Raw genomic sequence first — 56,324 nt, forward strand, 5'->3', positions numbered from 1 at the left:
CGCCGCGCGGCGCGCACTGGTGGCGGGCCACCTGCACGAGGAGCGGCTGCTGCAGGTGCGCGGCGTGGCCGACGTGCTGCCGCTCGACAAAGACGCCGCGGACAGCCCGCTGAACCGGCGCATCAGCATTCTCGTGATGAACAAGGCCGCCGAACGCGCCTTCTTCCAGGACGCGAGCCGCTATGCGGCCGCGGGACCGAAGGCGGGATCGGCGTTATAGAAAAGCGGCAACGGCGGCGCGGGCCTCGCCTCATAGAGCTCGCCCAGGCATCGCAGTTGCGGCGTCAAATGGCAGGAGACCGGCAAGGCATGCGCTGGGCGGCACAGTTGCGGGCACGCAACGCAAATGCGAGAACTGAGCGGTTTACCTCGCTTTGCTTGTGAATTCGTCCCACGAATCGCGGCCGTAGACTAGTCTTGCATTCAAACAACGATGGTTGATGGGGGAAGAAAATGAACGTGACCAACTGGATCGTAGTGCTCGACTGCGCGTACATGGAATATTCGAGCTGGCTCGGCAAGAACGTTTACCGGCGCACCGTCGCATACGATCGCGTCGTGTGGTGCTGAACGGCACAGGCGCCGCCTTCAGGGAGTTGATTCAAGCCACTGCGGATTCCAGGCGACTTCCCAGAGATGCCCATCGGGGTCCTGGAAATAGCCTGCGTAGCCGCCCCAAAATGTGTCGTGCGCGGGCTTGACGACGCGCGCGCCAGCCGAAGCCGCTTGCGCCATGGCGGCATCCACTTCGGCTTTCGAAGCAACGTTGTGAGCGAGGCTTAGCTCGGTAGGGCTGGCCGGCCCCACCGCCAGCCCAGTGTCGTGAGCCATGCTCGCGCGCGGCCAGAGCGCCAGACGGAAGCCGGGTTGCAGGTCGATGAACACGACGGCCCCGTGCTCGAACTCCTTGCCCACGATGCCTTCGGTGGGTAAGTCCAGACCCTCGCGGTAAAAGCGCAATGAAGCTTCGAGATCGTCGACGCCTGGCGTAATGACGCTGATGCGGGGTTTCATACGATGGGCTCCCTGTCGGTAAGGCGTAAAGCGTAAGGCGGTAAGGCGTGGTGCCGATGCAGCCAGCAGGCTGCCCAGCGTACGCTTGCCGCGCAACGAAGTCCAATCGCGGGTACGGCTCCGCCTTCGAATGCGTCCGACCATGCCTCAGCGCACTACGGGCAGCGTCTCGACCTCATGCGCATGCCCCAGCGTCCGCCCGAGTACGGGGATGCCGCCCCCGACGTGAATGCGGGCAAGGGGCGAGCGGACCGCCCGCGCAAAACGCGGCGCACGCGGTGACTCCCGCGATGACGCCGAGCCACTACAATGCGCTACAGGAATTCAATCTGGAGCGCCCCATGTACATCGTCTCGCTGACCTACACCGCCTCGCTCGACCGCATCGACGACGCCCTGCCGGCCCACCGGGACTATCTCAACGCGCAGTTCGCCGCCGGTCATTTCGTGGCCGCAGGACCTAAGGTGCCGCGCGACGGCGGTGTGATACTCGCATCAAACATGGAGCGTGCGCGGCTCGACGCCATCCTCGCCGCCGATCCGTTCGCCGAACAGGGGCTCGCTACCTATGCCGTCACGGAGTTCAAGGCAACGCGTCTTGCGCCGAACCTGAATCTGCCGCGCGCCGAGGCGTCGTGAGCGCGCGGCGCGGCCATGGGGATCGCCGTGTGGTCATCTCCGGCTGTTCGGGAGGCGGCAAATCCGCGCTGCTCGCCGAACTCGCGCAGCGCGGTCATGCAGTGGTGGAAGAGCCGGGCAGACGCATCGTCGAAGCTGAATTGCGCAGCAACGGTCACGCGCTGCCGTGGGTCGATCTGCGCGCTTTCCTGTTGCGCGCTATCGACCTCGCGCATGCCGATCTGGCAAGCGTCGATACGCATGGCGCCTGTGGCTGGTCTTTTTCGATCGCGGCCTGATCGACGCATTGGCCGCGCGAGCGCATCTCGAAGGACGTCCGCTTAACGCAGGGGCGAGCGGCACGCAACGGCACTATCACCACCGGGTCTTTGTCACGCCACCGTGGCCCGAGATCTATGTGCAGGACGACGCGCGGCGTCATGACTTCGCGAGCGCCACGCAAGAATACGAACGCCTGCTCGCCGCCTGGCCGTCCTTCGGCTACAAAATCACGCTCGTACCCAAAACCGATGTGGCCGCACGCGCCGATTTCGTGCTGCGCACGTTGCAGGACGATCTGGACGCGCGCGGCGAAGGCATAGACGCCCTGTAACTCCCCTCACTGCTGCGCCTGCATCATCCCCGACCACACGATCTCCAGCTCCACGCCGATCGAGCGCGCGAGCCCGTCCAGCCCCGGAAACAGCGAAGCGTTCGTGATGTTCATGCGGTAGAGCCACTTCATCGCGTCCATGCGGATGCGCGCGGGCAGCACGATCTGATGCAGCAGTTCCTCGTTGCTCTCGTAGCCGTCGAGAATGCTCTGCAAGGGCTTGTCGATCACGCCAGGCACGACGAAAGTGCCCGACTGGGCCACGAGCCGGTCGTCCATCTCGGTGGGCTCGCCCGACCACAGCACTTCATTGGTATTGCAGAAAAAATACCGCTCGAAGTGCCCGGGCACGCGTGGGTCGATCACGTCGCGCGTGAGCACGGGATCGGCTTTCGGACGCGCACGATTGTTCCAGAGCGCGGGGGTGTTCAGTGCATAGACGGCGGCGTCGCTAGTCGCGCGCTCGAGCGCGAAGAAGGCCGCCACGAACGGGCTTTTGGTGAAGTCCAGCAGCCGCGTAGGCGCGCCGTGGTGCTGCATGAGCGCGAGGCAGCGCAGATCGTCGGCGAGTATGCCGGGATGCGCGAGAAAGTTGTGCGCCTTGCGGCGAAATACGCGAATCGCGCGCTCCTCGCGTGCACGCCATTGGCCGCGGTCGCCCACGAAATCGCGCATGTACCGTGAAAGCGAGCTCTCCAGCCGCCATTGGGCGTTCTGCTGCCCGCGAAATGCCCAGCCGTCGAGCTGCGTCGTCAGCTCCATGAACTGGTTCCAGTTGGCGAGTTCGGTGGTCTGCATGGGAGTGTCCGGGGGATAACCTGTGGCTGCGCGCCTGCCAGACACGCTACCACACCAACCATTACATCGCGAAGTTAGCGCGAAGTCAGTGCATCCGTTGCATACGCAACCACTTCGCGTAGGGCACGAGTTCCGGCGCCACGTCCGCACTGCCGATACGGGTCCAGCTGACCCAGGTATCCGGCGCGCCCGGCACTGGCTGCGGCACCGCAAATTCCACGTTGGCCATGCCGGGCCGGTACGCTTCGTTGGGCCAGAACACCGGCATGATGCGGCGTTCTTCCATTTCCTCGCGCAACGCGGCGGGCCCGCCCTCGTCGGTCACGACCTCGCATTGCGCCGCCCAGTCGTGCGCGTCCCATGCCAGAAATACGCCCGCCTGGCCCGTTACATCGAACGTGAGCACTGCGTTCTGCTCGGGCCGCCAATAATATTCGACGATGCGCTCGCGCAGCACGAGCGCATCGAGTGCCTCGGCCACGCCCCGGTCCGTATAGGCCGCGCCCACTCCGTGCACGCCGATATGCCCGTGCCCCGCGCAGAATTTGCGCTGCGCATTGGCAAGCGCCTGCGCGAGCTTGCGCGCCATGCCCGGGTCGGACTTCTTCAGGTAGAAGTGAATGAGCCCCGCGTTGAACGCATCCACGGCATGCGATTCGTCGGCGGTGCCGGTAAGCAGGATGCGCGTGCAGTTGGCGTCCTTCATTGCATCTTTCACCGAGGCGAGAAATTCGAGCCCATCCTGCCCGGGCATGTCGTAGTCCACCACGATGGCCGCGACTTGCAAAAAGCGCCTGGCGTCGGCCAGCGCGTCCTTGCCCAGCGCATTGCCGCCCCGCTTCTCGAACTCCGACCATAGCTCGCCCGAGGTCGGGCTGTGGCCCGCGCCGCGCGCACCCTGCGCCTCGATGAACGCGCGCGCTTCGGACTGCGAGGTGAAGAAATGATGCGTGAAGGCATTCGGGAAGAAGCCGCGCAGTGCATGGAGAAAGTCTGCACTGTCGTCGAGAAAAACCACGGATACGGGGTAGAAAACCGGCTGTCTGACGATGGAACTCATGTAATGGCCTCGGTGCTCGCAACAGACCCACGGCGCGAATCGATGCTGCTCATTGCGGATGGCGCGCCGCCGGCTGCCAGATTATGCGGCCTTGCGGGCGCACGCGGCAACCGTTGCGCTCGCCGCAGGCGATCTTCATCGTGCGCCCGGACCCGCCTGATCGTTTGCGCCCGCGCTCGCCTGCGCGTTTGCATACGACTATCGCAAGCTGTCAAGCTCAAGCAACTGAAAGATCCTCGCGACTATGTGATCAAGGCGGTTTTGGCGGCAAGGGAACGCGCAGAGAATTGGCGCATGTCTTCAAACATCGAGGACATGCGTGGCCGCCGCCGGCGGCCAATTCCAACTGGAGTATTGAAATGAATGCCCGTGAATCGATCCCTTCCGTGCTCTCCCGTGGCGCCAACGGCTTTAGCACGGAAATCATGGAAGCCACGCCGAGCAAGACCTTCCATCATGTCATCGACATTTACCTCAAGGACTCGAATGCCTTCATGAACACTTATTTCGCCCGCTATTTCGAATGGCAGGGCATTTGCCGCGAGCGCTGGTTCCACGAATGCATCCACAATAATCTGCTTGCGGCGGGCGGCGTCTTCGTCACGAAGCGCGCGCACCAGGAATATGTGCAAGAGACGTTTCCGTTTCAACGCGTCGATTGCTATCTGAACACCTTCCAGGTGCGCCAATGCTCCGCCTATCTGGTGTTTCGCTTTTGCGTGGACGGGCGCCCCGTTTCGCTCGGTTACCAGCAGATTCTCTTTGCTGGCACCGACAAGCGGATTCGCCGTTTTCCGCCGGGGATCATCGAGCGCGTCAAGGAATATGAACTCGTCCTGCCTGCAGGGACGAATTAAAACGTGAATTGATTCAACCCACGTAGTCCTGCCCCGCCGTCCAACGGCGGGGCTTGCCCCCCGGATCGTGAAGCGCGCGGTCGGCGGCAGACCCCGGTTCGGGCAGTTGCAGCGTAAACGTGGTCGCCACGTTGGCCTCGGACTCGCAGGCGATCGCGCCGCCCAGCGCCTGGGCCACGCGCCGGCAAAACGCGAGCCCCATGCCCGCTCCCTTGCCGTGAGACTTGGTGGAATAGAACGGCTCGAAAATATGCGGAAGCACGTCGGGGGCAATGCCCGGGCCGTTGTCGGCAAAGCGCAGCACGCAATAGCCGTCCTCGCTCGAGGCCGAGATTTGCACACTGCCGCTGCCGCTCGAGTGAATCGCAAAGAGCGCGTTCTTGAGCAGGTTGAAGAGCACGAACACGATAAGCGAATCGGAGCCCGAAAATTCCAGTTGCGGGTCGATGGGCAACACCTTGACCAGTTCGCGCTCGCCCGGACGGAACGGAAAGCGCTCGAGCGCCGCGTTCACGCAGGAACGGATGGAGTAGGCCTCGAAGCTGCGGCGGTCGAGCCGGTCGAGCGTGAACGATGCCAGCGACATTTCGACGACGGTGCTCGTGCTGTCCACCTGCCGCTGTATCGAAGAAGCCAGCGACGAAAGACGCTCCGACTGCCCCGGATACAGACCGTCCACGCATAGCTGGTGCTGCACGGCCAATTGGTAGCCGCGCATGAGCTCGGGCAGCACGTTGCCGATTTCCTCGGCGTGCATGCCGATGGCCGCCAGGGGCGTGGCGACTTCGTGCGCCACCGTCGCCGCGAGCAAATACGGCCGCATGAGGCCATAGCGCACGATGGTCACCGCAAGAATGCCGAGGCTCAAGGCGATGAACACTGCGCCCACCGGATAGAACGCCAGGCCGTAATTGACCGCGTAGTCGGAAGCAGCGACCCCATAGAGGCACAGGCTCAGCAAGCACAGATCAAGCAGCTTGCGGCGGTCGTGCGCGTGGCTCTGGCGTCGCGCGGAGAACAGCAGCCAGGCGCTGCGCAATGCGAGCAGCACCGTCTGCGCGACGTGCACCGGATGCAGCAGCCCCGCGCGCGGATACTTGCCGAAGAAGAAACTGCCGTAACCCGAGATCACCTCATCGCTCACCGCGAGCGCCATGGCGAGCACGATGCACAAGCCGTACGAGGCAAACAGCAGCGGCCGCTCGCTGCGCCGCGCGGCGACTTCGATCACGAAGTGATAGAAGGTGGTGGGCAAAAACAGAATGAACAGGTAGCCGAACTTGACGAGCGCGCCCGCCAGGCCAGGCTCCGAAATCTGAAACAGAAATGCCCAGGTGCCTTGCCAGACGAAGGTGGTTCCGCACATCGCCGCAAACGGCAGCGAGAGGCGCGTCACACCTTCCGTGAGCAATACGTACACGCCGAACCCGAGAAACAAGGCGGATACGAACGCGGGCAAGATCGAATACATAAATGGGTCGCGTGATTCTTGTTTTCGTCGAACGGCGCGTGCGCAGGCGCGCAAGGCAGTGTTGAATACGGCGGTCAAAAGCGTCCCCGTGCAGCTTTTTTTCGTTTACCTGCCGGCCGCCACGCGCAACAAGTTCATCGTTGCGATTATCGCTTGAATCGACGACTTTTTCGCGAAATACCACATAACTGTACACAAAAATGCGCGATGAATCGTCAATGCGCGGCTTGCCGCTGCGGCTCGATTGCTGCGCCGCGCTGCAAGACCGTTGGACAGGCGGATATCGGGGGCATTGGATCGGAGAAGATGATTTTACGCTGCCATGCTTCGCGCATGAGACCAGGCCAATGCGCCAGACGATGGACCGGACAGCCGGCCGACACATACCCGTACACTTTGTAATGTCGGGGACACCATGCAGCACAGTGCGTAGCGCACGTCAGACCCAAGCCGGCCCGACCGTTTCTCCAGCATCGTCATGAAACGGCCTCGTCTCGTGGTGACGCTATGCTTCGTCGGCGCCATGGCGCTCGTGACGCTCGTGGGGTTGCACCAGCTTTACAACTTCGCGCGCTCCGACCTGCAAAACTGCCAGCGCGACCTCGAAGTGCGCGCCGTGGGCGTGGATGCGCTCATCGACACCGAGCGCCGCCACCTCGTGGCGCTGCGCAACTACTTGCGGGCCAGGAGGGCTTTCATCGCGACGAGGCCACGCTGCCCGGCGACATCGCGCTCGCTCGGGCGCTCAGCCCGCTCGTGGAAATCAGCCACCAGGCAGACGCCATGCGCAGCGCGGTGGCCTTCATCTCGCCGAACGGCATGTTCGTGAGTTCACCCGAGCCTCAAGGCATCAGCACGCCGGCGCTGCTGCGCCGCTTCAGCACCATGTATTACTACCGGGGCCAGTTGCCCGAGCACAATCCGCGACGCGAGGTGCTCTGGACGCCTGTCTATACCGGGCTGCAGGATGGCGAGGCAGTCTCCACCTTGAGCGCGCCCGTCTATCTCGGCAAGCAGTTTCGCGGCGTGGTGGTGATGGACATCACGCAGTCGCGCCTGCTTTCGCTGCAGCTCTCCACCGGCAACACCGAAGACGACGGCGCCCCCCTTGAGTTCGGCTTCCTGAATACCAACGGGAGCATCGTGTACTTCCGCAACGGCGCGGTCATCGCACAGCGTCCGGCACGCTTTAGCCCCAGCCTGCTGCAAACGGCGGCGAAATCGGTCGATACGTGGATGCGGCAAGGCTCGGGCTATCTCGAACGCGACGGCCAGTACCTGCTCTACCGGCGCATCGGCCAGTCGCACTGGATCCTGCTCGCGGCCACCGACAACGCCGAGCTCACGATCGCCACCGCGCGGCGCGTGCTGGGCAGCCCGGTGATTGCCGCGTGGATCGTGCTCGGCCTGCTGCTGATCGGCACGCTGCGCATCGTGACCAATATATTCGGGCACTACGTGGAGGCGAGCGCGCGGCTCGAAACGCTCGCCCGCAGCGACCCGCTAACGGGGCTCGCGAACCGCCGCCGCTTTCAGGAAGTCTTCGCCGAAGCACGCGAACGCGCGAACCGCGCGACGCAGCAGCCGGCTCCCATGGCGGTGCTCATGCTCGACATCGACTTCTTCAAGCGCGTCAACGACTGCTTCGGCCACGCGGCCGGCGACCGCGTGCTGACGATCTTCGCCGCGATCCTGCGCGCCAACCTGCGCGGCGTCTATCTGCCCGCGCGCATGGGCGGCGAGGAATTCGCGGCGTTGCTGCCCGATATTGATCTCGCTGCCGCCACCGCCGTGGCCGAGCGCGTGCGCCTCGCGATCGAGGGCCACACGCGCGACGTCACCGTGCCCGCCGGCACCGAACATCCCGAAGCCATCGCGTTCACGGTGTCCATCGGCGTGGCCGCGAGTCCCGTGGATGGCCCAATCGACTACGAGGCGCTCATGCACGTGGCCGACGAACGGCGCTACCTGGCGAAGCAGGGCGGACGCAACCGCGTCGTGCAGGCCAGCACGCCGGTGCCGGACGTCAAGGCATGACGCCGGACTCGCGCGCCAGTGGGATAATGCGCGCTGACCGACCGCACGGAGAACGTCAATGGCGCACACGGAGCATCAATACACGGTAACGGTGCAATGGACCGGCAATCGTGGCACGGGCACTTCAGGCTATCGCGACTACGGCCGCGACCACACGATCGAAGCGGCGGGCAAGCCCGCCATCCCCGGTTCGTCGGACCCCGCGTTTCGCGGCGACCGCACGCGCTGGAACCCCGAGGAGCTGCTCGTGGCCTCGGTGAGCGCGTGCCACAAGCTCTGGTATCTGCACCTTTGCGCCGATGCGGGCATCGCCGTGCTCGCCTATGTGGACGAGGCGCAAGGCACCATGACCGACGGCGGCCCCGAACCCGGGCGCTTCACCGAGGTCGTGCTGCGCCCGCGCGTGACGATCCGCGCAGGCGACGATGCGAGCCTTGCCGCGCAACTCCATCACACAGCACACGAGAAGTGCTACGTCGCGAACTCGGTTAACTTCCCGGTCCGCTGCGAACCCGTTATCGAGGTCGCGACCGCGTAACGCCATCCCGGCCTCAGCCGCGCGCGCTCGCGATATACGCTTCCAGACCGCCCGCGAGCGCGTCGAACACCGCCTTGCAGCGGCGGTTGCCGCGCAGATCTTCGTGCATCGTGACCCAGGTTTGCAGCTTGAAGGCGCACACGCGCGGCAGCACGCGCCGCAACCGGACATCGCGACGCGCGACGCCGGCCTGGCACATGCCGATGCCGCAGCCCGCGCGTATCATCGCCAACTGCGCAACGTCGCTGTCGGTGCGCAGCGCAAACGCCTCGCGTTTCAGGTACGGCAGCTTGCGCATGGCCTCGCGCAAGAACGGCGTGACCGTGTCGAACCCGATCAGCGTGTGTTGCGCGAGATCGGCGAGCGTTTTCGGCGTGCCGCGCCCTGCGAGATAGTCGTCGCGCGCGTGCATTCCGACCTCAATTTCGCCGATGCGCCGCGCAATCAGCATCTCCTGTTGCGGCTGCGTCATGCGCACGGCGATATCCACTTCACGCTGCAGCAGATCCTGCACGCGGTTGGACGGCACCAGTTCCACCACCAGTTCCGGATGCGCGCGGCCTAGCTGCGCGAGCACCGGCGGCAGCACTTCCACGCTCACGATCTCGCTTGCCGAGACGCGCACCACGCCGCGCATGGCATTGCCCTGCCCCAACGCGGCACGTTCGAGCGCCGCCGCCGTGCTGCGCATGGATTCGGCGTAGCCGCGCAGCATGCGCGCCGCTTCAGTGGGCAGGAAGCCCGCAGGCGAGCGCGTGAAGAGCGGCTGGCCGAACGCGGCTTCGAGCGCCGCCACGTGCCGCCCCGCCGTGGGCTGCGTGATGCCGAGCGCGCGCGCCGCGCCCGAGAGCGAGCCCTCGGTGAGCACCGCGAGAAAAGTCCGGTAGAGTTCCCAGTTCAGATTCGATGCCATGCATAAATGTATAGCCGATACGCGATTCCAGGCAATTTTTTATTGGCCCCGAGACGCGCAGAATCACGCCATCGACACCTCTCAAACGGCGCACGGACATGGCAACGCACTCTCTCGAAACAGGCCGCACGGCGCTCGTGCTGGGCGTAACCGGCGGCATCGGCGGCGAAGTCGCGCGGCAACTGATCGGCGCGGGCTGGCGCGTGCGCGCGCTGCAACGCGGAACCCGCGCGGCCACGACCACGCGCGTCGGCCATGGCATCGAACTGGTGCAAGGCGACGCCATGGACCGCGAAGCCGTGATGTGCGCCGCGCAGGACTGCGAGGTGATCGTGCACGCGGTCAATCCGCCGGGCTACAAGCGTTGGGCCGAACTCGTGCTGCCGATGATCGACAACACGATCGTCGCCGCCCAGGCCGTGGGCGCGACCGTGGTGCTGCCTGGTACCGTCTACAACTTCGGGGCGGAGGCGCTGCCGCTCGTGGGCGAAGACGCGCCGCAGCGGCCGCGCACCCGCAAGGGCGCGATTCGCGTCGCGCTGGAGCAGCGCCTGAAAACGGCTGCGGCGCATGGCGTGCGCTCGATCATCGTGCGCGCCGGCGACTTCTTCGGCCCGCGCGTGGGCAATAGCTGGCTTGCGCAGGGTTTCGTGAAGATGGGGCAGCCCGTGCGCACGGTCCGCGAGCCCGGCGCGCCAGGCGTCGGCCACGCGTGGGCCTATGTGCCCGATGCGGCCCGCACGATAGTCGAATTGATCGAGATGCGCGCAAGACTCGCGCCGTTCGCACGCTTTCACATGGCCGGGCATTGGGACGCCGACGGCACACAAATGGCCGCCGCCATCTGCCGCGTCGCGCAACGCCATGGCTTGCACGCGCAGCGCAAGCCGTTCCCGTGGCCGCTGATTTATGCCGCGGCGCCGTTTGCCACCACGCCTCGCGAGATGCTGGAGATGCGGTATCTGTGGCGTGAAGCGCTTGAACTCGATAACACGAGGCTGGTGGCGACGCTGGGTAGCGAGCCGCATACGCCGCTCGACGTGGCCGTCGAGGCGACGTTGGCCGGGCTCGGTTGTCTCGGCAATGGATCGAGTCGCAGCCCGACACGATGACGCAATCTTCCCAGAAGGACATGACCATTACGAGCACGCAGGGCATCGTGGAGATAACGGGAAAGAACGGCGTGGATATCCGCTGCGGCGGAACGTTGCTACGCATGCGCCCGGAAGGGCTTACCGTTTATACCGATGGTAAATTCCTCGTTCACGCAGCAGATCATGCAACCGACGATCCGCAGGCGCGACCGGTTGATTTCCCCGTTACGCCCGACAACCCCGGCAAGTACGCGGCGCATCATGTGCTGGTTGAGGACGGCGGCGGCTTCGCGGTCGCGAATCAGCCGTATCGGCTCACGTGATCGGGATTGCCGGTGCTACGGTCTACCGGCCGTCTACGATCTGGCGGCGAAAACAAAATTTCCCAACGATGATCGTGTTCGTATCGGCATGCATGCCATGTTGATGTTTCACTACTACTGGCAGATTACCGCGATGCAAAGCTATGGTTACTATAGCTACCTCCGATCTAATTTCGCGAAAGTACAACAGGCTGTCTGTGATATTCGACATGTTACGCCGGAAATAGCACAGCAAATGGCAATGCACAAACCCGGCTACTACAGTCACCTACACGAGGAAGATGCTTATGCGACACAGGAACCCGTGGATTCGTACTGGAGCAATCCTGATGCTCTGTTCTTGCGTGAGCCTGGCACATGCACAGACAAATACACTGAAACACTCAGAAACATCGGAGTCGAGGGAAATGGCTAACAGCCTCGTGAATCGTCAGAACGAAGTGATTTTTACGATGATGGAGAAAGCCATGTCGATACTTCGCGATAACAAGCCATTTGACACGGCTGATCCTGAATTTTGAGTAATTCAGTCCACAAAAAATTTTCCTGACTCAACAGATATTCAATACACATTTAAGGATTCAAACCTCCCTGGTGTCATCATCACCTTTTCTACGATAACCAGTCCCCTCGATATTTCTGACGACAGAACCAAAATTTCCTTAGTTCCTAGCGCATTCGAACTGCGGTTCGTCTCCTCGTCATCGGCAGTTGATATTGAACCATCGTTAATAAAAGAGCGACTCCACCTGGCGGACTACTGGGTTGCGGGCGATGGGACGAAGATCGAACGTAACGATATGGGCGCGGGAATACCGCCATCACCGCTCCTGCACACCTATCGTTACAGGGCAAACGAGCGTTGGACTAGCCGGTTTCCTGTCGATGTCGATCTACTCTGCGGGGACCCGGTACCAGATGAACCCGATAGCCACCGTATCATTCTGCACATTAAGCTGAGGCGCGCCTATCCCTACCTGACACCCGAAATGCGCAAGCACAAGCGCGAGGAAAAAAACAGCGCATCCGCGAAAGCGGCTACACGGGAGTGATTGACGAATGACCGACTGATTCGCACACGTGGTCACCGATCACAGGTCAAGGTGACCATGCTCCGGCGAACGCGCACAAGTTCGCCGGAGCGTCCAATCGATCAACAATGGAGGTGATACCTGCATGGTGTTTGCCAAAGGCATCAACCTGGGCAGTCTCCGTTCTTTTCGGACATGCCTCTTCTTACGCTTGCCGCTTCCCGGGAAGACGGAAACTTCGATATCGCTTGCAGTAGTATGCCCCCCAACCATGGCCCAGACTTTTTGCTCGCGCTAAAATGCCGCCCGTTCTTGCATGCATCTGCGAAATACGGAGAAGTCTGATGATCATCGAACCGCGTGTTCGCGGCTTCATTTGCGTGACAGCCCATCCCATGGGATGTGAAGCCAACGTCGCGCAGCAAATCGAATACGTCGACGCCCACGGCCCCATTGCCCATGGTCCGAAGCGCGTGCTCGTGCTGGGCGCGTCCACGGGCTACGGCCTCGCCGCGCGCATTTCGGCGGCATTCGGCTCGGGCGCGGCCACGCTCGGCGTCGCCTTCGAGCGCGCCGGCACCGATACCCGCCCCGCCACCGCCGGCTGGTACAACACCGCCGCGTTCGAGAAGTTCGCCACGCACAAAGGGCTCTACGCGAAGACCATCAACGGCGACGCGTTCTCTCACGCCGTAAAGCGCGAGACCATCGACACCATCAAGCGCGATCTCGGCCAGATCGACCTCGTGGTGTACAGCCTTGCCGCGCCGCGCCGCACGCATCCGGTGACGGGTGCCGTGCACACCTCCACGCTCAAGCCGGTGGGCAAGACGCTGCGCATGCGCGGCATCGACACCGACAAGGAGAGCATCAAGGAAACCGTGCTCGAAGCAGCCGCGCAAAGCGAGATCGACGCCACGGTGGCCGTGATGGGCGGCGAGGACTGGCAGATGTGGATCGATGCGCTGCTCGAAGCGGGCGTGCTGGCCGATGGCGCGAAGACCACGGCGTTCACCTATCTTGGCGCGGAGATCACCCACGACATCTACTGGAACGGCTCCATTGGCGCGGCCAAGAAGGACCTCGACCAGAAGGTGCTGGGCATCCGCGCGAAGCTCGCGGCACGCGGCGGCGATGCGCGTGTTGCCGTGCTCAAGGCGGTGGTCACGCAGGCCAGTTCCGCCATTCCCATCATGCCGCTCTATCTCGCGCTGCTCTTCAAGGCGATGAAGGAAAACGGCACGCACGAGGGTTGCATCGAGCAAGTCTATGGACTCCTGCGCGATTCGCTCTACAGCGCCACGCCGGTGCTCGACGACGAAGGCCGCCTGCGCGCCGACTACAAGGAGCTCGACCCCGCGATCCAGGCGCGCGTGAAAGCTGCGTGGGACCAGGTCACCGACGAAAACCTTTACGCCACCACCGATTTCGCGGGCTACAAGGCGGAATTCCTGCGTCTGTTCGGCTTCGGCATCGAAGGCGTCGACTATGGCGCCGACATCGATCCAAACGTAGCGATTCCCGGCATCGTCGAGATGTAAGCGTCGGGTTTCGCGGCGCCGAGCGGCGCTAGCGCTGCGCGCCGATCAGCACCATCATCGGCCGCTCGCGCTCTTCGGCCAGCGCGGGCATGGCGTCCACCTGCGCCTGCGTCGGCCCCCATTCGATCAGGCGGCTCAAGGTGAATCCGCAATCGATGAGCGTATTCACGAGCGTGCCTAGCGTGCGATGCTGCTTGACGACGCCCTCGGCAAGCCAGTTCGTCGCGCGCGGGCCTTCCATCTGATAGCTGTCGAGCAGCCAGCTCTTGTTGTTGTCATCGTCGAGACAAAAGCCCGGCGCGCGCGGCGCCATGTAAATCGGATGCTCGATGGAGAACACCAGCCGGCCGCCCGGCACGAGTGCGCGGTGAATCGTGCGCAGCAACCCGGCAAGATGCTCCACGTAATGAAACGCGAGCGAACTATAGACCAGATCGAAGCTGGCCTCGGCCACTTCGAGCGTTTCCAGATCGGCGCGACGCCATGCGATAGACGCGGGTTGCGGTGACGATTGCGCCGGTGCCTGCGTCATCGCTCGCGCACGCTCCAGCATGCGCACCGAGACGTCCACGCCCTCCACCGCAGCCGCCCCCTGCTGCGCCGCCCAACGGCAAAACCAGCCATAGCCGCAGCCGAGATCGAGCACCCGCAAGCCACCCAGGTCCGGCAGCAATGCGCGCAGCGCGGGCCATTCGGGCGCGCCGTCCAGCCCCTGCACCGAACGGTTCAGGCGGCTGTAGCCTTCGAAGAAGGCGGGGTCGTCGTAGATGTTCTGGGTCATGCGCGCGAGTGTCTCACGAGGCGCACGCAATGTCCCGCCGCCTTCAATGCGAATGTCGCGGCACCTCCGCGCCCCGGCAGCCCACGAGGAAATCGAAATCGCATCCCTCGTCGGCCTGCAGCACGTGCTCGACGTAAAGCTTGCGATACCCGCTGCCGTCCGCCGGCTCGGGTTTTTGCGCCGCCGCCCACGCAGCGAGCCGCGCGCGGATCTCTTCATCGCTGATATCCACGCGCAGCGTGCCCTTTTCGCAGTCGAGCTCGATCCAGTCGCCGTTGCGCACGATCGCAAGCGGGCCGCCCGCGCGCGCCTCGGGCGCCACGTGCAGCACCACCGTGCCATAGGCCGTGCCGCTCATGCGCGCGTCGGACACGCGCACCATGTCGGTCACGCCCTGCGCGAGCAGCTTGGGCGGCAAGCCCATGTTGCCCACCTCCGCCATGCCGGGGTAGCCGCGCGGCCCGCAGTTCTTCATCACGAGCACCGAGTCGGGCGTGACGTCGAGCGCGGGATCGGCAATGCGCGCCTTGTAGTCGTCGAAATTCTCGAACACCACGGCGGGCCCGCGATGCTTGAGCAGCGCCTGCGTGGCCGCCGAGGGCTTGAGCACCGCGCCGTTCGGCGCGAGATTGCCGCGCAGCACGCACAAGCCGCCGTCCTGCACGAGCGGGTTGGCGAGCGGGCGGATCACCTCGTCGTTGTAGCTCGGCGCGTCGCGCACGTTTTCCCATAGCGTATGGCCGTTAGCGGTGAGCGCGTCGGGATGCGGCAGCAGCTTCGCTTCGCCGAGCCGCCGCAGCACCGCCGGCAGACCGCCCGCGTAATAGAACTCCTCCATCAGGAAGCGGCCCGAGGGCTGCAGATCGACGATCGTGGGCGTGTGGCGGCCGATGCGTGTCCAGTCGTCGAGATCGAGCTTCACGCCGATGCGCCCCGCGATCGCCTTCAGGTGAATCGCCGCGTTGGTCGAGCCGCCAATCGCGGCATTCACGCGGATGGCGTTCTCGAACGCCGCGCGCGTGAGCAGCTTCGAAAGGCGCAGGTCTTCGAGCGCCATCTCGACAATTCGGATTCCAGACAGATGCGCGAGCACGTAGCGGCGTGCATCCACGGCGGGAATGGCGGCGTTGTGCGGCAGGCTCACGCCCAGCGCCTCGGCCATGCAAGCCATCGTCGAGGCCGTGCCCATGGTGTTGCAGGTGCCCGCCGAGCGCGACATGCCCGCTTCCGCCGACATGAACTCGTGCATCGAAATCTTGCCCGCCTTCACCTGCTCGCTCAATTGCCATACCACCGTGCCCGAGCCGATATCGCGCCCTTCGTGCTTGCCGTTGAGCATCGGCCCGCCGGTCACGACGATCGCCGGCACATCGCAGCTTGCCGCGCCCATCAGCAGCGCGGGCGTGGTCTTGTCGCAGCCGCACAGCAGCACGACCGCGTCCACGGGGTTGCCGCGGACGGCTTCTTCCACGTCCATCGACGCGAGATTGCGCGTAAACATTGCGGTGGGCCGCAGGTTCGACTCGCCGTTGGAAAACACCGGGAATTCCACGGGAAAGCCGCCCGCTTCGTACACCCCGCGCTTCACGTGCTCGGCGAGCTTGCGAAAGTGCGCGTTGCAAGGCGTGAGTTCCGACCACGTGTTGCAGATGCCGATGACCGGCTTGCCCGCGAACTCGTGCTCGGGGATGCCCTGATTCTTCATCCAGCTCCGGTACATGAAGCCGTTCTTGTCGGTGGTGCCGAACCACGCGGCCGAGCGGAGCCGGATTTTGCGAGCGTTCATGGCTTTACCCACTTAGTGAGAAAAACCCATAAATAGCATGACTATATAGCCAGGGAAGATCGGGAAAACGCGGATTTAAACCGCCATATCCGTTGAATATAGTTTGTCTATTGACGCTTGCAAGGCAGATGGCCGGTGTTGAGTCACGCCGACTCGACACCGGCCCGGGATGGCGCGATTGACTCGTGACACTGTCTGGCCGTGAGGGACGCGAGTGCAGGTAGCGCCGAATTCAAGAAATAGAAAGCTACGTTGGAGACACGCATGAAACTGGCTACTCGCATGGCAAGCGGCCTCATTGCCGCCGCCGCGGCTTTTTCGTTCGCGGCGGGCGTCGCGCACGCCGAGGACAAGCAGATCACGCTGGGCTTCGCGCAAGTGGGCGCCGAGAGCGCCTGGCGCACTGCCAATACCGTATCGGTCAAGGCCGCCGCCAAGGAAGCCGGCATCAATCTCAAGTTCTCGGACGCCCAGCAAAAGCAGGAAAACCAGATCAAGGCGATCCGCTCCTATATCGCGCAGAAGGTGGACGTGATCGCCTTCTCGCCGGTGGTGGAATCGGGCTGGGAGCCGGTGCTCCAGGAAGCGAAGCGCGCGAAGATTCCCGTGATTCTCACCGACCGCAATATCGACGTGAAAGACCAGTCGCTCTACGTGACGATGATCGGCTCGGATTTCATGGAAGAAGGCCGCCGCGCGGGCAAGTGGCTCGAGGAGCACTACAAGAACAATCCCGGCCCCGTCAATATCGTCGAATTGCAGGGCACGGTGGGCTCCGCGCCCGCGAACGATCGTCACGCGGGTCTCATCGAGGTGATCAAGAACGATCCGAAGTTCAAGATCATTGCGTCGCAAAGCGGCGACTTCACGCTCGCGGGCGGCAAGCAGGTGATGGAAGCCTTCGCGAAGACCTATGGCAACAAGATCAACGTGGTCTACGCGCATAACGACGACATGGCGCTCGGCGCGATCCAGGCCATGGAGGAAGCGGGCATGAAGCCAGGCAAGGACGTGAGCGTGGTGTCGTTCGACGCGACCAAGGGCGGCTTCCAGGCGATGATCGCCGGCAAGATGAACGTGGACGTGGAATGCAGCCCGCTGCTCGGGCCGCAACTCATGACTGCCGTGAAGGACGTGGTGGCGGGCAAGCAACTGCCCAAGCGCATCGTCACGAACGAAACGGTGTTCCCCGAGAGCGTGGCGGCGCAGGTGCTGCCGTCGCGCAAGTACTAATTGCGGTAAGCACAGGCACGCATGAACCTCACGCCGCTGCTGGAAACCGTCGGCCTGACGCGCACGTTCCCCGGCGTGCGCGCGCTCGACGGCGTCGACTTCCGCCTCTTTCCCGGCGAGATCCATACGCTGATGGGCCAGAACGGCGCGGGCAAGTCCACGCTCATCAATGTGCTCACGGGCGTGCACGAGCCCGAGGCCGGCGAGATCCGACTCGCCGGCCAGCCCGTGCGCTTCGCTACGCCGCAGGAAGCCGAAGCCGCGGGCATTCAGACGCTTTATCAGGAAGTCAATCTCTGCCCCAATCTCTCGGTGGCGGAGAATATTTTCGCGGGCCGCCAGCCGCGCAAGCGCGGCCTGATCGACTGGAAGACGATCCACCGGCGCGCCGCCGACGCGCTCGCCGCGCTCAATTTATCGCTCGACGTCACGCAGTCGCTCGACACCTACCCCATCGCCATGCAGCAGATGGTGGCGATCGCGCGCGCCGTTTCGGTCGATGCGCGCATTCTCATTCTGGACGAGCCCACTTCGAGTCTCGACGAAGGCGAAGTCGCGCGCCTGTTCGATGTGCTGCGCAAGCTGAAGGCGTCAGGCATCGCCATTTTGTTCGTCACGCACTTTCTCGAGCAAACCTTTGCGATTTCCGATCGCATCACCGTGATGCGCAATGGCGAGCGCGAGGGCGAATATCTCGCCGCCGAATTGCCGGTGCAGACGCTGGTGGCCAAGATGGTGGGCCTCAACCGCGCTACCCACGCCGACGATCGGCTCGCGCACGGCGCACAGCAAGCACACGCGCCCGAAAACTCCGCACAAGCCGACGCGCAAACCGGCGCGCCCTACCTCGCCGCGCAGGGCATCGCGCGCCGCGGCGTGCTCAACGCGCTCGATCTCGAGGTGCGGCCCGGCCAGATTCTCGGCCTTGCCGGCCTGCTGGGCTCGGGGCGCACGGAAACGGCGCGTCTCTTGTTCGGCGCCGACCGGGCCGACGCGGGCGCCGTGCGCATCAACGGCGAGACCGTGAAGCTCGCCTCGCCGCGCGACGCGGTCCGCCACGGCATGGCGTATTGCCCCGAAGACCGCAAGAAGGAAGGCATCGTTGCGGAGCTTTCGATCCGCGAGAACATCGTGCTCGCGCTGCAGGCGCGGCGCGGCTGGTGGCGCATGATTGGACGCGCGCGCCAGCGCGAGCTCGCCAATGGGTATATCGCGCAGCTCGGCATCAAGGCGCGCGACGCGGAGCAGCCCATCGGCCTGCTTTCGGGCGGCAATCAGCAGAAGGTGCTGCTCGCGCGCTGGCTCGCGACCGAGCCGCGTCTCCTGATCCTCGACGAACCCACGCGCGGCATCGACGTGGCCGCCAAGTTCGAAATCATGGACCGCGTGCGTGCCCTCTGCGCGAAGGGGCTCGGCATTCTTTTCATCTCCTCGGAAATCAGCGAAGTGGTGCGCGTGAGCGACCGCATCGCGGTGCTGCGCGACCGGCGCAAGGTGGCCGAGCTTGCGGGCGCGGCACGCTCGGAGCACGAGGTCTACGGCCTCATTGCCGGAGATCGCACATGAATGCGCGCCAAACTTCGGGGCCCGGTTCGGGCCTGCCCGCGTGGCTTGCGCTGACGCTCAAGCATCCGCTCGTATGGCCCGCGCTCACGCTCGTCGCGCTGTTCGCCGTGGATGTCGCGCATCGCGCCAGCTTTCTCTCCATCACGCTGCTGGGCGGCCATCTGTTCGGCGCACCCGTCGACATCCTCATGCGCGCCGCGCCGCTCGTCGTGGTCTCGCTCGGCATGACGCTCGTGATCGCCACGCGCGGCATCGACATTTCGGTGGGCGCCGTGGTGGCGATCGCCGGCGCGGCGGCCGCCACCGTGCTCGCCGACGACCCCTCGCGCGTCGGCGCCGCGTTCGGCGCGGCGCTTGCCGTGGGCCTGCTCGCGGGCATGTGGAATGGGTTGCTGGTGGCCCTCGTCGGCATGCAGCCGATCATCGCCACGCTGATCCTCATGGTGGCCGGGCGTGGCGTGGCGCAACTGCTCACCGGCGGCCAGATCATCCCCATCGGCGCGCAAGGTTATCTGTACGCGGGCGGCGGCTATTTTGCGCTCGTGCCCTGCGCAGTGTGGATCGCGATTGCCGTGACGGTGCTCACCGCGCTCATCGTGAATCGCACCGCGCTCGGGCTCTTCATCCGCTCGATTGGCGTGAATCCCGTGGCTGCGCGGCTCGCGGGTCTGTCGTCGCAGGCCGTGGTGTTCGGCACCTATGCGTTCTGCGGCGTGATGGCCGCCATCGCCGGCATTCTCATCAGCTCGAACGTGCGCAGCGCCGACGGCAACAACGCGGGCCTGCTGCTCGAACTCGATGCGATTCTCGCCGTGACGCTCGGCGGCACCTCGCTCTCGGGCGGGCGCTTCAGCCTCGCCGGCACGGTGCTGGGGGCGCTCATCATCCAGACGCTCACCTACACCACCTATTCGATCGGCGTGCCGCCCGAGGCCACGCTCGTGGTCAAGGCCGTGGTCGTGCTGTGCGTGTGCGTGATCCAGTCGCCCGCCGCGCGCGCTTTCGCCGCCCAGCAGCTCAGGCGCATCGGGCACGCGCGGCGCGCGCGGGCCTGAGAATAAAGACTTCGGGGAATCCGAGCATGAACCGCCCATCGCAAGCTCATGACAACGCTGCTTCGAGCCCGCTCGCCGCATTGCGCCGCAGCATCTCGCGCTTTGTCGATCCGCGCGTGCTGCCCATCTTCGTGACGGTGCTGCTGTTCCTGGCGTTGTTCGGCTTCGGATCGGCGATGTACACCGGCTTCTTCTCGCTGCAGGTTTTGTTCGGACTCCTCGTCGACAATGCATTCCTGCTGATCGTAGCCATCGGCATGACGTTCGTGATCATCTCGGGCGGCATCGATCTTTCGGTGGGCGCCGTGGTCGCGCTCACCACGATCCTGTGCGCCGTAGGCACCGAGAAGCTGCACTGGCCGGTGGCCGTGGTCGTGCCGCTCGTGCTGCTGTTCGGCGCGCTGTATGGCGCGGCCATGGGCGCGCTGATTCACTTCTTCCGGCTTCAGCCTTTCATCATCACGCTCGCCGGCATGTTCCTCGCGCGCGGCACCTGCTTTCTCATCACCACCGAATCCATCCAGATCAACGACCGCGGCTTTCACGCGCTCTCCGAATTCAGCATTCCCGTGGGCAGCGGCTCGCTCACCACGGGCTCGCTCACCGCGCTCGCCATGCTCGCGGCGGGCATCGTCATCGCGCATTTCACGCGCTTCGGCCGCAACGTCTACGCCGTTGGCGGCAATGAGCGCTCAGCGCTGCTCATGGGCCTGCCCGTCGCGCGCACAAAGATCGCCGTCTATGCGCTTTCGGGCTTTTGCTCCGCGCTCGGCGGCGTGGTGTTCACGCTCTATGTGCTCTCGGGCTATGGCCTCCAGGCGCAGGGCATGGAACTCGACGCCATCGCCGCGACCGTGATCGGCGGCACGCTGCTCACGGGCGGCGTGGGCTATGTGATCGGTTCGGTATTCGGGGTGGGCATCCTCGGCACGATCCAGACGCTCATCACCTTCGACGGCACGCTCAGCTCGTGGTGGACGCGCATTGTGATCGGCGCGCTGCTCTGCGCGTTCTGCCTGCTGCAGCGCGCCACCGAGCGCCATGCCGCGCGCCGCAAATCCACGGGCGGCGGCAAGGGCTTCGCGCGCGCAGCGCGCGCCCGCACGCCGGCTGCCGCGCCGCTCGAACAGACGAAGCTGGTTGCCGCGCCGCCGCGTGAGGCGTGAGGCGTGAGGCGTGAAGCATGAGGCGTGAAGCGCCGCCAGCGGTTTTATTCGCATCATTGCAAGCGCCCGGTTACCGGAGCTGTCCCGCATCTGCACGCGATCGACTCAACGTCGACCACATCGACCCACCAAGAAGAGAGCCGGAGGACGACATGGCACAGCAGCACGATGACGACCAGGAACACGAACAGGAACGTGACGGCAACGGTTTCAGCGCCGCGCGGCGAGGGCTGATGCAGGGCGCGGGGCTGGGCGCCGCGCTCTCGTTCATGAGCGCGCTCGGCGGCGGTGCGGGCGGGCTGATTTCGCAGGCGCAAGCAGCGGAAACCGCCTTTCCCTCGCACAAGAAGTGGAAGATCGTCTTCGTCAATCATGTGACCACGAACCCGTTTTTCGTGCCCACGCAATACGGCATTCAGGATGCCTGCGCATTGCTCGGCATGGACTATCAGTGGACCGGCTCGGCCACCTCCGACGCGGGCGAAATGTTGCGTGCGGTGAATTCGGCGATCGCGGCGAAGGCCGACGCCATTGCCGTGCCCATCGTCGACCCGAGCGCCTTCGACAAGCCCGTCCAGGCCGCGCTCGACGCCGGCATTCCAGTGTTCGCCTACAACGCCGATGCCCCGCGCGGCAAGCACAATCCGCGCCTTGCCTATATCGGCCAGGACCTGTATCTCTCGGGCTACCAGATGGGCGAGCGCATCGTGAGCCTGATCGACAGCGGCATGGTCGCGCTCTTCATTGCAACGCCGGGGCAGCTCAATATCCAGCCGCGTCTCGATGGCGCAAGCGACGCCATCAAGAAGTCCGGCAAGAAGATCGACATTCAAACCGTGGCCACGGGCGCGACCGTCAACGAGGAGCTTTCGAAGATCAAGTCGTTCTATCTGGGCCATCAGGACCTGAAGGGCATGTTCGCCGTGGATGCGGGAAGCACCCAGGGCGTGGCGCAGGTGATGAAGGAGTCGAACCTGCCCGCGAAGGGCGTACACGGCGGCGGCTTCGATCTGCTGCCCAGCACGGTCCAGCTCATCCACGAGGGCTTCCTCGACTTCACCATCGACCAGCAGCCCTATGTGCAGGGGTTCTACACTGTGATGGAGGCGTTCGTGTTCCTCGCTTCGGGCGGGCTGGTTGGGCCGGCCGACATCAACACGGGCCTGAAGTTCGTGACGAAGTCGACGGTCGAGCCGTATTTGAATACCTCGACGCGCTATGAAGGCAAGACCACCAAGCCGCAAATCGTCCCGATGAACGGCGCAATCAAGTCGTGATGGATACAGTGAACGAATCCGGCAACATCGAGGCAGTCCGCGCGCCGCGGCGCGCGGGCGTTTCATTCGCATCGCGATGGGCGCCCGAGTTGCGCATTCTGCTCGTGGCCGTGCTGCTGGCTGCGTATTTCGAGTTCGCGAACCACGATTTCCTGCTCACCAACGCCAGTCTCGTCAATCTCTCGCAATTCATCGCGCCGGTGGCGATCATCGCGTTCGGCGAGATCATGCTGATGATCGGCGGCGATATCGATCTATCGGCGGGCATGGTGTTCGCGTTCGCACCGTTCATGATGGTGTTCGCCAGCGATGCGGGGGCGCCCATGTGGCTGGCCGTGATCGCGGGGCTCGCGGCGGCCGCGCTGATCGGCTTCGCGAACGGCGCGGTGACGGTGTGGCTGCGGCTGCCCTCGTTCGTCACCACGCTCGGCACGCTCTTTCTCATCAACGGCGTCACGCTCACGGTCTCGCGCGGCACGCCCGCCGCCACGCCGGGCTCGCCCGCGTTCTCCGCTTTCATGGGCGCGTGGGGCTACAGCGAAATCCTCTGGACGTTGGGCATCGCGTTCGTGATGCACGTGCTGCTGCGGCACACGCGCTGGGGCCTGCATACGCAGGCGGCGGGCGCGAACCCGCTGGGCGCGAGCGAGGCGGGCATCCACGTGAACCGGCTGCGGCTGGGCAATTTCATTCTGGCCGCGGTGCTCGCGGGCTTCACCGGCATGCTCGAAGCGTTTCGCATCACCTCCATCGATCCGCAGGCGGGCGGCAACCAGATCATGTTCCTCGCCGTGGCCGCCGCCGTGATCGGCGGCACGCCGCTCACGGGCGGCTCGGGCACCATCGTGGGCGGGCTCATCGGCGCGGCGGTGCTCGGCATTCTCAACGACGGCTTCACGCTCATCGGCATCAACGCGTTCACGTTCAATATCATCCTGGGCGCCGCGATTCTGGCCGCCATGGTTTTCAACATCCACATAGGACGTATTCGCCGCAAGGGGGCACGCTGATGGACGAATCGCAAGCCGCCTCCTCCGGCGCGAACACCGCGCCGCTCGCGCTGCGCGGCGAGCGCCTCGTGAAGCGCTTTGGCGCGGTCACGGCGCTCGACGGCGTCTCGTTCATGCTCGGCAAGGGCGAGATCCTCGGCATTCTCGGCGACAACGGCGCGGGCAAGTCCACGCTGGTGAAAATACTCACGGGCTTTCATCAGCAAACAGATGGCACGCTGCATATCGACGGCCAGCAGACGCTGCTGCGCTCGGTCGATCACGCGCGCGCGCTCGGCATCGAATGCGTGTATCAGGACCTCGCGCTCGCGAATTCGCTGAGCATTTACCACAACATGTTCCTGAACCGCGAGATCGTGCGGCGCGGGCCGCTCGGGCCATTGCGCCTGCTCGACCACAAGCAGATGCGCGAGCGCGCGGCGCAATGCCTCGACGACATCGGCGTGCACGTGCCCTCCGTGGATGTTCCTGTCGAACGGCTTTCAGGCGGCCAGCGCCAGGCGATTGCGGTGGCGCGCGCCGTGCATTCGAACGCGAAGATCCTGTTGCTCGACGAGCCGCTCGCAGCAATGGGCGCGCGCGAGGCCGGGCTCATCATCGACCTCGTCATGCGGTTGAAGGAAAAAGGCGGCCTATCCATTATCATGATCATGCACAATTACGCGCAGACGCTCGATATCGCGGATCGCATCATGCTGATGCAGCGGGGCCGCGTGACCTACGAACAGCAAAGTGCGCTCACGTCGGTGACGGAGCTCATGGAGATCGTGCGGAGGGAATATCGGGCCATGCGCGCCGGCTCCGCACACTGAGCCACACCGAGCCACACTCAGCGACTGAGCGCACCGGACGTTTACAACAGGGAGTGTCCGAACGGGCCGCCGGACCGAACATTCGGGACGTCCCGGCAGGACAGACATGGATTACCGCAACCTAGACAAACGCAAGAGCATGCATGGGCGCATCGTGCAGGAGCTCGGCATGCAGATCGTGAGCGGCAAGCTCGCACCCGGCCAGCGCCTGCCCGCCGAGCCCACCTTGTGCGAGACCTATGGCGTGAGCCGTCCCGTGCTGCGCGAGGCCACGCGTGTGCTGGTGGCCAAGGGTCTCGTGGTGTCCAAGCCGCGCGTGGGCAGCGTGGTGCGCAAGCGCGAAGAGTGGCACATGCTCGACCCCGACGTGCTGTACTGGACCGTCAACAGCATTCCCGAAGGCGAGTTCTTCCGTTCGCTGATGGTGGTGCGGCAGATCATCGAGCCCGCGGCCGCCGCGCTCGCCGCCATTTCCGCCAGCGACCAGGACCTCGCACGCATTACCGCTGCCTATGCGCGCATGGAGCAGGCCAAAACGGCGGCCGATCTGCTCGAGCCCGATCTGGAGTTTCATCGCGCGATCATGGCGGCCACGCACAACGACATGCTCGCGTATATCGGCAACATGCTGTCGCTCGCGCTCACCGAGTCGATCAAGCTCACGAGCCGCCATCCGAATACGCATGCACTTTCGCTGCCCCGCCACAAGGCCATACTCACGGCAATCGAGAACCGCGACGCGCTGGCCGCAAGGCAAGCGAGCGTGGTGCAGCTCGACAACGCGCGCGCCGATGCCAATACCATTCTGGGCGGCGCGGCGCTGGAAACCTGAGCGCCGCATCGCAGACCCGGCCGCACAGCAGGCACCGCCCACGCGCCGCGCGCTCACACCGCCCGCCTGCTGCGGCGGAACTGGTCGAACAGCACGGCCAGCAGCAGGATGCCGCCGCGAATCAGGTACTGATAAAACGTGGGCACGTTCATGAGGCTCATGGCGTCCTGCACGGCGCCCATGATGAGCACGCCCACCAGCACGCCGGAAATCGTCGCCACGCCGCCCGTGAGCGAGACGCCGCCCAGCACGCACGCCGAAATCACGCCCAGTTCCAGCCCCACCGAAGTCTTCGGGTCGCCGAGGCTCATGCGCGAAGCCAGCATCACGCCCGCGAAACCCGTAACGAGCCCCTGCAGCACGAACACCGTGATCTTGATGCGCGTGACCGGCAGGCCCGCGAGCCGCGCCGCTTCGCCATTGCCGCCCACTGCAAGCACGTTCTTGCCGAACACGGTTTTCTTCAGCAGAAAGCCGAACACCGCGAAGCCGATGATGTTGCTCCAGATCGGGTACGAAATGCCGAGGAACGCGCCACCGCCCAGATCGAAGAAGCGCTCTTCGGAGATCATCACGGCGTCGCCGTTCGAGGTGAGGAAAGCAAGGCCGCGCACGGCTTCCATCATCGCTAGCGTGGCGATCAGCGAATTGATCTTGAAGCGCGCAATCAGCACGCCGTTCACGAGGCCCACGGCGCCGCCCGCGAGCACGCCCGCCGCGATGCCCAGCACCACGCTATGCGATTGCGTGATGACCGTGGAGGCCACCACGCCCGAGAACGCCACGATCGACGCCACGGAAAGATCGACCTCGCCCAATGCGAGCACGAACATCATGGTGACGGCGATCGAGCCGATCAGCGTCACGGAAAGCAGCAGACCCTGAATATTGCGGCTCGTGAGGAAGTCGGGCACCGTGGCGGAAAGCACCGCGAACAGCACCACGAACACCACCGCGATGCCCGACTTGTTGATCATGTCCCACGCGCGCGCACGCGAAGGCGTGATGGGCGCGGCGGCTTCGTTGACGGTTGGCGTGCCCTGTGGCTGCATGGCTTGACTCATCTCTGGTTTCTCTTCGGGGGTGTTTAGCGCGGCAGCGCCATCTTGATCAGTTCGTCGGGTGTGGCTTCGGCCTTCGGCACGCTGCCCACGATGCGCCCTTCGCGCATCACCACGATGCGGTCGGCCACGCCGATCACCTCGGCCAGGTCGCTCGACACCATGATGACCGCGCGCCCTGCTTCGGCGAGCTCGTAGAGCAGGTTGTAGATCTCGGCGCGCGCGCCCACGTCGATGCCGCGCGTGGGTTCGTCCATGAGGAACACTTCGATGCGCTCCGCAAGCCAGCGCGACAGAATCACCTTCTGCTGGTTGCCGCCCGAGAGCGTGCCGATAGCAGTTTCGCCGTTGCGCGTCTTGATCGCGAGTTTCTGGATGTAATCCTGCGCGAGCGCGCGCTCGCGTTTCGCGTCGAGCAGAAAGCGCGCGGGGCTGAAATGACGCCGCGCGCTGATGTTGAGGTTGTCCGCCACCGAGGCAATCGCAACGATGCCTTCCTGCTTGCGATCCTCGGGACACAGTGCGATGCCCGCGCGCACCGCGTCGCGCGGGCTAGCGAAGTTCACGCGCTCGCCGTCGAGTTCGACGTGGCCCGTGCTCGCGCGCGTGGCGCCGTAGAGCAGCTTCATGAGTTCGGAGCGGCCCGCGCCCACGAGCCCGAAGAAGCCGACGATCTCGCCGCGCCGCGCCGTGAACGACACCGGCTCGGCCAGCCCCGGTCCCATCAGCGCCTTCGCTTCGAGCAGCACCTCGCCCGCCGCTCGCGCGCGATAGCCGTAGACGTCCGCGATCGAGCGGCCCACCATCGCGGCAATCAGCCGGTTGCGGTCGAGATCGGCCACCGACTCGAAGGTCTCGATGCGCTTGCCGTCCCGGAACACCGTCACGCGGTCGCACAGCTCATAGACTTCGTCCATGCGGTGCGTGACGTAGATGATCGCGCGGCCGTCCGCGCGCAGCGCGTTGATGATGCGAAAGAGGTTCTCGGTTTCGCGCGCCGAGAGCGAGCTCGTGGGCTCGTCGAAGGCGATCACGCGTGCGTCGCGCATGAGCGCCTTGCCGATTTCGATCATCTGGCGCTGGCCGATGGAAAGGTTCTTCACCGGCGTGCGCGGGTCGATGCGTTCGCCGAGGCGCTGCAATTCCGCCATCGCGCGCTGCACGAGCGTGCGCTCGTCGAGCACGCCGAGGCGGTTGGGCAATTGCCCGAGCATCAGGTTGTCGGCCACGGTGAGCTCGGGCACGAGATGCAGTTCCTGATAGATGATGGCGACGCCCGCGTCGAGCGCTGCGCGCGTGGTCGCGAAGCGCTGCTCCACGCCATTCAGCCTCAGCGTGCCTTCCTGCGGCTGGTTCACGCCCGAGAGCACCTTGAGCAGCGTGGACTTGCCCGCGCCGTTCTCGCCCATCAAGCCGTGCACTTCGCCCGCGCGCACGGCCAGCGAAACGCGGTCGAGCGCGCGCACGCCCGGAAAGCTCACGGTGATGCCGTCGAGTTCCAGATACGCGCGCGGCTCCTGTTGCGCCTGCTGCCCCTGCTGCCCCTGTTGAACCGCTCGAATCATGGTTTCAGTCATTGCATGCCTGCCCTTGCTCTTGCCCTTGCGCGTGCCTTAAATGCCCAGATCGGTGCGCACGGCCTGCCAGTTATCGCGCGTCATCAGCTTGCCGGTGGTCTGCGTATCGGCGGGCGGCTGCTTGCCGTTGCGGATCCAGTCGACGAGGTTCTGCGCGCTGTCCTTGCCGTGGTTCGTCGAGCTCACGGCGATGGTCCCGTAGAAGCCCGTAGGCTGCTTTTTCTGGAACTCGGCGAACGCTTCGCCCGCGCCGTTGATACCCACGCCGATCACGTCCGCGGACGGCAGATGCAGCTGCTCGGTCGCGCGCACGGCTCCCAGCACGCTTTCCTCGTTGAGCGCAAACACCACCCACTTCTTGATGTTCGGATGCTGCGCGAGCACCGGCGAAGCCGCGTTGAAGCCGCCTTCGTCGTCAGTGGTTTTCTGCGGCGCGTCGAAGATGTTTTCCTTCTTGAAGCCGTTGGCGAGCAGCGTCTGCGTCGCGCCATCGGTGCGCAGCTTCGCGGTGGGCAATTCATAGTCTGTGATGCGCAGCGCGCCTACTTCCTCAGGCTTCCAGCCGCGCCGCTTCATCTCGTCCGAGATCGCCTGGCCCACCTGGTTGCCGATCTTGAACGCCGACATGCCCAGGTGCGGCACGTTCGCGAGCGGCTTGCCCGACGAATCGACCAACTGGTCGTCCACGGTCACGAACTTCATGTTGTAGCGCTTCGCGCGCGCCTGGATGGCCGGTCCGAGACGCACGTCGGGCGCACAGATCACGAAACCTTGCGCGCCCTGCGCGCCCAGGTTGTCGATGGCGGCCAGCACTTTCTCGCCGTCGGGCGTGCCGATATTGACGACCGAGAATTGCTCTTTCTGGCCGAGCGCCGTCGCAGCCTTCTGCTCGTTGATGAACCATGCCTGCTCGGGCATCTTCACGAGAAAGCCGATCTTGGTGGGCGCGTCGGCGTGCGCGGCCACGTTCATGCCGAGCGGCGCGATGCACATGGCCGCGAATACGGCGCGCAGGGTGAAGCGGCGAATCTTGCTGGTCATGCTGTTGTCTCCTCTGGTGTGTCTCTGGTTTCTCTGTTGCAACTCAATGCCCGAACGCTTCGACTTCGATATGCCGGCCGAGCAGAAACGCGTCGGCCACGAGCCGCAGCGGACGCACATCCACGTCTTGCGCGCCGTGCGCAATGAGCCAGTGAAAGCGCTCGTAAAGCGCTGCGTACTCGCGCTGCGCATCCAGTTCGACCGGCTCGCCGGCGATGACGAGGCGCTTGCCGCCTTCGGCGATGGAGAGCAGGCCGTCGGTGGTTTCCACGTCGATTTCCCATTGCTCGACGGGACCATGCCGCCAGTCGAATTCGGCGCGCACCGGCACGCCATCGGTATCGATGCAATCGAGTTCCGCGGCGATGGGCGTTGCGCAATCGCTGGGCACATGGAGCGTCGCGCCGCGCAGCAGCACCTCGCGCGGCAGAATGCGCGTAACGATGGAAAGCGCGTTGATGCCCGGATCGAACACGCCGAGGCCGCCCGGTTCCCAGATCCATTGCTGGCCCGGATGCCAGCGCCGCACGTCCTCTTTCCAGCGCACGCGCACCGCGCGAATCGTTCGGTTCAAGATCCACGCGCGCGCCGGCTCGACGGCGCTCGCGCAGCGCGAATGCCACGTGGCGAACAGCGTGCGGTTATGCTGGCGCGCCAGTTCGCGCAGCGCCTCCACTTCACTCACGCTCGCGCCGGGCGGCTTTTCGAGCATCACGTGCTTGCCCGCCTCGAGCGCCGCGCGCGCCTGCGCATAACGCACCTGCGGAGGCGTGCAGAGCGAGACCGCGTCGAGCCCGAATTCGGCGGCCAGCAGCGCGTCGATATCGGAGTAGTTGCGCACGTTCTCGATCTGCGCATTGCGGCTCGCGCCCGCCACGAGCTCGAAGCCGGGGTTGCCCGCGATGGCAGGCAAATGCTGGTCGCGCGCGATCTTGCCCACGCCTGCGATGGCCAACGTATATGACGCGTTCATAAAGACCTTCTTGTCGAAATCACCCATGCCATTGATCTGCATGCCGAATCAATCATTTTCCCCAGCGCAGCACGAGCGGATCGAGCCGGCGCGCAATGGCGATCAATTCCGCGCGCGTTTCCGGATGCATCGCCGGCAGCGGGTGACGCGGCAGCTCGCAGGCGATCACGCCGCCCTCCTTCATGAGCGCCTTGCAGGCGAGCAAGCCCGCCTGGCGGTTCTCGTGATTGATCAGCGGTAGCCACTTCTGGTAGAGCGAGAAGGCGTCATCGAGGCGGCCTTCGCGGTGCGCCACGATGATCGGGCGGATGCCATCGGGGAAACCGCCGCCCGTCATCGCGCCGGTTGCGCCCGCGTGCAGGTCGGCCAGCAGCGTGATGCCCTCCTCTCCGTCCCACGGCCCCTCGACCGCGTCGCCGCCGAGACCAATCAGCTCGCGCAGCTTGTTTGCCGCGCCCGGCGTCTCGATCTTGAAGTACGCAACCTGCTCGATCTCGCGCGCCATGCGTGCGAGCAACGCCGCGGACAGCACCGTGCCGCTCGCAGGCGCGTCCTGGATCATGATCGGAATGTCGATGGCGTCCGACACGCGCGCATAGAACTCGTAAATCTGCTGCTCGGGCACACGAAAGGTCGCGCCGTGGTACGGCGGCATCACCATGACCATTGCCGCGCCCAGCTCCTGCGCGTGCCTGCTGCGCGCCGCGCACGCGATCGTGCCGTAGTGCGTGGTCGTCACGATCACGGGCACGCGGCCGGCCACGTGTTCGAGCACGGTGCGCGTGACCCGCTCGCGCTCCTCGTCGGTGACCGAGAACTGCTCGGAAAAGTTCGCGAGGATGCACAGGCCGTCCGAACCCGCGTCGATCATGAAGTCGACCGCGCGCTTCTGGCTGTCCAGATCTAGTTCGCCGGTCTCGGTGAAGGTGGTCGGCACGACGGGAAAGATGCCCGTGTAGCGTGGCGTACGGGGCGTACGGCTCGTAGTCATGTCGTCTGTCCTGCTTCGATTCGTCATCCTGTCTCCCTGATTCTTTTACCGCTGTGCGCGTTCTTGTTGCGTCGTTGTCCGGTTGGGCGGCGCAGTTCAGGCCGCTTCGGGCTTGCCCGCGAAACGCCGTTTCACGTGCAGCGGATTCGCGTCGCGCAACGCGTCGGGCAGCCAGCCATCAGCGAAATTCTGGTAGCAGACCGGGCGCACGAAACGCTCGATCGCCGCCGTGCCCACCGAGGTGCTGCGCCCGTCCGAGGTGGACGGGAACGGGCCGCCGTGCACCATCGCGTCGCAGACCTCGACGCCGGTCGGGAAGCCGTTGGCCAGCACGCGGCCCGCCTTGCGCTCGATGAGCGGCAAGAGTGCGCGCACGAGATCGCCATCGGCGGCGTGCGCGTGCAGCGTGATCGTCAACTGGCCTTCGATATGGCGCAGCACGGCGCGCAATTCGGCTTCGTCCGCGCATTCGACCAGCACGCTGCTCGGGCCGAACACCTCCTCGCCGAGCGCGGCGTCCGCGATCAGGTCGCTCGCGCTCACGCGCAGCAGGGCCGCTTGCGCGCGGCCGGGCGCGGCCGCGCCGCGTGCGAGCGTCGTGACCTTCGGATGCTCGATCAGACGGCCAATGCCGTGCTCGTAGGCGCGCAGGATGCCCGGCGTGAGCATCACGCCCGCCGGCGCCGCGCTGAACTCGCGCGCGGCGTTCGCGGCGAAAGCGTCGAAGTCCGCGCCCGCAAGGCCCAGTATCAGGCCGGGGTTGGTGCAGAACTGGCCGCAGCCGAGCGTTGCCGATGCCGCGAATTCACGCGCCAGCGTCTCGCCGCGCGCGGCGAGCGCGCCCGGCAGCAGCAGGTTCGGATTCACACTGCTCATTTCGGCGTAGACGGGAATCGGCTCGGCGCGAGCCGCAGCCAGCTTCACGAGGGCAAGGCCGCCCGCGCGCGAACCGGTGAAGCCGGCCGCGCGAATCGCCGGATGCTGGACCAGCGCGCTGCCGACTTCATGGCCCGCGTCGAACAGCAGCGAGAACACGCCTTCGGGCATGCCCACCGCCGCGACCGCCTGCTGGATCGCGCGGCCGACGAGTTCCGAGGTGCCCGGATGCGCCGGATGCGCCTTCACGACCACGGGGCAGCCGGCGGCAAGCGCCGACGCCGTGTCGCCACCCGCCACCGAAAACGCCAGCGGGAAATTGCTCGCGCCGAACACCGCGACCGGACCCACGCCGACGCGCCAGAAGCGCAGGTCAGTGCGTGGCGGCTGACGTTCGGGCAGCGCGGGTTCGATGCGCACGTCGAGCGCGTCGCCGCTGCGCACGAGCGTAGCGAACATGCGCAGTTGATTGGCTGTGCGCGCACGCTCGCCTTCGAGGCGCGCGCGCGGCAGGCCGGTTTCGGCCATCGCGCGTTCGATGAGTTGATCGCCGAGCGCTTCGATGCGCGCCGCGCAATCGTCGAGGAATTGCGCGCGCTTGTCGGCGGACAGCGTGCGATATGTGTCGAACGCCGCGTCCGCCAGTGCGCAGGCCTTTTCGACATCGCCTTGCAGCGCGCCGTGGAAAACCGGTTGTGCGATGGGCGTGTTGCTCGCGGCGTCGGTCGCCTGGAACGCCGCGCCTTCGCCGCGCTTCGCGAGCGCGCCGATCAGCAGGTCGCCGGTGAGCGTCGTCGTCATGATGGCAGTCCTTGCGCGTGCGTCAGTGCGAGTGGCGCGGCACGGCGGCGCCGCGCTTGCCCACGAGAAAGTCGAGGTCGCAGCCTTCGTCGGCCTGCAGCACGTGATCGACGTAAAGCCGCGCATAGCCGCCCCGGCCCAGTTGTTCCGCCACGCCGGGCGCGGCAGCCGGATCGACGTCACCCAGGCGGCGTTTCAGCTCCTCGTCGCTGATGTCCAGATGCAGGCGGCCCGCCTCGCAGTCGAGCTCGATCCAGTCGCCGTTGCGCACCGCCGCCAGCGGCCCGCCCGCCGCCGCCTCGGGCGCCACGTGCAGCACCACCGTGCCGTAAGCCGTGCCGCTCATGCGCGCGTCCGAGATGCGCACCATGTCCTTCACACCCTCGCGCAGGAGCTTGGGCGGCAGGCCCATGTTGCCGACCTCGGCCATGCCGGGATAGCCGCGCGGCCCGCAGTTCTTCATCACCAGTACGGAATCCTTATCGACGTCGAGCGACTCATCGGCGATCGTGGCCTTGTAGTGGTCGAAGTTCTCGAACACCACCGCGCGCCCGCGATGCTTGAGCAATTCGGGCGTGGCCGCCGAGGGCTTGAGCACCGCGCCGCGCGGCGCGAGATTGCCGCGCAGGATGCAGATGCCGCCGTCGTCGATCAACGGCTTGTCGAGCGGGCGGATCACCTCGTCGTTGAAGTTGGGCGCCTCGCGCACGTTGTCCCACAGCGATTTGCCGTTGACCGTGAGCGCGTCCGGATGCGGCAGCAGATTCGCTTCGCCGAGCCGCCTCAGCACCGCCGGCAAGCCGCCCGCGTAATAGAACTCTTCCATCAGGAAGCGGCCCGAAGGCTGCAGATCGACGATGGTGGGCGTATTGCGGCCAATGCGCATCCAGTCCTCGAGTTCGAGCGGCACGCCAATGCGTCCCGCAATCGCCTTCAGGTGGATCACGGCATTGGTCGAGCCGCCAATCGCCGCGTTGGCGCGAATCGCGTTCTCGAACGCCTCGCGCGTGAGCACCTTCGAGAGCTTCAGGTCTTCGAGCGCCATCTGCACGATGCGCATGCCCGACATGTGCGCGAGCACGTAGCGGCGCGCGTCCACGGCCGGAATGGCGGCATTGTGCGGCAGAGAGACGCCCAGCGCCTCGGCCATGCAGGCCATCGTCGAGGCCGTGCCCATGGTGTTGCAGGTGCCCGCCGAGCGCGACATGCCCGCCTCGGCAGAAAGGAAATGATGCAGATCGATCTCGCCCGCCTTGAGCGATTCGTGCAAACGCCACACCGCCGTGCCCGAGCCAATGTCCTTGCCTTCGAGCTTGCCGTTGAGCATCGGCCCGCCGGTTACGACGATCGCCGGCACATCGCAGCTTGCCGCGCCCATCAGCAGCGCCGGCGTGGTCTTGTCGCAGCCGCACAGCAGCACGACCGCATCGATGGGATTGCCGCGAATGGCTTCTTCCACGTCCATCGACGCAAGATTGCGCGTGAGCATGGCCGAAGGGCGCAGGTTCGATTCGCCGTTCGAAAAGACCGGAAACTCCACCGGAAAGCCGCCCGCCTCGTAGATGCCGCGCTTCACGTGTTCGGCGAGCTTGCGAAAGTGCGCGTTGCACGGCGTAAGCTCGGACCACGTATTGCAAATGCCGATGATCGGGCGGCCATCGAATTCGTGGTCGGGAATGCCCTGGTTCTTCATCCAGCTCCGATACATGAAGCCATTCTTGTCAGTGGTGCCGAACCACTGTTGCGAGCGCAGTTTGGGTTTTGTTGCCGACATCGTCCGGTCCGAGTGAATGAAACATTGGACATAGCTTAGATAGAACTCTGATAACCTTCTAATGAAATATCGGATGTTTTCGATATCGATTTCGGCATTGGTATAAACACTGAATACTATTTGGGACGGCAGGCAAACATGCTCGATTCGAGCCCCTGGTATGTGCGCACGCGGCTCAAGACGCGTCAGTTGCTGCTGGTCGTCGCGCTTGCGGAAGAAGGCAATATCCATCGCGCGGCGGCGGCGCTGAACATGACGCAGCCCGCGGCGTCGAAGCTGCTGCGCGAACTGGAGGAGATGCTGGGCGCGGTGCTGTTCGAGCGCCTGCCGCGCGGCATGCGGCCCACGCTTTACGGCGACGCGCTGATCCGCCATGCGCGCGCGGTGCTGGGCAGCCTCGACCAGGCCCAGGAGGAACTCTCGGCGCTCAAGGCGGGGCGGCTCGGCCATGTCGCCGTGGGCGCGATCACCTCGCCGGGCGTGCGCGTGCTGCCCGCCGCCGTGGCGGCGGTCAAGCGCGCGCATGCGAATATGCGCGTTTCGGTGGAAATCGACGCAAGCAACGCGCTGCTCGAACATCTCGCGCAGGACAAACTCGATGTCGTGCTCGGGCGGCTTTCCGCCGAACACGACAAGCTTCAGCTACGCTACGAGCCGCTCACGGGCGAGCCGGTGTGCGCCGTGGTGCGGCCGGGGCATCCGCTGCTGGAGGCGGCGCATTCGCCGTTGCATGAGGAAACGCCGGATGAAGCGCAAGCGCGGGCGAAAACCCGCGCGCCGCTCACGCTCGCCGACGTGGCGCGCGCCACCTGGGTCGTGCCGCCTGTGGGCAGCGTATTGCGCCATCGCTTCGAATTGATGTTCCAGCGCGCGAGCCTCGCGCCGCCCTCGAACGTGGTGGAAACGCCCGCGCTGCTTTTCATCACGCGCGTGCTCGAGCAAAGCGACATGATCGCCGTGCTCACCGAGGACGTGGCGCGCTACTACGCAACGCACGGCATGGTCGCGGTGCTGCCGCTGCCGATGGATTGCCAGATGGACGACTTCGGCATCATCACGCGCGCCGATCGCCTGCTCTCGCCCGCGGCGCAGATCATGATCGACGTGTTGCGCGAGGTGAGCGCGGACATTTATGACGTGCGCGGCCCGGCGTAATGCCGGCCCTGCATCTGCGCCGCATCGAACAGGAGAACGGATATGCAAGACCCGAAGACGGCCACCCCCGATTCCAGCGCCATCCGCGTCGCGCTCTGGCGCGCGCTGCACCTGGAAGTCGATGCCGAACCGCACGTGCTCGACGATGCGATCGGCATGCAACTCGCCGCTCCGGCCCCGGACTGGCGCAATCGCCCAGACATGCACCCGCAAGGCACGCGCGGCTATCGCGCGTCCATCGTCGGCCGTGCCCGCTTTATCGAGGATCTCGTGGCCGCGCAGGCCGATGCGGGCGTGGGGCAGTATGCGATTCTGGGCGCGGGCCTGGACACGTTCGCGCAGCGCCGGCCGGAGATTGCGTCACGGCTCCATATGTACGAAGTGGATCAGCCCGGCACGCAGGCGTGGAAGCGGCAGCGCCTGGGCGAGCTTGGCTATCGCGAAGCGGCGTGGCTGCGTTTCGTGCCGGTGGATTTCGAGGCGGGCGAGTCGTGGTGGGCACGGCTCGCACGCGCGGGGTTCGATGCGAAGGCGCGCGCCATCGTGGCGTCCACGGGCGTGTCGATGTACCTCACGCGCGAGGCGAATCTCGCCACGCTGCACCAGATCGCGCAGCTCGCGCGGGGATCGACGCTCGCCATGACCTTCACGCTGCCGCTCGATCTCGTCGATCCCGCGGAGCGCGCGCAGCACGAGGCCGTTTATGAACGGGCCCGCGCGGCGGGCACGCCATTTCTCAGCTTCTTTCGCCCCGAGGAAATGCTCGCGCTCGCGCAAGAGGCGGGGTTTTCGAAGGCCGAGCATGTGAGCACCGCCGATATCGTCGCGCGATATTTCGCAGGACGTAGCGATGGCTTGAGGCCTTCCACGGGGGAGTCGTTTTTGATCGCGACGGTTTAGGGCCGAGCCCGAAACGCTCACGCGCAGGCCGTCAAAGCTGCGGCCAATCCGCTTGAGCATTTCCGCGGCGAAATACACGGTGCCGAACCGGTCGCTTCGGGGCGAATCAGCGAGCCGCCGAATGAGAGTCCCTTGCCCGTGAACACGCAATCGGCGCGGTTGGACAGTTTCTTCATCATGCCCGCCATGAAGCCGACCTCGCGGCCGCCCACGCCGATGTCGCCAGCCGGCACGTCGGTGTCGCTGCCGACATGGCGGAACAGTTCGCTCACGAACGCCTGGCAGAAGCGCATGACTTCTCCGGGGCTCTTGCCCTTCGGATCGAAATCGGAGCCGCCCTTGCCGCCACCCATGGGCAGGGTCGTCAGCGCATTCTTGAAGGTCTGCTCGAACGCGAGGAACTTGAGAATCGAAAGATTGACCGAGTGATGAAAGCGCAGACCGCCCTTATAAGGACCAATGGCCGAGCTGTGCTGAATGCGATAGCCGCGATTGACCTGGACGTCGCCATGATCGTCGACCCACGACACGCGGAACATCACCGTGCGCTCCGGCTCGACCAGACGGTCGAGCAAGCCGTGCTCGGCATATTTGCGATGCTCCGAGATATGTGGCCACAGACTTTCCATCACCTCCGTGACCGCTTGCAGGAACTCCGGTTGACCCGGATTGCGCTCGGCGGTGGCGCCCAAAAAGTCTTCAAGTGATTGATATTTCATTTCAAACGCCCATCGAGGATGCGGGTTCTGTGCGAGACAAGCATTTTGCACCGGTTGGCACGGTGGAATGTAATATAAATGAAATGCACAGTAATGCACTCGACAGATCGCACGAAATCGGTCCGGCTGCTAGAAATGCGCGCGAGCGGGCGTATTTGCCCTAATTGCCCGGATTTGCCCGGCTATGCCGAAATGCGCATAGGATGCGTCGCGAAAGTTCAAGACGGGGCGATATTGGCTTCCTATAGTCGCTTTCGGCATTTCGCCACGCGTTCCCCATTCGCAGCGGTTCGATCGATACTACAAAGGAAACAACATGCGTTTTGCGAAGACTTTCACCCCTGTCGCCGTTGCAGTTGGAGCACTTCTCGCTGTTGCACCGCTCGCCTCTCATGCGGATACCGTCGTCAAGATCGGCTTTGCGGCGCCGCTCACCGGACCTAACGCCAGTTACGGCAAGGACCTGGAGAACGGCGTCAAGATGGCGCTCGACGACGCCAAGGCACAAGGCGTGAAGATCAATGGCCAGCCCGTCTCGTTCCAGTTGGTAGCCGAGGACGACCAGGCCGACCCGCGCGTCGGCGTGCAAGTCGCGCAAAAGCTCGTGGACGAAGGCGTTTCCGTGGTCGTCGGCCACTTCAACTCGGGCACGACCATCCCTGCGTCCGATCTCTACGAAAAGGCGAACCTGCCCGTTATCGATCCGGCCGCCACCAACCCGGTGATCAGCGGCCGTGGCTACAAGAACGTCTTCATGGTGATCTCGAGCGACGCGCAAAACGCCGGCACCGCGGGCGCCTATGCGGTCACGACGACGAAAGCCAAGCGCATTGCCGTGATCGACGACCGCACGGCATTCGGCCAGGGCGAAGCCGATGAATTCGTGAAAGCGGTCAAGGCGCACGGCGGCGACATCATCGACCGCGAGTACACGACCAATCAGGCAACCGACTTCAAGACCCAGCTCACGACCATCAAGAGCAAGAACCCCGATCTGATTTTTGTGGGGGCGCTCAATCCGCAAGCGGCCGGCATCATGAAGCAGATGGCGCAGCTCGGCATCAAGGCGCAGTACGTGGGCGGCGGCGGCGTGAAGGACGTCGACTTCATCAAGCTCGCGGGCGACGTGTCCGAAGGCGCGATGGCTTGGGAATACGGCCGTCCGCTCGACAGCACGCCGGTGGGATCGAAATTCGCCGAGCGCTTCAAGCAGAAGTTCGGCGTGGAAGTGCTCTCGTACGCGCCGTTCGGCTATGACGCGGCGTGGGCCGCCATCAAGGCGATGCAGGCAGCCAACTCGACGAAGCCTGCCGACTATCGCGCGAAGCTGCAAAGCATCAACTTCGACGGCATCACCGGCCAGATCGAGTTCAACGCGAACGGCTCGCTCAAGACCGGCTCCTCCACCGTCTATCAGGTGAAGAACGGCCAGTGGGTGACGGTCAAGACGGTTAGCGGCCTCTGATCGTTCACGCGAACCCGCCGGGAATGTCCGCTTTCCGGCGGGGCCTGGACGATTGCCCGCGATGCTCCGGGTTCGACTGTGGCTGCCGATATAATTGGCAAGCCATTCAACGAGGACATCGCATGAAATCACTGATTGCCGTACTGGCCACCGCCACCATCGCGTCGACGGCGTTCGCCGCCAACGCCATCGACAAGCTGCCTTCGGGCGTCGTAGTCGAACACATCAAGCAAGGCACCGGCGCGCAGCCGACCGCCAGCGACGTCGTGCGCGTGAGCTATCGCGGCACGCTCGCCAACGGCACCGAATTCGACAGCTCCGACAAGCACGGCGGCCCAGCCGAGTTCCCGCTTGGCCGGGTGATTCCGTGCTGGACGCAGGGCTTGCAGAAAATGAAGGTGGGCGGCAAAGCCAAGCTGACCTGCCCGGCGGCAACGGCTTATGGCGATCGCGGCGTCGGCCCGATTCCGCCGAACAGCGACCTCACGTTCGAAGTCGAACTGATCGGCATCGGCAAGTAATGGAATGCAAAAAAGCGCGTCACCACGAGCGATTTACGTGATGACGCGCTTTTGCTAAACGCCGAACTCAATAAACACCCGGCATGCCCGGCGGACGATTCTTGAAGCGGCGGTGCACCCAGTAATACTGCTCGGGAAACTTGCGGATCTGCGTTTCAAGAAATTCGTTGGTTCGACACGCATCGAGCGTATCGCTCTCCGAAGGAAAATCGGCGAACGGCTCAAACACGGTAAGCTTGTATCCGCGGTAATCGGGCAGCACTTCGGTCACGAACGGCACGACGCGGGCACGGGCAATCCGGGCAAGACGCGAAACCGAAGTGAGCGTGCACGCGGGCACGCCAAAAAACGGCACAAAAACCGAGTTGTGGATGCCGTGGTCCATGTCCGCGGCCAGCATGACCGGAATGCCTGAACGCAGCAGTCCGATGATCTTCTTGGCGCTGGTCGAACGCTCGACCATCTCGGCGCCGAATCTGCCGCGTTGCCGCCTGGCCAGTTCCCCCAGACGCTCATTCGACATGCGCGTATAGAGTGAAGCGGCCGGCGATCGCGTGGAATAGAGAATGCAGCCGACTTCAATGCTGACGAAGTGAAAGCCCAAAAAGATCGTGGGCGGCGCATCCTTATCCTCCAGATCGATTTGGCTTTCGATTTGAACCAGCTTCCGTATCGCCTCCTCGCTGCCGAACCATTGAACGCCTCGTTCGACATAGCTTCGGATCACGTGGCGAAAATGCTTTCTCGCAAGTTGGTCGTACTCGGCGTCGGACTTGCCCGGAAAGCATAAACGCAGGTTGACATGAACAATATGCTTCCGGGAGCTTGGCAGTGCGTATAAAAGCGTGCCGAGCGCGCTGCCAAGTCGCGCGACCACGCCATAAGGAAGCATTGAAAAGAGGCGCAATAGCGCCACCATGGCAAAAAAACCTAGTCGCTCCAAGTGAGTCTCCTGCTTGCGAAAGTCATCCATTACCTTTCGAAAAGGCAACGAAATTTCCAGACAAGCGATGTTTTCTAAATGAGATGCCGTGGGGAGGCAAGGAGCAGAACGTTCTGAATCGCGCTACCGTCGCGTTGATCGCGCTTGTGTCGCGACCATTTGCGACAAGTATCGCATGCGCCACTTTGCGACAGGCGAGTGTTATGGACGGTATAGGGTTTTTACCAAGTGAGTCCCATTGCGGGAATCACCGCAAACAAGCGCTAGCTCAGTTCGCAAGAACCCAGCATATTTCCGGACCGATCGACTAGCTGCGCGATGAACAAAGATTGCTATCAATGATAGCCAGCGGGAGCGGTGCAAGCGCCCTCAATGCGCGTCGAAGCCGCCCATGTCTTCGTATTCGAAATGCGTCGGCTCGACACGGCCGAGCGCATCGAGCAGCGAGTGCCCCGCCATCGTGAGCGAAGGCAGCCGTTGGCCTTCGGCGCGCTGTTCGAGCGCGACGAGCTGGCGTTCGAGCAGGATGTCGAGTTCGTGGCGGTTCATGTCGATCTGCTCCGGCGCGTGGCGGATCAGCATCAGCGTTGCAAACTCGTGAGGGCTCAGCACGTGGTGTCTCCGGGCAATGCCGCAACCAGAGGGGGTAGGGCCGCATATCCTGGCATCCCAATGTGACGCCCCCATGACTGTCACGCCCCCGCATTCGCCTGCTTGTGCGCGAGCTCCTTCGGCTGGGCAGCGAGCGCCACGCCGCACTCCTCCACGAGATCGCGCAGCGTGGCAGTGAGGTGCGTAGCGGCATCGTCGGCGATGCTCGGCCCCTCTTCGCGGCGCACCGCCCGCACGCCCACGACGATCGGCAAGGCCGGAGCGCGCTCGCGCACGCGGCGCACGAGGTTGCGCAAGTACGGCGGCGACTCGGCGGCGTCGAGCGACGCCACGCAGACCACCCGCGTCGATTGCATCAAGTGCGCCGCTTGCGCGGATTGCGTCGATGGCATCGCGTGCATCGACTGCAAGGTTTGCAGGTCCATCATCCCCGTGCGCGTGGCGCGCACTTCGTCGTATGTCGTCGCGAGGCACGGAATCCCCGCGCGCGCGAGCAATTGGCACACGATCGCCACCACCACTTCGTCGAAGGCGCCGCGCCCCGGCACGCACAGCACCGCGCGGCCGTCCGCGGGAATCTCCGGCGGCGCGTCGTCTTCGTTGCCCGAAGCGTGGCGCGAATCGTTCACCGACTCCAGCACTTCCACGATGTCGAGCAGCGCCTGATTGATGCGCGCAAGCTGCTCGGCGGGCAGCACGCCGCGCAGCACGTCGTTGCGCGCGAAGCGCAGGCCCTCGAACACCACCCGCTCGTAATAGTCGATGAGCGGCATCTCCGTGAGCAGGCGGTCGGCCTGCAGCAGCGCCTCGTGCGGGTCGTCGGCGAGCAGGCGCTGGTAGCAGGTCTGCGCGGGCGTGAGCGCGGGCTGGTCGCCGAGCAGGATGGTCAGGAAGTTCAGGCGGTCCACGTAGCGGCCCAGCGTGACGATGCACAACGTGAGCGGCGTGGAGAGCACGAGCCCGACCGGGCCCCAGAGCCACGCCCAGAAGATCGCCGCCACCACCACCGCGAGCGGCGACAGGCCCGCGCGGCGGCCGTAGAGCATCGGCTCGGCGAACTGCCCCGCCACCACGTCGACGACGATGAAGAAGATCAGCGTCGAGACTGCCATGGTCCACTGCGGCTGGATGGCCGCGCCCAGCAGCGTCGCAAGGATCGCGGCGATCCAGATGCCGATGTAAGGCACGAAGCGCAGCAGCGCCGAGAGCGCCCCGAACATCAGCGCGCCCGGCACGCCGATGCCCGCGAGCCCGATGGCGATCACGCCGCCCACCGACACGTTCACGCCCAGTTGCGTGACGAAGTAGCGCGAGAGCCGCTCGGAGGCGTCGTTGATAGCCGTGGTGGTGCGATGCAGATCGTTGGAGCCGAACACGCTGATGAAGCGATCGCGCAGGTCCTCGCGCTGCAGCAGGATGAAGATCGTCACCACCAGCACGATGAAGGCGGTCTCGAGCGGCGCGATGGCCGGCGCGAAGGCTTTGCGCACCAGTTGCATCGGCGTGGGCGCGGGCGTGTGGACCTCGACCTGCATCGGCGGCTGCGGCTGGTTGCGCGCGGCGCGCCCGCGCGGCGGCGGCGGCGCGGGCGGCGGCGTGGGCGTGATGCGCTGGAGCTCGGCGGCGGCGCGCGTCATCAGCGAGTCGGCGCGGCCAATGGTCTTTTCCTGCACCGTTTCCGCCTTCTCCATGATGGCTTCCTGGTACTGCGGCAAGGAGGCCGCGAGCTGCACGACCTGCGTGGCGATCAGCGCGCCCACGCCCGCCAGCGCCAGCACCGTGGCGAGCACCGCGATCAGGATCGCGATGAACTGCGGGATGTGCAGCCGGCGCAGCGCGGTCACGAGCGGTGCGAGCAGAAAGCTCAGCAGCACCGAAAGCGTGATCGGCACGAGCATCGCGCGCCCGAAGTAGAGGCCGCACACCACCACCACGCCCGTGACGAGCGCGGCGAGCGTGTGCAGCGTGGGCGTGCTCGACGCGAAGACGCGGTTGCGGTGGCCGTGCGGCTGTCCCGACGGCCCCGATGGTCCATTCAGCGGTTCGGAATAAGGCCTCTCGGGCGGGCTCTGGAAATTCATGGCGAAGCGTTGGCTGGTCGGGGAGTCGGGTGAGACGCGCAACAGGCGCGCCTGAGTTCAGGGTAGTGCGTGCAGCGTGCGTCAGGCGGCGCGCAGGCGAGAAATAAGCCTGAAAACGGCAAACGGGCGAGAAGCGTAACCCAGGCGCGCCCTGGATAAAAGGGTTCGAAAGTGCGCGCGCCGGGATCAGTGCCTGGCCGCCTCCAGCTCCTGATTACGCGAGGTGAGGAACTGGATCAGCCCATCCACGCCCGATTGCTGGATCTTCTCGTTGAACTGCACGCGGTAGGTCTGGATCAGCCAGGCGCCCAGCACGTTCAGGTCGTAGAGTCGCCAGCCCTCGGGGGTCTTGTACAAACGGTAGTCGATCTCCACGGGATTGCTGCTTGTCTGCGCGAGCGTGCGCACGACCACGTCGGTGTCGCCGGGCGCGTTGCGCATCGGCGGGTATTCGATCTGCTGATCGGGCTTGAGCTGCGCGAGCGCGCCAGCGTAAAGATGGATCAGCAGCAGCTGGAACTGCTTGGCGACCTGTTGCTGCTGCGCGGGCGTGGCGGTGCGCCAGTGCCTGCCCATCGCGAGTTGCGTGGTGCGATGGAAGTCGACATAAGGAAGGATGTCCCGGTCGACGATGTCGCGAATGCGCGCAATGTCGTCCGGCGCGATGGCCTTCGTTCGCACTTCGTCCAGCACCTGCTGCGTGGCCGTCTTGATGAGCGCCTGCGGGTCCGACTGATCGACGACGCCCTGCGCGAACGCGCTCGCGCCAATTACCAGCGACGCCATGAACCACGCGAGCACCGCGCTCAGGAAAAAGAGCTTCTTCATGCGTTTGTTGTCCGTGTCGATCGGTGGAATGCGGTGCCGCCGTGCCGGGCCGCCGGCTTGACCGCCCCTGCAAAGGGTTGGCCCGCCAGCGTAACCGAACGCGGCGCAGCGCGCCGCCACCGCGACGCAGGGTTACAAATGCAGTGGTTTTGTTACACCGGAGTTCCCAGATGCGCGCCGCCATCAGCCCACGGGCGATCAAACCCCAAATGACAACTATCAGCGTCAATACGTCGCGGGATATATCACGTTGCGATACAATCGCGATCTCAAAAAATCGCGGGCGGCCCGGCCGGGACGCCGCTTTATCCCTTTCGCTTCGTCCCCTTTACCGCTATCTCGACCGTGTCACGCTTCAGAATTCTTCGCTGGCTCACGCGCTTCGCCCCGGCCCCCGTTACCCTGCGCTGGCGCGAGCGCCTGCGTTCGAGCGGCGGCGCGCTGGTGGGCATAGCCGTCACGGGCGCCGTTTCGCACTACCTGCTCGGCAACGCCTCGACCATTCCGTATCTGATCGCTCCGATGGGCGCCTCGGCGGTGCTGCTGTTCGGCGTGCCCGCGAGTCCGCTCGCGCAGCCGTGGTCGATCATCGGGGGCAATCTGGTTTCGGCTACTGTGGGCGTGACCTGCGCGATGTTCATCCACGATCCCGTGGAGGCCGCCGCCGTCGCCATCGCCGCGGCGGTCTGCGCGATGTTCACGCTGCGCTGCGTGCACCCGCCTTCGGGCGCCGTGGCGCTCACCGCCGTGCTCGGCGGCCCTGCCGTGCATGCGCTCGGCTATGAGTTCGTGTTCGAGCCGGTGGCGCTGCAATCATTCACGCTGCTCATTTCCGCGCTCGTCTATCACACGGCCACCGGCCACCGCTATCCCCACGCGGTGCGCCCGGCCAGGACCGCCCAGCCCGCGACCGCGCCGGGTGGCTTCTCGCGCGCCGACCTCGAAGCCGTGCTGCGCGACCGCGACGAGCTGCTCGACATCGACACCGACGACCTCGAGTCGCTGCTGCGCGAAACGGAGATTCGCGCCTATGCGCGCAGCTTCGGCGAGCTCAATTGCGCCGATGTCATGACGCGCGACGTCGTCAGCATCACGCCGGCGACAACCGTAGGCGAAGCGCGCACGCTGCTCAAGCGTCACGACATCAAGGCGCTGCCGGTGGTGGATGAAAAGCGCCACGTAAAGGGCATCGTCACGCGCGCCGACCTCGCCGAAGAAGGCCTCGGCCGCCACCCGCTGCGCGCGCTGCTGCATTCGCTCCGAAGCGGCATCGCCGCGCATCCCGCCGACGGCGTGCGCGTGAGCACGATCATGAGCACGCACGTTCGCACTATTGCGAGCGAAACCCCCATCGTGCAGCTGCTCGGCATTTTCGCGGGGCGCGGCCACCACCACGTGCCCGTGGTGGACGGCGAGCGCCGCCTCGTAGGCATCGTCACGCAGGCGGACCTGATTTCGGGCCTGTACCGGCAGGCTCAGCCGCTGCAAGGCCAGAGCGCCTGAACCTCATGCATTCCTGAACATATCGCGGGTCGCGCGTGGCGCAACCGCGTCGGGAAGGTCTCGGCCAAACATATCATGTTGTGATATATTCGCATTTCGAATCGCACCCATTTGAATTCCCAATGAAGAACCATACGCGCGGCCTGACGAAGACCGATTTCGAGCAATTGTCCGAGTTCCGCTACCAGATGCGCCGCTTCGAGCGCTTCTCGGAACAGGCCGCCCAGGGCGAGGGCATCACGCCGCTGCAATATTTGCTGCTGCTGCACGTGAAGGGCTATCCGGGCCGCGAGTGGGCGACCATCGGCGAGATTGCCGAGCGTCTTCAGGCGCAGCATCACGGCGTGGTGGCGCTCGTCTCGCGCTGCGAGGCGCTCAACCTGGTCGAGCGGCGCGTGAGCGAGCGCGATCGCCGCCAGGTGGAAGTGCATCTGCTCGACGGCGGCGAAAAGCTGCTCGCGCGCCTCGCCGAACTCCATCGTGCGGAACTGCAATCGCTCGACGGCACCTTCACCATTCCGCAAATCGATCTCTGACGACCATGCATCTCGACGACTCCTACAAGCGCGACTTCTCGGCCAACGCGCGCCTGCCCGGCATCAGCGCGCTGGCCGCCGTCATTGGCGCGCTGGCCACGCTCGCCGCGTTCGTGCTTCTGAGCCTCATCCACTGGTTCACGAACCTGTTCTTCTATGGCCGCTTCTCGTTCGAGGATCACTCGCCCGCGCTGAACACGCTCGGCGCGTGGGTCATTCTCGTGCCGGCGGCCGGGGGGCTGATCGTCGGGATGATGGCGCGCTTCGGCTCCGACAAGATCCGCGGCCACGGCATTCCGGAAGCCATCGAGGCGATTTTGTTCGGCAAGAGCAAGATGTCGCCGAAGGTGGCCATCCTCAAGCCGCTCTCCTCGGGCATCGTGATCGGCAGCGGCGGGCCGTTCGGTGCGGAAGGCCCGATCATCATGACGGGCGGCGCGATCGGCTCGCTGCTCGCGCAGTGCGTGCGGCTCACCTCCGCCGAGCGCAAGACGCTGCTCGTCGCCGGCGCCGCCGCGGGCATGACGGCCGTGTTCGGCACGCCGGTGGCCGCCGTGCTGCTGGCGGTCGAGCTGCTGCTGTTCGAATGGCGCCCGCGCAGCTTCCTGCCGGTCGCGCTCGCCTGCGCCGTGGCGGGCTTTGCGCGCGCTGCATTCTTCGGCACCGAGCCGCTTTTCGCGATGCAAACCCCCACGCCGCACGCGCTCGCGCTGTTTTCGTGCGTGATCGCGGGCCTGCTCTCGGGTGCGCTCGCTTCCGGGCTTTCGGCGGCGCTCTACAAGGTCGAGGACCTGTTCGCGCACCTGCCGCTGCATTGGTCCTGGTGGCCCGCGATCGGCGGCCTCGTGGTGGGCATCGGCGGCTTCATCGAGCCGCGCGCGCTGGGCGTGGGCTACGACGTGATCGGCGACCTGCTCCATCAGCACATCATCTTGCAGGTGGCCATCGCCATCCTCGTGGTGAAGGCAGTGATCTGGGTCGTGGCGCTCGGCTCGGGCACCTCGGGCGGCGTGCTCGCCCCGCTGCTCATGCTGGGCGCGGGCCTTGGCTGCGTGCTGAGCCACGTGCTGCCCGGCAGCGACCCCGCACTCTGGCCGCTCGTGTGCATGGCGGCCACGCTTGGCGCCACGCTCGGCGCGCCGCTCACGGCCATCGTGTTCGCCTTCGGCCTCACCCACGACACCAACGCGCTGCTGCCGCTGCTCACGGCCACGCTGGTCGCGCACGGCTTCGCCACGGTCGTCATGAAGCGCTCGATCATGACCGAGAAGATCGCGCGGCGCGGCTATCACATCTATCGCGAGTACGGCGTCGATCCGCTCGAGCGCCATCACGTGGACGAAGTGATGACGCGCAACGTCGAAACCATCGACGCCGGCGTGAGCGTGCGCGATGCGCTATCGCAATACTTCGGCCCCGACCAGAAGCGCCGCGCCTGGCCTGTGGTGCGTGACGGCGCCGTGCTTGGCATGGTGGACCGCGCGATTCTGGAGACGGTGCGCGCGAGCGGCGCCAACGAGGCGCTCGATCAGCCGCTCGGCGCGCTGCTTGCGCTGCGCGCGCCCGATGTGGCGGTGCCTGAGGAGACTTGTCGCCGGATCGCCGCGCGTCTTGCCGTGCATGGGCTCGAGCGGCTGCCGGTAGTGTCCGATCGCCGGTCGATGCAACTCATCGGCATTGTGTCGAGCGCCGACCTCGTGAAGGTCTCGCTTTCGCACTTCGAGGAAGAGACCAAGAGGGAGCGCTTCCGGCGCATCCCCATCGGCAACAGCAAGCGGCGTTTTCCGCCGGTTCGGAAAGCGAGCTGAGACACGGAACTCGTGGATTTCGATGCGCGCCGGTTATGCCGGCGCGTTTTTTAGCCATTCGCAGACTTCCGGGGCAGGGCTCTGTTCGACTCGAATCAACCCCTCATATCTCTTGAAAGTCGACGCTCGCGGAGCCGGTTGTCACCCATGCCCGACCCAGGACCGAGCATCCAAAACCCGACTCAATACGGTACCAACGATGGTTGCCTTTCGGCGACAGCGTGCGATAGAGCTGGGGCGGATTCAGATGCGCCTGCTCGGCCACGGCCTGAACTCCGCCAAATGCCTGCGCCATCTGGCGCAGCACGATCAGCAGCTCGGCCTGGTCGCCATCGGCCAAGATGTCATTGATAACCTGGGTGCCCGCAGGCAGTGAAACTTCTTTGTCACAGATACTGCGACGCGCGTACGTGTGAACCTTCAATACGGTCGGCATTGGACCACTCTCCATGTGGAATGCCATCGATTCCACCACGCTGACTGTTTGGAGTTGCATGGCAGGGTTGACTGTTAGTTTCAAATCTTGAGACGAAGACCATGGCTTCCGCGTCTTCCCACTGCGCCAGTTGAGTGCTGCCGCAATCCCAGCCACGCACTGCTGCGGTGCATCACACCATCTTCCCGTCCGGTTTCGCACGCGACCCGCCCCATTCGCGTGCGCCGCAACAACTGGCACATACCTTGCTGGAATGCTGCATGTCCTGCTTCGCCGCACTGCGCCCAAGCAGCCACCTCATGCTGCCGACCACTGAAACACCATGCTGCGCGTCCTGCTCGTAACCGACACCGACAAGCCCATCGGCGATCTGCGCCAGGCGCTCGCGCGGCTCGGCTACGAAATGCTCGCCGAGCCCGCGACGCCGCAGGCGCTGCATCGCGCCGTCGAGCGCGAGCGGCCCGACGTGATCATCATCGACACCGAATCGCCTTCGCGCGACACGCTCGAACAGCTCGCCGTGATGAACGCCACGGCGCCGCGACCCGTGCTGATGTTCAGCAACGATGCCAACCAGCAGCTGATTCGCTCGGCCGTGCATGCGGGCGTGACGGCGTATCTCGTCGAAGGGCTCGCGGGCGAACGCATCGCACCGATTCTCGAAGTCGCGCTGGCGCGCTTTGCGCAAGAGGCGCAACTGCGCGAGCGGCTCACCCATGCCGAGAACGAACTGGCCGAGCGCAAGCTGATCGACCGCGCGAAGCGCATCGTGATGGAGCAGCAGAAGCTGTCCGAGCCCGCCGCCTACGCAACGTTGCGAAAGCGCGCCATGGACCAGAGCCTGAAGCTGGCCGAGGTTGCCCGCCAGATCGTCGCGGCAAGCGGGCCGCAGGAGCGGCGCAAATGAACGCGCCGGCCCACGAATGAGGATGAACGAAGCGCACATCATGAACACCACCACCCCGCACGCCGCGCCGGAAAAGACGCACCTGAAGATAGGCTACGTGCCGCTCGCCGACGCCGCGCCGCTTGTCGCCGCGAAATTGCTCGAGTTCGGCCACGCGCACGGCCTCACGCTGGCGCTTTCGCGCCAGCCGTCCTGGGCCGCGCTGCGCGACAAACTGCTGACCGGCGAACTCGACGCCGCGCATACGCTCTACGGTCTCGCGTACGGGGTGCAGCTTGGCATTGGCGGGCCCCGCCAGGATATGGCCGTGCTGATGGTGCTCAACCGCAACGGCCAGGCGATCACGCTGTCGAACCGTCTCGCCGACGCTCTCGCCGAACACGGCACACTGCGCCGCGCGCTCGCGACGCTCGAGCGCAAGCCCGTGTTCGCACAGACCTTCCCGACCGGCACGCACGCGATGTGGCTCAATTACTGGCTCGCCGCGCAGGGCGTGCATCCGCTGCGCGATATCGACAGCGTGGTGATTCCACCGCCCCAGATGGTCGCCGCGCTCACCGAAGAGCGGCTCGACGGCTTTTGCGCTGGCGAGCCGTGGCCCGCGCTCGCGCAGCAGCACGGCGTGGGGCGCACGGTCATCCGCAGCGGCGAAATCTGGCCCGATCATCCCGAAAAAGTGCTGGCGTGCCGGCGCGATTTCGTCGTGCGCTATCCGAATACGGCGCGCGCGCTCGTGCAGACGATGCTGGAAGCATGCCGATGGCTCGACGGCGCGGGACATCGGCAGGAAATCGCTCAATGGCTGGCGCGGCCGGACATGCTCGGCGTGGATCCGGCGTTGATTGCGGGGCAGCTCGAAGGTATCGGTACTTTCGACCCGGTGCGCATGAAATTCTTCGAGGACGGCGCGGTGAACAATCCGTTGGAGTCCGAAGGAATCTGGTTCATGACGCAGTTCGAGCGCTGGGGAATGATGGCGCGGCGCGACGACTATCGGGAGATTGCGCGAGCGGTGAATCAAACCGCGTTGTATCGCGAGGCGGCGCGGGCGATGGACGTTTCGGTGATTGACGCGTCGAGCAAGCCGGTTTTCGTCGACGGAAGGGTTTGGGATGGCGCGGATGCTGGGGGCTACGTGGAGGGGTTTGGGGTGAGAGCTTGAGTGGATGCGGCGCTCATGATGAGCGCCTGGCGCTTGATCGCGTTCGTTATTCGTTGCGAGCGAAACTTCGGGCGCGACTGGATGTGCGGATCAGCTTGCTCTTGCTCGCCCCGCCCCTCCGTCATGAAATCCGGTCCGAATTTCGCGAATTTCTTGAGCATGCCACCCAACGACCGGCGCACAGGGCGGATGCGGATTTCATCGCCCACGCGCTCGATCTCGGCCCGCGAGGGAGATTCCATCCGCAAGCGCACGATTTACTTCACCACCACCTGCGTATGCCCCACGACCGGCGGCTTCTCGAAGTACGGTCCCACGAGGCCGCGCCACGCCTGGAAATCGGCGGATTCACGGAAGTGGACCATATGGTCTTCCAGCGTGTCCCATTGCACGACGAGCACGTACTGGTTCGGCTCCTCCACGCTGCGCTGCAGTTCCACGGCGGTGCAGCCGCGCGCGCGGTGGAATAGCGGCAAGGCCTGCGCCACGGCTGCTTCGAATTCGGCGTTCTTGCCGGCCTGCACGGAGATGTGCGCCATTTCGTAGACCACGTTCTGCTCCTTTCTCTTCGCTTTTTTCGTCATTCATGAATGCGCGCGCAGTTGCGGCGCGGGCCTAACGTTACCACGCCGGCGCGTTCAATCACGCAGCCCGTCGATTGATGACAGCTTCACGACATCATGCGCACGACTTCCTGCTCCGAAGGGCAGACCTGGTTACGTTGCGCGGCGATCGGCCCGGGCAGTTTTTTCTTGTCGGCGGCCACGTTGGTGTAGTACCGGAGCTCGGTGATGCTCGTCCCACCTTTGCTCGACTGCGGCTGCGGCGACCACAGCGCGACCCAGTAATGGCCGTTGGCGTCGTACATGACCGTCGATTTCGTATCGCACGCGATGCCACGCACGAAAGCGCTGACCACCGTCACGCCCGGCATGCCCGCAGCAGCGCTGCCCTCGCCCACGGAACCGGCGGTCGCCACCAGCGCGTCGTAGTCGCTGCCTAGTCGAGTCGTCATGTTTTGTCTGAAAGAGGTTTTCTGGATCGCTGCAAGTGACTGTCTCTTCGCTTCGCCTCGGCGATATGACAATCCCTAACGATTGGACGTCAGCAAACGGTGAGCAATCATCAGTCGCACTTCATGAGAGTCAGATAAACTCCGACGAATTTCAAGATGCGTCACCGCAAGACCCGGATGACGGCGGGCAATGCGAGACCGCCAAAATCACCAGACGGCTGACTATGCGTAACGGGGTCGCCGTCGCGAACAAGACAAGGGGCCGTTTGCGATGCGAGTTTCCGTACCTGTCCGCCTCGGCGCGTTGACGGCAGGGCTGCTGGTGGCGTCCAGCCTGCTTGCAGCCGACAAGCCCACGGACAAAGCAGCCGTCAAGGTGTCGCCCGCCACGACCGCATCCGGCGCAGCGCCGGCCTCGGCGGCTTCTTCGGCCTCGGGTGCAACAGCCGACGCTTCGTTTGGCGGCGTGCCCGGCGCGCTCACTACCACCGCGGGCGGCATCGGCCCAGCCGTGATCCAGACGGCGCCGGGCACCATCGCCATGCTCCCGGGCGCCAATGCGCTGCCCGCCCCGACGGGCCAGCCGCGCACCCATGTCTTCACGCTGCGCCAGATGGGCGCCTACGGCGCGATGGAATTGCGCGGGCTCGACCCCACGGGCTACCTCAATGCCGATGTGCGCACCGACGAGGTCGTCACCGCTGCGAAGCTGCGGCTCGTCTACACGTATTCGCCCTCGCTCATCTATCCGCTTTCGCACCTGAAGGTGTTCGTGAACGGCGAAGTGGTGGCCACCATTCCGCTCGTGAAGGAAACGGCAGGCAAGCTCGTAACGAGCGAGATCGCCCTCGATCCGCGTCTCTTTACCGACTTCAACCGCATCAGCGTGCAGATGATCGCGCACTACACGCTCGATCATTGCGAGGACCCGTATCACTCGACGCTGTGGACCGACATCGCGCCCGAAAGCACGCTCACGCTCGACACGGCCGCCGTCGATCTGCCCAATAGTCTCGCGCTTTTGCCGGCGCCGTTCTTCGACAAGCACGACTACACCCTCGTGCGCGTGCCGTTCGTGCTCGCCGCCAACGCGGGGCTGCCCACGCTGCGCGCGGCCGGCGTGGTGTCGTCGTGGCTCGGCGCGCTCGCGAGCTTTCGCGGCGCGCGCTTCCCGGTCGCGCACGCGGCACCCGCCGACGCCAGCGCGATCGCGTTCGCGCTGCCGGGCCAGGTGCCCGAAGGCATCGCGCTGCCCGAGATCAAGGGCCCGACGATCACGATGATGACCAACCCCGCCGCCGCGCCGGGCTCGGGCCGCAAGCTGCTCGTGCTCGCGGGCCGCACGCCCGAGGAGCTGAAGAAGGCCGCCGACGCGCTCGTACTCGGCCAGGCCGGCATGGCGGGCAGCAGCGTGGCGGTGCAATCCGTGGATCTCGGTCCCGAGCGCAAGCCCTACGATGCGCCCAACTGGGTGCCCACGGACCGCCCCGTGCTGCTGCGCGAGCTCGTGAGCGACCCGCAGCAGTTGCAGGTCTCGGGCTACAACCCGCCCGCGATCCGCGTGAACATGCGCGTGCCCGCCGACCTCTATGCGTGGGCGCACAGCAATGTGCCGATCGACATCCGCTATCGCTACACCGCGCCGTCGAGCTGGAACGACTCGATCCTCAACGTCAGCATCAACGACCAGCTCGTGCGCTCGCAGCGCCTGAAGCCGGTCACGCGCGCCGCCGACGAAACGCGCATCGCCGTGCCCGTGCTCTCGGGCACCGATGTGCGCGCAACGAGCAGCATCGAGATTCCGGCGTTCCGCGTGGGCTCGAACAACCAGTTCCAGTTCCAGTTTCATATCGATTCGCAGAAGACCGGCCTGTGCGCTTCCACGGCCGCCGACATCGCGCGCGCCGCCATCGACCCCGACTCGGTGATCGACTTCAGCGGCTTCGCGCACTACACGGCGCTGCCCAACCTCGCCTACTTCGCCAACAGCGGCTATCCGTTTACGCGCATGGCCGACCTCTCGGCAACCGCCGTCGTGATACCCGACGCGCCCGACACGAAGGATCAGGAAGCCGTGCTCACGATGCTCGGGCACATGGGCCAGTGGACCGGCCTGCCCGCGCTGCGCGTGAAGCTCGTGCCCGCCAGCCAGATCGACAGCGTGAGCGGCGACGACCTGCTCGTGATCGGCTCGGGCTCTGCGGCGAACCTGCTCGCGAAGTGGGGCAAGGACCTGCCGCTGCTCATCGAGCGCGGCAAGACCGAAGTGGCGACGCGCGACCAGAAAATCGGCTGGCCGAACTGGCTAGGCGGCACCGCGGACGACGACGACACCACGCCCAAGGGCCGCTCGATCGTCACGCTCGGCGGGCCGCTGGCCGCGTTGATCGGCTTCGAGTCGCCGCTCGCTTCGGGGCGCAGCGTCGTGGCGCTCGCGAGCACGTCCGCGGCGCAACTCGACGACGTGCTCGACGCCATGCAGGACAGCAGCAAGGTCGCGCGGATGCATGGCGATCTGAGCGTCGTGCGGCACGGCGAGGTGGAAAGCCTGCGCGTGGGCGAGCGCTATTTCGTCGGCGACCTGCCCTGGTATGCGCGGCTGTGGGTGCATATCTCGCGCTATCCGTCGCTGATGGCGCTCGCGGGCATTCTCGCGGGTCTGATCGTCGCGTTCACGGTGTTCTGGGCGCTGGGCCGCATGGCCAAGCGGCGCACCGGAGACTGATCATGCGCGTCTCGCCGCTCCATCGCGGGTCCCGCCTCGCGCTTCGTCTCGCGCTTCGTCTCGAGCTTCATCTCGCGCGCTGGCTCGCGGCCAGCGCCTGCGCACTCGCGCCGCTCCTGCCCATGCATGCGGCGCAGGCCGCGAGTCCGCCCGCCAAGGCGGCCGCAGGCGGCGTGGCGAGCGCGCCCGCTTGCGCATGGCCCGACTGGGACGCGTTCAAGCACGATCTGCTGAGCGCCGATGGCCGCGTCATCGACGCGAGCACGCCGCGCCAGGTCACCGTCTCCGAGGGCCAGTCCTACGCGCTGTTCTTCGCGCTCGTCGCGAACGACCGCAAGCGTTTCGACACGATCCTCACGTGGACCGAGAACAATCTCGCCCAGGGCGATCTCGCCTCGCACCTGCCCGCGTGGATCTGGGGGCGCACCGACATCGGCGAAGATGGCGCGGCGCTGCCCGCATCGGGCGCTTCGAGTGCTGCGAGTGCTGCGAGTGCTGCGAGTGCTGCGAGTGCTGCGAGTGCTGCGAGTGCATCGGGGGCTTCCGCGAGCACGGCGGCGCAAAAACCCGCGTGGGGCGTGATCGACGCGCACTCCGCCAGCGACGCCGACCTCTGGATCGCCTATACGCTGCTCGAAGCGGGACGCCTCTGGAACGAGCGCCGCTACACGGCGCTCGGCATGCTGATGGCACGCAACGTCGTGCGTCAGGAGAGCGCCGATCTGCCGGGCCTCGGCCGCACGGTGCTGCCGGGCCCGATGGGCTTCAGGCTCGACAAGAGCACGTGGCGGCTCAACCCAAGCTATGTGCCGCTGCAACTCATGCGACGCTTCGCGCTCGCGCTGCAACAAGCGCCGGAAGCGCCCGAATGGAAGTCGATGCTCGCCAGCTCGACGAAGCTCGTGAACGACACGGCGCCGCGCGGCTACTCGCCGGACTGGGTGATTTATCGCGCTCAGAGCGGCGGCAAAGGCGCCTTCGGCCCCGACGAGAAAACGCACGCCGAAAGCGCCTATAACGCGATCCGCGTCTATCTGTGGGCGGGCATGCTCGCCCACGACGATCCCTTGCGCAGCGCCACGCTCGCCACCTTCGCGCCGCTCTCGGCGTTCGTGGCGGCGCACGGCTTTCCGCCCGAGCGCGTGAACACGCAAAGCGGCGAGACGGGTCCGAACGAAGGCAACGGCGGGTTCTCCGCCGCGGTCGCGCCCTATCTCTCCGCGACTGGCCGCACCGACCTCGCCGACGCGCAGGTCGCGCGCAGCCGCACGCTCGCCCAAAAGTCGCCGCCCGGCTATTACAGCAGCGTGCTGATGCTGTTCGGCCTCGGCTACATGCAAGGCCTCTACCGCTTCGACGCACAAGGCCGCGTCGCGCCCGCATGGACGACCCGATGCCCGGCGCCGCGCTGAAGCGGTGCGCGGGTGCGCCGCGTCCGAGCGCATGCTTTGGCGCGCGCTTGTCACCGCGCTCGTCACCGCGCTTGTCAATGCGCTTGTCAATGCGCTTGTCACCGACCTTGCCGTCGGGCTTGTCCCCGCGCTTCGCCGCGCGCCTCACTCCGCTGCTCGCACTCCTGATCGCGGCATTGCCGTGCGTCGCGCGTGCGCAGAACGCGCCGGGCGCGCAGAACGGCCCGCAGCCCGCCGCGAACGCGGCCGCGCCCTCGGCGCAGGCTGCACAGTTGCTGTCGGCGGCGCGCATGTGGATGGCGAAGAACCGCCCCGACGTCGCCAGCGGTCTCGTGCAGAAAGCCCTGCTGTTCAATCCGCAGCAGCCCGACGCGCTCGCGCTCATGGGCCAGATCGAGCTGCGCTCGAACCACCCGGCGCAAGCGGCGAAGATCCTGGCACAGCTAAGGAAAGTCGCGCCGAATGCGAGCGCGACCCAAGAGCTCGCCGACGCCTACCGCCTCGCCACGACGGATCGCAACGAACTCGCGCAAATCCGTCTGCTGTCGAGCGCGGGAAAAAGCGAGGAAGCTGCCGCGCGCATCCGCAAGCTGTTCCCGAACAGCGCGCCCAAGGGCGATTTTTCGCGCGACTATTACCGCATCATCGCCGGCACGACCGATGGCCGCGTGCAGGCCATCAACGAACTGCGCGCCCGCGTGAAGCAGAACCCGAACGACACGGTTGGGGCGCTGACGCTGGGCGACCTGCTCACCGATCGCGCCAGCACGCGCATCGAAGGGCTGAACCTGATCTACCGCGTCTACCGCCGCCAGGACAGCAACCGCGCGAACGCGCTCGCCTATTGGCGCAGCGCGCTCAACAGCGCGGGCCGCGACGACCCGGCCTACTACATCTGGTATCAGCGCTATCTCCAGGAAGTCCCCGACGATACGGATGCCAAACAAACCGTCGCCGAGCTCGCGCAGAAGCTCGGTCCCAAAGGCGTGGCGCTGGCCAACGCGGCGGCGGCCAGCGGCAAAAACTATGCGCCGCCGGCGAGCCTCGCTTCGGACAATGGTTCGGGCGGCGGCGCTC

At 65.3% G+C, this 56,324-nt stretch carries 52 protein-coding genes and 2 pseudogenes (2 of these 54 running past the window's edge); 31 read left to right on the forward strand and 23 right to left on the reverse strand.

Annotated features, from left to right (window positions below; genetic code table 11):
- Positions 1–220: the end of a flagellar motor protein MotB gene (gene motB, locus P5W98_RS30670; protein WP_421028211.1), read on the forward strand. Its footprint begins 743 nt before the window's first position; only the last 220 of its 963 coding nucleotides appear in the window; its start codon lies beyond the left edge, outside the window; it ends in the stop codon at positions 218–220.
- A gap of 368 nt (positions 221–588) precedes the next feature.
- On the opposite strand, the gene P5W98_RS30675 is transcribed toward motB, so the two are convergent.
- Positions 589–1,014 (reverse strand): VOC family protein, encoded by a 426-nt coding sequence (locus P5W98_RS30675; protein WP_421028212.1) that lies wholly within the window; start codon positions 1,012–1,014, stop codon positions 589–591.
- Between the two features lie 341 nt (positions 1,015–1,355).
- On the opposite strand from P5W98_RS30675, the gene P5W98_RS30680 reads away from it, so the two are divergent.
- Genes P5W98_RS30680 through P5W98_RS30690 form a run of 3 tightly spaced genes read left to right on the forward strand, consistent with a single transcriptional unit; the run spans position 1,356 to position 2,244 of the window.
- Positions 1,356–1,652, forward strand: a complete 297-nt coding sequence (locus P5W98_RS30680; protein WP_421028757.1) for a YciI family protein — start codon at positions 1,356–1,358, stop codon at positions 1,650–1,652.
- Entirely contained in the window at positions 1,649–1,930 is a 282-nt protein-coding gene (locus P5W98_RS30685) for an AAA family ATPase (RefSeq protein WP_421028213.1), read from the forward strand. The genes P5W98_RS30680 and P5W98_RS30685 overlap by 4 nt, the downstream gene beginning before the upstream one ends.
- On the forward strand, positions 1,819–2,244 hold the full coding sequence (locus P5W98_RS30690; RefSeq protein WP_421028214.1) for an AAA family ATPase: 426 nt from the start codon (positions 1,819–1,821) through the stop codon (positions 2,242–2,244). Before P5W98_RS30685 ends, P5W98_RS30690 begins: the two co-directional genes overlap by 112 nt.
- 6 nt (positions 2,245–2,250) lie before the next feature.
- Here P5W98_RS30690 and P5W98_RS30695 read toward each other — a convergent pair whose 3' ends face one another.
- Together P5W98_RS30695 and P5W98_RS30700 are read right to left on the reverse strand one after the other, a co-directional pair.
- Entirely contained in the window at positions 2,251–3,042 is a 792-nt protein-coding gene (locus P5W98_RS30695) for an FRG domain-containing protein (RefSeq protein ID WP_421028215.1), read from the reverse strand.
- A gap of 85 nt (positions 3,043–3,127) precedes the next feature.
- Entirely contained in the window at positions 3,128–4,102 is a 975-nt protein-coding gene (locus tag P5W98_RS30700; protein WP_421028216.1) for a response regulator, read from the reverse strand.
- Between the two features lie 359 nt (positions 4,103–4,461).
- Here P5W98_RS30700 and P5W98_RS30705 point away from each other — a divergent pair, with 359 nt between their 5' ends.
- Positions 4,462–4,959: an acyl-CoA thioesterase gene (locus P5W98_RS30705; RefSeq protein ID WP_421028758.1), complete on the forward strand. Its 498-nt coding sequence runs from the start codon at positions 4,462–4,464 to the stop codon at positions 4,957–4,959.
- A gap of 13 nt (positions 4,960–4,972) precedes the next feature.
- On the opposite strand, the gene P5W98_RS30710 is transcribed toward P5W98_RS30705, so the two are convergent.
- Positions 4,973–6,430 (reverse strand): sensor histidine kinase, encoded by a 1,458-nt coding sequence (locus P5W98_RS30710; protein WP_421028217.1) that lies wholly within the window; start codon positions 6,428–6,430, stop codon positions 4,973–4,975.
- Positions 6,431–6,908: 478 nt separating this feature from the next.
- Between P5W98_RS30710 and P5W98_RS30715 the strand changes: the two genes are divergently transcribed.
- Genes P5W98_RS30715 through P5W98_RS30725 form a run of 3 tightly spaced genes read left to right on the forward strand, consistent with a single transcriptional unit; the run spans position 6,909 to position 9,005 of the window.
- Positions 6,909–7,259, forward strand: a complete 351-nt coding sequence (locus P5W98_RS30715) for a hypothetical protein (RefSeq protein ID WP_421028803.1) — start codon at positions 6,909–6,911, stop codon at positions 7,257–7,259.
- On the forward strand, positions 7,145–8,467 hold the full coding sequence (locus P5W98_RS30720) for a diguanylate cyclase (protein WP_421028759.1): 1,323 nt from the start codon (positions 7,145–7,147) through the stop codon (positions 8,465–8,467). The genes P5W98_RS30715 and P5W98_RS30720 overlap by 115 nt, the downstream gene beginning before the upstream one ends.
- A 58-nt stretch (positions 8,468–8,525) precedes the next feature.
- The gene (locus P5W98_RS30725; protein WP_421028218.1) at positions 8,526–9,005 is read left to right on the forward strand and encodes an OsmC family protein; all 480 of its coding nucleotides are present in this window, start codon (positions 8,526–8,528) and stop codon (positions 9,003–9,005) included.
- A 13-nt stretch (positions 9,006–9,018) separates the two neighbouring features.
- Here the strand turns inward: P5W98_RS30725 and P5W98_RS30730 are convergent, their stop codons facing one another.
- A complete protein-coding gene (locus P5W98_RS30730; RefSeq protein WP_421028219.1) occupies positions 9,019–9,918 on the reverse strand; it encodes a LysR family transcriptional regulator in 900 nt (299 codons plus the stop codon).
- Positions 9,919–10,016: 98 nt separating this feature from the next.
- Here P5W98_RS30730 and P5W98_RS30735 point away from each other — a divergent pair, with 98 nt between their 5' ends.
- From P5W98_RS30735 to fabV, 3 genes are all read left to right on the forward strand, one after another.
- Positions 10,017–11,030: an NAD-dependent epimerase/dehydratase family protein gene (locus P5W98_RS30735; protein ID WP_421028220.1), complete on the forward strand. Its 1,014-nt coding sequence runs from the start codon at positions 10,017–10,019 to the stop codon at positions 11,028–11,030.
- Complete coding sequence (locus P5W98_RS30740) at positions 11,027–11,335, forward strand: DUF2345 domain-containing protein (protein ID WP_421028221.1); 309 nt, start codon at positions 11,027–11,029, stop codon at positions 11,333–11,335. Before P5W98_RS30735 ends, P5W98_RS30740 begins: the two co-directional genes overlap by 4 nt.
- A gap of 1,375 nt (positions 11,336–12,710) precedes the next feature.
- On the forward strand, positions 12,711–13,907 hold the full coding sequence (fabV, locus tag P5W98_RS30745; RefSeq protein ID WP_421028222.1) for an enoyl-ACP reductase FabV: 1,197 nt from the start codon (positions 12,711–12,713) through the stop codon (positions 13,905–13,907).
- A 28-nt stretch (positions 13,908–13,935) separates the two neighbouring features.
- Here the strand turns inward: fabV and P5W98_RS30750 are convergent, their stop codons facing one another.
- Positions 13,936–14,688 carry a class I SAM-dependent methyltransferase gene (locus P5W98_RS30750; RefSeq protein WP_421028223.1) on the reverse strand — a complete coding sequence of 251 codons (753 nt, stop codon included), beginning with the start codon at positions 14,686–14,688 and terminating at the stop codon, positions 13,936–13,938.
- Positions 14,689–14,731: 43 nt separating this feature from the next.
- Positions 14,732–16,474, reverse strand: a complete 1,743-nt coding sequence (locus tag P5W98_RS30755) for an IlvD/Edd family dehydratase (RefSeq protein ID WP_421028224.1) — start codon at positions 16,472–16,474, stop codon at positions 14,732–14,734.
- 282 nt (positions 16,475–16,756) lie between these two features.
- Between P5W98_RS30755 and P5W98_RS30760 the strand changes: the two genes are divergently transcribed.
- From P5W98_RS30760 to P5W98_RS30795, 8 genes are all read left to right on the forward strand, one after another.
- The gene (locus P5W98_RS30760) at positions 16,757–17,707 is read left to right on the forward strand and encodes an ABC transporter substrate-binding protein (RefSeq protein ID WP_421028760.1); all 951 of its coding nucleotides are present in this window, start codon (positions 16,757–16,759) and stop codon (positions 17,705–17,707) included.
- Between the two features lie 21 nt (positions 17,708–17,728).
- Positions 17,729–19,273: a sugar ABC transporter ATP-binding protein gene (locus tag P5W98_RS30765; protein WP_421028225.1), complete on the forward strand. Its 1,545-nt coding sequence runs from the start codon at positions 17,729–17,731 to the stop codon at positions 19,271–19,273.
- The gene (locus P5W98_RS30770; RefSeq protein WP_421028226.1) at positions 19,270–20,328 is read left to right on the forward strand and encodes an ABC transporter permease; all 1,059 of its coding nucleotides are present in this window, start codon (positions 19,270–19,272) and stop codon (positions 20,326–20,328) included. The genes P5W98_RS30765 and P5W98_RS30770 overlap by 4 nt, the downstream gene beginning before the upstream one ends.
- 80 nt (positions 20,329–20,408) lie before the next feature.
- Positions 20,409–21,494, forward strand: coding sequence for a galactofuranose ABC transporter, permease protein YjfF (gene yjfF / locus P5W98_RS30775; protein WP_421028761.1), 1,086 nt, complete (start codon positions 20,409–20,411; stop codon positions 21,492–21,494).
- 152 nt (positions 21,495–21,646) lie between these two features.
- Positions 21,647–22,771, forward strand: coding sequence for a sugar ABC transporter substrate-binding protein (locus tag P5W98_RS30780; RefSeq protein ID WP_421028227.1), 1,125 nt, complete (start codon positions 21,647–21,649; stop codon positions 22,769–22,771).
- Positions 22,771–23,781 (forward strand): ABC transporter permease, encoded by a 1,011-nt coding sequence (locus tag P5W98_RS30785; protein ID WP_421028228.1) that lies wholly within the window; start codon positions 22,771–22,773, stop codon positions 23,779–23,781. Before P5W98_RS30780 ends, P5W98_RS30785 begins: the two co-directional genes overlap by 1 nt.
- Positions 23,781–24,593, forward strand: a complete 813-nt coding sequence (locus P5W98_RS30790) for an ATP-binding cassette domain-containing protein (protein WP_421028229.1) — start codon at positions 23,781–23,783, stop codon at positions 24,591–24,593. Before P5W98_RS30785 ends, P5W98_RS30790 begins: the two co-directional genes overlap by 1 nt.
- Before the next feature lie 106 nt (positions 24,594–24,699).
- A complete protein-coding gene (locus P5W98_RS30795) occupies positions 24,700–25,425 on the forward strand; it encodes a FadR/GntR family transcriptional regulator (protein WP_421028230.1) in 726 nt (241 codons plus the stop codon).
- A 53-nt stretch (positions 25,426–25,478) separates the two neighbouring features.
- On the opposite strand, the gene araH is transcribed toward P5W98_RS30795, so the two are convergent.
- The 7 genes from araH to P5W98_RS30830 form a co-directional block, all read right to left on the reverse strand.
- Entirely contained in the window at positions 25,479–26,489 is a 1,011-nt protein-coding gene (araH, locus tag P5W98_RS30800) for an L-arabinose ABC transporter permease AraH (protein ID WP_421028231.1), read from the reverse strand.
- Between the two features lie 23 nt (positions 26,490–26,512).
- Positions 26,513–28,051, reverse strand: coding sequence for an L-arabinose ABC transporter ATP-binding protein AraG (araG, locus tag P5W98_RS30805; RefSeq protein ID WP_421028232.1), 1,539 nt, complete (start codon positions 28,049–28,051; stop codon positions 26,513–26,515).
- A 48-nt stretch (positions 28,052–28,099) separates the two neighbouring features.
- On the reverse strand, positions 28,100–29,104 hold the full coding sequence (locus P5W98_RS30810; protein WP_421028233.1) for an arabinose ABC transporter substrate-binding protein: 1,005 nt from the start codon (positions 29,102–29,104) through the stop codon (positions 28,100–28,102).
- Positions 29,105–29,147: 43 nt separating this feature from the next.
- Complete coding sequence (locus P5W98_RS30815) at positions 29,148–30,077, reverse strand: Gfo/Idh/MocA family protein (protein WP_421028762.1); 930 nt, start codon at positions 30,075–30,077, stop codon at positions 29,148–29,150.
- A 52-nt stretch (positions 30,078–30,129) separates the two neighbouring features.
- Positions 30,130–31,068 (reverse strand): dihydrodipicolinate synthase family protein, encoded by a 939-nt coding sequence (locus tag P5W98_RS30820; RefSeq protein ID WP_421028234.1) that lies wholly within the window; start codon positions 31,066–31,068, stop codon positions 30,130–30,132.
- A 96-nt stretch (positions 31,069–31,164) separates the two neighbouring features.
- A complete protein-coding gene (locus tag P5W98_RS30825) occupies positions 31,165–32,745 on the reverse strand; it encodes an aldehyde dehydrogenase (NADP(+)) (RefSeq protein ID WP_421028235.1) in 1,581 nt (526 codons plus the stop codon).
- Between the two features lie 22 nt (positions 32,746–32,767).
- The gene (locus P5W98_RS30830; protein WP_421028236.1) at positions 32,768–34,519 is read right to left on the reverse strand and encodes an IlvD/Edd family dehydratase; all 1,752 of its coding nucleotides are present in this window, start codon (positions 34,517–34,519) and stop codon (positions 32,768–32,770) included.
- A 138-nt stretch (positions 34,520–34,657) separates the two neighbouring features.
- On the opposite strand from P5W98_RS30830, the gene P5W98_RS30835 reads away from it, so the two are divergent.
- Entirely contained in the window at positions 34,658–35,674 is a 1,017-nt protein-coding gene (locus P5W98_RS30835) for a LysR substrate-binding domain-containing protein (RefSeq protein ID WP_421028237.1), read from the forward strand.
- A 42-nt stretch (positions 35,675–35,716) separates the two neighbouring features.
- Positions 35,717–36,574, forward strand: a complete 858-nt coding sequence (locus P5W98_RS30840; protein WP_421028238.1) for a class I SAM-dependent methyltransferase — start codon at positions 35,717–35,719, stop codon at positions 36,572–36,574.
- Positions 36,575–36,577: 3 nt separating this feature from the next.
- Here P5W98_RS30840 and P5W98_RS30845 read toward each other — a convergent pair.
- Positions 36,578–37,293: pseudogene (locus P5W98_RS30845) on the reverse strand (Glu/Leu/Phe/Val dehydrogenase dimerization domain-containing protein); the annotation flags it as partial.
- Positions 37,294–37,609: 316 nt separating this feature from the next.
- On the opposite strand from P5W98_RS30845, the gene P5W98_RS30850 reads away from it, so the two are divergent.
- Both P5W98_RS30850 and P5W98_RS30855 read left to right on the forward strand, forming a co-directional pair.
- Positions 37,610–38,758 (forward strand): branched-chain amino acid ABC transporter substrate-binding protein, encoded by a 1,149-nt coding sequence (locus P5W98_RS30850; RefSeq protein ID WP_421028239.1) that lies wholly within the window; start codon positions 37,610–37,612, stop codon positions 38,756–38,758.
- A 122-nt stretch (positions 38,759–38,880) separates the two neighbouring features.
- Complete coding sequence (locus tag P5W98_RS30855) at positions 38,881–39,279, forward strand: FKBP-type peptidyl-prolyl cis-trans isomerase (protein ID WP_421028240.1); 399 nt, start codon at positions 38,881–38,883, stop codon at positions 39,277–39,279.
- A 67-nt stretch (positions 39,280–39,346) separates the two neighbouring features.
- On the opposite strand, the gene P5W98_RS30860 is transcribed toward P5W98_RS30855, so the two are convergent.
- From P5W98_RS30860 to P5W98_RS30875, 4 genes are all read right to left on the reverse strand, one after another.
- Complete coding sequence (locus P5W98_RS30860) at positions 39,347–40,252, reverse strand: lipid A biosynthesis lauroyl acyltransferase (RefSeq protein WP_421028241.1); 906 nt, start codon at positions 40,250–40,252, stop codon at positions 39,347–39,349.
- Positions 40,253–40,591: 339 nt separating this feature from the next.
- Entirely contained in the window at positions 40,592–40,834 is a 243-nt protein-coding gene (locus P5W98_RS30865) for a hypothetical protein (RefSeq protein ID WP_421028242.1), read from the reverse strand.
- 80 nt (positions 40,835–40,914) lie between these two features.
- Entirely contained in the window at positions 40,915–42,915 is a 2,001-nt protein-coding gene (locus P5W98_RS30870) for an AI-2E family transporter (protein ID WP_421042776.1), read from the reverse strand.
- A 186-nt stretch (positions 42,916–43,101) separates the two neighbouring features.
- Complete coding sequence (locus P5W98_RS30875; protein WP_421028243.1) at positions 43,102–43,743, reverse strand: MlaC/ttg2D family ABC transporter substrate-binding protein; 642 nt, start codon at positions 43,741–43,743, stop codon at positions 43,102–43,104.
- A gap of 345 nt (positions 43,744–44,088) precedes the next feature.
- Between P5W98_RS30875 and P5W98_RS30880 the strand changes: the two genes are divergently transcribed.
- The 3 genes from P5W98_RS30880 to P5W98_RS30890 all read left to right on the forward strand — a co-directional run bounded on the left by P5W98_RS30880 (position 44,089) and on the right by P5W98_RS30890 (position 47,590).
- Complete coding sequence (locus P5W98_RS30880; protein WP_421028244.1) at positions 44,089–45,246, forward strand: HPP family protein; 1,158 nt, start codon at positions 44,089–44,091, stop codon at positions 45,244–45,246.
- Between the two features lie 122 nt (positions 45,247–45,368).
- On the forward strand, positions 45,369–45,782 hold the full coding sequence (locus P5W98_RS30885; protein ID WP_421028245.1) for a MarR family winged helix-turn-helix transcriptional regulator: 414 nt from the start codon (positions 45,369–45,371) through the stop codon (positions 45,780–45,782).
- 5 nt (positions 45,783–45,787) lie between these two features.
- Positions 45,788–47,590 carry a chloride channel protein gene (locus P5W98_RS30890; RefSeq protein WP_421028246.1) on the forward strand — a complete coding sequence of 601 codons (1,803 nt, stop codon included), beginning with the start codon at positions 45,788–45,790 and terminating at the stop codon, positions 47,588–47,590.
- Between the two features lie 103 nt (positions 47,591–47,693).
- Here P5W98_RS30890 and P5W98_RS30895 read toward each other — a convergent pair whose 3' ends face one another.
- Positions 47,694–48,026 (reverse strand): DNA-binding protein, encoded by a 333-nt coding sequence (locus P5W98_RS30895; protein ID WP_421028247.1) that lies wholly within the window; start codon positions 48,024–48,026, stop codon positions 47,694–47,696.
- A gap of 322 nt (positions 48,027–48,348) precedes the next feature.
- Here P5W98_RS30895 and P5W98_RS30900 point away from each other — a divergent pair, with 322 nt between their 5' ends.
- The gene (locus tag P5W98_RS30900; RefSeq protein ID WP_421028248.1) at positions 48,349–48,933 is read left to right on the forward strand and encodes an ANTAR domain-containing response regulator; all 585 of its coding nucleotides are present in this window, start codon (positions 48,349–48,351) and stop codon (positions 48,931–48,933) included.
- A gap of 22 nt (positions 48,934–48,955) precedes the next feature.
- On the forward strand, positions 48,956–50,095 hold the full coding sequence (locus P5W98_RS30905; RefSeq protein WP_421028249.1) for a CmpA/NrtA family ABC transporter substrate-binding protein: 1,140 nt from the start codon (positions 48,956–48,958) through the stop codon (positions 50,093–50,095).
- An 89-nt stretch (positions 50,096–50,184) separates the two neighbouring features.
- On the opposite strand, the pseudogene P5W98_RS30910 reads toward P5W98_RS30905, so the two are convergent.
- From P5W98_RS30910 to P5W98_RS30920, 3 genes and pseudogenes are all read right to left on the reverse strand, one after another.
- Positions 50,185–50,316 (reverse strand): annotated as a pseudogene (locus tag P5W98_RS30910) (AbrB family transcriptional regulator); the annotation flags it as partial.
- Positions 50,317–50,352: 36 nt separating this feature from the next.
- Positions 50,353–50,634 carry an antibiotic biosynthesis monooxygenase family protein gene (locus tag P5W98_RS30915; RefSeq protein WP_421028763.1) on the reverse strand — a complete coding sequence of 94 codons (282 nt, stop codon included), beginning with the start codon at positions 50,632–50,634 and terminating at the stop codon, positions 50,353–50,355.
- A gap of 131 nt (positions 50,635–50,765) precedes the next feature.
- Complete coding sequence (locus tag P5W98_RS30920; RefSeq protein ID WP_421028250.1) at positions 50,766–51,110, reverse strand: hypothetical protein; 345 nt, start codon at positions 51,108–51,110, stop codon at positions 50,766–50,768.
- Between the two features lie 271 nt (positions 51,111–51,381).
- On the opposite strand from P5W98_RS30920, the gene bcsB reads away from it, so the two are divergent.
- The 3 genes from bcsB to P5W98_RS30935 form a co-directional block, all read left to right on the forward strand.
- A complete protein-coding gene (gene bcsB, locus P5W98_RS30925) occupies positions 51,382–53,835 on the forward strand; it encodes a cellulose biosynthesis cyclic di-GMP-binding regulatory protein BcsB (RefSeq protein WP_421028251.1) in 2,454 nt (817 codons plus the stop codon).
- Positions 53,836–53,957: 122 nt separating this feature from the next.
- On the forward strand, positions 53,958–55,247 hold the full coding sequence (gene bcsZ, locus P5W98_RS30930) for a cellulose synthase complex periplasmic endoglucanase BcsZ (RefSeq protein WP_421028764.1): 1,290 nt from the start codon (positions 53,958–53,960) through the stop codon (positions 55,245–55,247).
- Between the two features lie 89 nt (positions 55,248–55,336).
- Positions 55,337–56,324, forward strand: the 5' end (the start) of a protein-coding gene (locus P5W98_RS30935) for a cellulose synthase subunit BcsC-related outer membrane protein (protein WP_421042777.1). Its footprint extends 2,990 nt past the window's final position; 988 of the gene's 3,978 nt are visible here — the first part of the coding sequence; it begins with the start codon at positions 55,337–55,339; its stop codon lies off the right edge, out of view.

The organism is Paraburkholderia sp. A1BS-2L (assembly GCF_051125205.1).
In the GTDB taxonomy this organism is placed as follows: domain Bacteria; phylum Pseudomonadota; class Gammaproteobacteria; order Burkholderiales; family Burkholderiaceae; genus Paraburkholderia.

What these genes read in the sequence shown, in the direction of transcription:
- P5W98_RS30885 (WP_421028245.1), top strand. Translation starts at nt 45,369, where the DNA reads ATGAAGAACCATACGCGCGGCCTGACGAAGACCGATTTCGAGCAATTG.
- P5W98_RS30780 (WP_421028227.1), top strand. Translation starts at nt 21,647, where the DNA reads ATGGCACAGCAGCACGATGACGACCAGGAACACGAACAGGAACGTGAC.
- P5W98_RS30920 (WP_421028250.1), bottom strand. Translation starts at nt 51,110, where the DNA reads ATGACGACTCGACTAGGCAGCGACTACGACGCGCTGGTGGCGACCGCC.
- P5W98_RS30675 (WP_421028212.1), bottom strand. Translation starts at nt 1,014, where the DNA reads ATGAAACCCCGCATCAGCGTCATTACGCCAGGCGTCGACGATCTCGAA.
- P5W98_RS30785 (WP_421028228.1), top strand. Translation starts at nt 22,771, where the DNA reads ATGGATACAGTGAACGAATCCGGCAACATCGAGGCAGTCCGCGCGCCG.
- P5W98_RS30705 (WP_421028758.1), top strand. Translation starts at nt 4,462, where the DNA reads ATGAATGCCCGTGAATCGATCCCTTCCGTGCTCTCCCGTGGCGCCAAC.
- P5W98_RS30725 (WP_421028218.1), top strand. Translation starts at nt 8,526, where the DNA reads ATGGCGCACACGGAGCATCAATACACGGTAACGGTGCAATGGACCGGC.
- P5W98_RS30795 (WP_421028230.1), top strand. Translation starts at nt 24,700, where the DNA reads ATGGATTACCGCAACCTAGACAAACGCAAGAGCATGCATGGGCGCATC.
- P5W98_RS30850 (WP_421028239.1), top strand. Translation starts at nt 37,610, where the DNA reads ATGCGTTTTGCGAAGACTTTCACCCCTGTCGCCGTTGCAGTTGGAGCA.
- P5W98_RS30820 (WP_421028234.1), bottom strand. Translation starts at nt 31,068, where the DNA reads ATGACTACGAGCCGTACGCCCCGTACGCCACGCTACACGGGCATCTTT.
- P5W98_RS30715 (WP_421028803.1), top strand. Translation starts at nt 6,909, where the DNA reads ATGAAACGGCCTCGTCTCGTGGTGACGCTATGCTTCGTCGGCGCCATG.
- P5W98_RS30895 (WP_421028247.1), bottom strand. Translation starts at nt 48,026, where the DNA reads ATGCCGACCGTATTGAAGGTTCACACGTACGCGCGTCGCAGTATCTGT.
- P5W98_RS30695 (WP_421028215.1), bottom strand. Translation starts at nt 3,042, where the DNA reads ATGCAGACCACCGAACTCGCCAACTGGAACCAGTTCATGGAGCTGACG.
- P5W98_RS30790 (WP_421028229.1), top strand. Translation starts at nt 23,781, where the DNA reads ATGGACGAATCGCAAGCCGCCTCCTCCGGCGCGAACACCGCGCCGCTC.
- fabV (WP_421028222.1), top strand. Translation starts at nt 12,711, where the DNA reads ATGATCATCGAACCGCGTGTTCGCGGCTTCATTTGCGTGACAGCCCAT.
- P5W98_RS30815 (WP_421028762.1), bottom strand. Translation starts at nt 30,077, where the DNA reads ATGAACGCGTCATATACGTTGGCCATCGCAGGCGTGGGCAAGATCGCG.
- P5W98_RS30730 (WP_421028219.1), bottom strand. Translation starts at nt 9,918, where the DNA reads ATGGCATCGAATCTGAACTGGGAACTCTACCGGACTTTTCTCGCGGTG.
- P5W98_RS30915 (WP_421028763.1), bottom strand. Translation starts at nt 50,634, where the DNA reads ATGGCGCACATCTCCGTGCAGGCCGGCAAGAACGCCGAATTCGAAGCA.
- P5W98_RS30755 (WP_421028224.1), bottom strand. Translation starts at nt 16,474, where the DNA reads ATGAACGCTCGCAAAATCCGGCTCCGCTCGGCCGCGTGGTTCGGCACC.
- P5W98_RS30905 (WP_421028249.1), top strand. Translation starts at nt 48,956, where the DNA reads ATGAACGAAGCGCACATCATGAACACCACCACCCCGCACGCCGCGCCG.
- P5W98_RS30735 (WP_421028220.1), top strand. Translation starts at nt 10,017, where the DNA reads ATGGCAACGCACTCTCTCGAAACAGGCCGCACGGCGCTCGTGCTGGGC.
- P5W98_RS30770 (WP_421028226.1), top strand. Translation starts at nt 19,270, where the DNA reads ATGAATGCGCGCCAAACTTCGGGGCCCGGTTCGGGCCTGCCCGCGTGG.
- P5W98_RS30740 (WP_421028221.1), top strand. Translation starts at nt 11,027, where the DNA reads ATGACGCAATCTTCCCAGAAGGACATGACCATTACGAGCACGCAGGGC.
- P5W98_RS30870 (WP_421042776.1), bottom strand. Translation starts at nt 42,915, where the DNA reads ATGAATTTCCAGAGCCCGCCCGAGAGGCCTTATTCCGAACCGCTGAAT.
- araH (WP_421028231.1), bottom strand. Translation starts at nt 26,489, where the DNA reads ATGAGTCAAGCCATGCAGCCACAGGGCACGCCAACCGTCAACGAAGCC.
- P5W98_RS30750 (WP_421028223.1), bottom strand. Translation starts at nt 14,688, where the DNA reads ATGACCCAGAACATCTACGACGACCCCGCCTTCTTCGAAGGCTACAGC.
- P5W98_RS30710 (WP_421028217.1), bottom strand. Translation starts at nt 6,430, where the DNA reads ATGTATTCGATCTTGCCCGCGTTCGTATCCGCCTTGTTTCTCGGGTTC.
- P5W98_RS30760 (WP_421028760.1), top strand. Translation starts at nt 16,757, where the DNA reads ATGGCAAGCGGCCTCATTGCCGCCGCCGCGGCTTTTTCGTTCGCGGCG.
- P5W98_RS30810 (WP_421028233.1), bottom strand. Translation starts at nt 29,104, where the DNA reads ATGACCAGCAAGATTCGCCGCTTCACCCTGCGCGCCGTATTCGCGGCC.
- P5W98_RS30830 (WP_421028236.1), bottom strand. Translation starts at nt 34,519, where the DNA reads ATGTCGGCAACAAAACCCAAACTGCGCTCGCAACAGTGGTTCGGCACC.
- P5W98_RS30860 (WP_421028241.1), bottom strand. Translation starts at nt 40,252, where the DNA reads ATGGATGACTTTCGCAAGCAGGAGACTCACTTGGAGCGACTAGGTTTT.
- P5W98_RS30835 (WP_421028237.1), top strand. Translation starts at nt 34,658, where the DNA reads ATGCTCGATTCGAGCCCCTGGTATGTGCGCACGCGGCTCAAGACGCGT.
- P5W98_RS30890 (WP_421028246.1), top strand. Translation starts at nt 45,788, where the DNA reads ATGCATCTCGACGACTCCTACAAGCGCGACTTCTCGGCCAACGCGCGC.
- P5W98_RS30855 (WP_421028240.1), top strand. Translation starts at nt 38,881, where the DNA reads ATGAAATCACTGATTGCCGTACTGGCCACCGCCACCATCGCGTCGACG.
- P5W98_RS30825 (WP_421028235.1), bottom strand. Translation starts at nt 32,745, where the DNA reads ATGACGACGACGCTCACCGGCGACCTGCTGATCGGCGCGCTCGCGAAG.
- bcsZ (WP_421028764.1), top strand. Translation starts at nt 53,958, where the DNA reads ATGCATGCGGCGCAGGCCGCGAGTCCGCCCGCCAAGGCGGCCGCAGGC.
- P5W98_RS30700 (WP_421028216.1), bottom strand. Translation starts at nt 4,102, where the DNA reads ATGAGTTCCATCGTCAGACAGCCGGTTTTCTACCCCGTATCCGTGGTT.
- P5W98_RS30765 (WP_421028225.1), top strand. Translation starts at nt 17,729, where the DNA reads ATGAACCTCACGCCGCTGCTGGAAACCGTCGGCCTGACGCGCACGTTC.
- P5W98_RS30680 (WP_421028757.1), top strand. Translation starts at nt 1,356, where the DNA reads ATGTACATCGTCTCGCTGACCTACACCGCCTCGCTCGACCGCATCGAC.
- P5W98_RS30900 (WP_421028248.1), top strand. Translation starts at nt 48,349, where the DNA reads ATGCTGCGCGTCCTGCTCGTAACCGACACCGACAAGCCCATCGGCGAT.
- bcsB (WP_421028251.1), top strand. Translation starts at nt 51,382, where the DNA reads ATGCGAGTTTCCGTACCTGTCCGCCTCGGCGCGTTGACGGCAGGGCTG.
- araG (WP_421028232.1), bottom strand. Translation starts at nt 28,051, where the DNA reads ATGATTCGAGCGGTTCAACAGGGGCAGCAGGGGCAGCAGGCGCAACAG.
- P5W98_RS30875 (WP_421028243.1), bottom strand. Translation starts at nt 43,743, where the DNA reads ATGAAGAAGCTCTTTTTCCTGAGCGCGGTGCTCGCGTGGTTCATGGCG.
- P5W98_RS30840 (WP_421028238.1), top strand. Translation starts at nt 35,717, where the DNA reads ATGCAAGACCCGAAGACGGCCACCCCCGATTCCAGCGCCATCCGCGTC.